The following is a 57,671-nucleotide window of genomic DNA, read 5'->3' as shown; positions in this document are numbered from 1 at the left end:
CCCTGTTCGAGCAGGGCGAGCAGCACCCATCAGCGCTGCCGGTGGATGCACTTTCCAACACCCTGGCCGAACCTCATCCCAGCTGGATGACCGCATTACAGGACGCCTGGCTTGAGCGTTATGTTGTCAACTGATAGGGGTGTCAACTGATGATGGTGTTAACTGATTGATGCTGCGGTATGTGCCGATACTGATGATTGCCCTGCTGGTGATCCCGGTCACCGCAGGGCTGGGTATGGTCATGCTGCCTGCCTTTGGCTATCTGCCGGTTCTGGGTGGCGAGCAGTTGAGCCTGGCGCCCTGGCAGGCCCTGTTCAGCCAGCCGGGGCTATGGCGCTCGGTGGCTGTCAGCTTTACCAGCGGCCTAGCTAGCACGGCGCTGGCCCTTTTGATCGTGGTGCTGTTTCTAGCCGCCAGCCAAGGCACCTGGTTGGATCGCAGCCTGCGCCGGCTGGTCTCACCCCTGCTGGCGATTCCCCATGCTGCCGTGGCCTTTGGTTTTGCCTTTCTGATCGCCCCTTCCGGGCTGATGGCCCGGCTGATCTCCCCCTGGCCGTCCGGTTGGCAAAGCCCGCCGGATGCGCTGATTGTCAACGACCCCTGGGGGCTGGCATTAACCTTTGGCCTGGTGCTCAAGGAAGCGCCCTTTCTGCTGCTGATGAGCCTGGCGGCACTGCCTCAGCTGCAGGCTGACAAGCGCCTGCAGCTGGCGCGTTCACTGGGTTATGCCCCGGCCATTGCCTGGCTGAAAGTGATCCTGCCTTCGCTCTACCCGCTGATTCGCCTGCCGGTGTATGCCGTGATTGCCTATGCCACCTCGGTAGTGGATATGGCGCTGATACTCGGCCCACGGCTGCCCTCGACCCTGAGTGTCTCGATTCTGGGCTGGTTCAACGACCCAGATATCACTCGGCGCTTTATGGCTTCAGCGGCCGCAGTACTCCAGCTTGGCGTCACCCTGGCCGCCCTTATCGGCTGGTGGCTACTGGAACAGCTGATCTGCCGATGCAGCCGCCACTGGCTAACCAACGGCAGCCGCCGCCGTGGCGCGGCAACGCTAACAGTGGCAGGCCGTGGCAGCCTGGCCTTGACCAGCCTGAGCGCCCTTGCGGCTTTGGTGGGTCTGGCGCTGTTTTCAGTAGCCGGTTTCTGGCGCTTCCCGGAGTTTTTACCGCAATCCCTGGTCCTCGATCACTGGCAGCGCAGCGCCCCCATGCTGGCAGCGCCCCTGGTCACCACTGGGGTGATTGCACTGGTCGCCACCGGCTTGGCCACCCTGCTGGTGGTTGCCGCGCTGGAAAACGAACAGCGCCAGCACCTTCATCCCCGCCGGGCACTATGGCTGTTATATTTACCCCTGCTGGTACCGCAGATCGCCTTTCTGTTCGGCCTGGTGGTGGCCGCGGAACAGATCGGCGTGCGTCCGCAGCTGTCGTTGGTCATCGCTGGCCATGCGCTCTTTGTGCTGCCCTATGTCTATCTCTCGCTGGGCGAGTCTTATCGGCGCTTGGACCCACGCTGGTTGCAGATAGCTCAGTCGCTAGGCGTCTCCCGCAACCGGGCATTCTGGAAGGTTCGCCTGCCGCTGCTGCTGGCGCCACTGCTGACGGCAGTGGCGGTCGGCCTGGCGGTGAGCATCGGCCAGTATCTGCCGACTCAACTTCTTGGCGCAGGAAGGGTCACAACGGTAACCACCGAAGCCGTCGCTTTGGCCTCTGGCGGCAACCGTCGGCTGATCGGCGTCTGGGCGCTGGTACAGGCAGGCCTGCCGCTGATCGGCTTTATCATCGCCCTGACGCTACCCCGCTGGCTAGGTGCTCCCCAGCGAGGATCAGCCCGTTAACCGTATGCTTATCAAGGATTTCTGTGAACAACGCTGCGACTGAATCACTGACTCTGGAAGAGGTCTGCATCCGCCTGGCGGGGCAAGCATTGCTGCAGGTCAACACCCGGATTGCACCCGGCGAGGTGCTGACGGTGATGGGGCCTTCCGGCTCGGGCAAGTCCACCCTGCTAGCCTTTGTGGCAGGCTTTCTGGATAGCGCCTTTGACGCCCAGGGCCAGGTGCGGCTGGGTGAGCAGAATCTGTTGACCTTGCCCGCCGAGCAGCGCGGCATTGGCCTGCTGTTTCAGGACCCGCTGCTGTTTCCGCATTTAAGCGTGACGGGTAATTTGCGCTTTGGCCTCCCCAAGCGCACTCACAATAAGCAACAACAGATCGCACAAGCGCTGGAGCAGGTCGGGCTGGCAGGCTTTGAAAACCGCGACCCGGCGACCCTTTCCGGTGGCCAACAGGCCCGAGTAGCGCTGATGCGCTTGTTGCTATCACAACCCCGCGCCGTGCTGCTGGATGAGCCGTTTTCAAAACTGGACACCGCGCTGCGCCAGGAAATGCGCGCCCTGGTATTTGGCCAGCTGCGCGAAGCGGGCTTGCCTACCCTGCTGGTCACCCATGACGAAGCCGATGCCGCCGCTGCCGGAGGGCCGATCATTGCCCTTGGCTAACCCAGACGCTGACACGCCGACACTCAGCATTATCATCCCCATGCTCAATGAAGCAGCTGACATTCAGACCGCCCTGGCGCCGCTGCAAGTGCTACGCGAAGCTGGCACCGAGATCATTGTGGTCGATGGTGGCAGCAGTGATAACAGTGTGGCACTGGCCGCCCCGCTGGCTGATACGCTGTTGGTCAGCGACCCCGACCGAGCCCGACAGATGAACCTGGGGGCCGAACACGCCCGCGCAGCGGCGCTGGTGTTTTTACATGCCGATACCCGCCTTCCCCCAGAGGCTGTTGAACTGATCACCCAGGCGCTTAACACCCACTGCTGGGGGCGCTTTGATATTCATCTTGAAGGCCAGAGCCGCTGGTTACCCCTGGTCAGCCGGATGATGAACCTGCGCTCGCGGCTGAGCGGGATTGCCACCGGCGACCAATGCCTGTTTATCCGCCACACAACATTCAACGCCGTGGGCGGCTTTCCTGACCAGCCGCTGATGGAAGATATCGAACTTAGCAAACGGCTGAAACGCCAACAGGCCCCCGCCTGCCTGCACGCGAAAGTGATAAGCTCAGGCCGGCGTTGGGATAAGTTCGGCGCCTGGAAAACTATTTGCCTGATGTGGCGGCTACGTTACCGCTACTGGCGTGGCGTCAGCGCCAGCCAACTGGCCAAGGAGTATCGTAATGCCCGTTAAGCCATCCGTGCAGCCCCATTTACATCTGCTGGCCAAAGCGCCACTGCCTGGGCAGGCGAAAACGCGCTTAATTCCTTGCCTGGGGCCAGAAGGTGCGGCGCAAGCCCATGCCACCATGGTTCGCCACTGCGTTGCCACCGCCTGCCAAGCACTGGGATCGCAGCACGTCACACTATGGACTTCCTTAGAGCATCAGCATCCGCTATTCATGGAACTGCAGACACACTACGGGATAGCACTTGCCGCTCAACAGCAAGGCGATGTGGGAATGCGCGTTCGTCACGCACTTAATAGTACACAAGGTGCGTCAATGGTGATGGGCACTGATTGCCCAAGCATCACCGTTGCCATGCTTAGGCGGTGCAGTTCAGCACTTGAAAACGTACCGGTTGTGATTCTACCCGCCGAAGACGGCGGTTACGGACTGATCGGCACTCATAACGACTGCCCTAGCTTGTTTGAGGATATTCCATGGGGAACCGAGCAAGTGCTCAAGGTCACTCGTCAGCGGCTTGCCGCGCTGGGCCTGGACGCCGCTTTTCCCGATACCATGTGGGATATTGACCGACCGGAAGATTGGCAACGCTGGCAACAAGCGCTGAAGCACGCAAACAGCATGTAAGGATTCCGCTCTTTACGTCACTGTTACTGAACGAATGTTCTGTTTCTAACACCACCTTGCCCCAACGGAGCCTGCCATGAACCGTCAGCGCCTGATGATTATCGCCCTGCTGCTACTGGCCGTGTTCGGCTTTTACGTGAGCGGTGCTCACACGTTTTTTACCTTGGAAACTCTGCAAGCCTATCGCAGCGATTTCCAGACAGCATTTCAGCAATCACCTTGGCAGGTTGCGGGCATATTCTTTGCAGTGTATGTCGTCATGACAACACTATCGCTACCTGGTGCAACCCTGCTCACACTGTTGGGTGGCGCGCTATTTGGCCTCGGATGGGGGCTGTTAATTATCTCCTTTGCCAGCACCATCGGCGCCACACTGGCCTTTTTACTCTCGCGCTTTCTGTTTCGACAACCAATTGAAAAGCGTTTTCCCCGCCAGTTCGAAACGGTGAATCGTGGCGTCGATAAAGATGGTGCTTTCTATCTCTTCACCCTTCGCCTAGTGCCAATATTCCCCTTCTTTATGATTAATTTAGTGATGGGGCTAACGCGGCTTAAAACCGTCACCTTCTACTGGGTGAGCCAGCTTGGCATGCTGCCCGGCACCGTGGTTTACGTGAACGCTGGCGGCCAATTAGGTGAACTTGAAAGCCTGGGAGGTATTATTTCTCCTGGGCTTTTGGCTTCATTTGCGCTGCTGGCAGTATTTCCTTGGATAGCTCGCCGTATTGCGCTACTGGTGCAAAAGCGCAATGCCTACCGTGGTTTTAAGCGCCCGTCCCGCTTTGATTATGACATTGTGGTCATCGGCGGCGGCTCGGCGGGCCTCGTCACTAGCTACATCGGCAGCGCGGTAAAAGCCAAAGTGGCACTGGTAGAAAAGCACAAAATGGGCGGCGACTGCCTGAACACTGGCTGTGTGCCCTCCAAAGCGCTGATCCGTGCCGCCCATGCCGCTCATGAAGTACGCACGGCCTCCCGCTTTGGGGTCAACGCTGGCGAGCCAGAGATCGACTTCACCAAGGTGATGGGACATATACACCAAGCCATTACTGATATTGAACCCCACGATAGCGTCGAGCGTTACACCAAACTGGGCGTTGAGGTGTATCAGGACCACGCTACCCTAACGTCTCCTTGGGAAATTAAGGTCGGTGATAAAACCCTTACCGCCCGACATATTGTGCTGGCTACCGGCGCACGCCCCCGCGTGCCATCGCTGCCTGGTATCGAGCATGCGCCAGTGCTCACTTCGGAAAATCTTTGGTTACTCACTGAGCTGCCTAAACGCTTGGTCGTACTGGGCGGTGGGGCCATTGGCTGCGAGCTTAGCCAGAGCTTTGCTCGCCTAGGCAGTCATGTCACCTTAGTGGAAGGTATGACACAGCTGCTAGGTCGAGAGGATCAAGATGTAGGCGAACACGTTGAACGCACGCTAACCCAAGAAGGCGTCAATGTAATGACCGCCGCCAATGCCTTGGAAATAAGCCAAGATGGCCCGGGGCATCAGCTGGTGGTAGAGCATAACGGCGAGCGCACCACCATTGAATTCGATTATTTGCTAGTTAGCGTTGGCCGCCAAGCCAATGTTGAAGGTTTAGGCCTGGAAGCGCTAGGTATCACCACCACTAACACAGGAACATTAGAACTCAACGAACGTCTGCAAACTCGTTTACCCAACATTTGGGCTTGCGGCGACCTAGCAGGCCCCTATCAGCTTACTCATGCGGCCGCCCACCAGGCGTGGCATGCTGCCGTGAACGCTCTGTTTGGCGAACTGAAGAGCTTTGCTGTGGATTATCGCTTTATGCCTGCGGTCACTTATCTCCAACCGGAAGTAGCACGGGTCGGGCTGAACGAAAAAGACGCCCAAGCTCAGGGCATCGCCTTTGAGGTGACCCGCTACGCCATGGCCGAAAGCGACCGCGCCATTGCCGAAGGGGCCACCCAGGGCTTTATTAAGGTGCTGACCGTTCCTGGCCGCGACAAGATTCTCGGCGCTACCATCGTTGCCGAACACGCCGGTGAGTGGCTGGGTGAATTTACGATTGCCATGAAACACGGTCTGGGTATGAACAAGCTGCTTGGCACCATTCACCCCTACCCGACTCTCGGGGAAGCGGCCAAGGCCAGCGCCGGGGTTTGGAAAAACGCCCACAAGCCTGAACGTGTTCTCACACTACTGGAACGCTACTTCCGCTGGCGGCGGGGTCATCAGAATACCCAGAAAGAGCGAGAGCAAGGAGATCAAGCATGACCCAGCTATTACTGATCGGCGCAGGCCATGCCCATGCCTTTGTGCTGGAAGCCTTTGCAGAGACACCTGACCCTGAGGTGACGATCACCGTGGTCAGCGATAGCTCCCTGGCCGCCTACTCCGGCAGCGTGCCTGCTTGGCTGGCGGGAGATTGCTCACTACGCGATACCCAGCTTGATGTCGCAGCGCTCTGCCAGCGAGCAGGCGCAACGCTGATTGAATCCCCGGTGGTCGCCCTGGATCACAAGGCACGTCAGGTCAGCCTGGCCAACGGCCAGATACTCACCTTTGACGTTGCCTCGATAAACGTCGGCTCGACGCTGGAACTCCCCGCGACCCACGGCGACAGCTTGCCCTACCTGCTGGCCATGCGCCCGTTAAGCTCACTGCATCACCGCTGGCAAGCACTGCAGGAACGTATCCAGACGTTGCGTGGTGGTTCGACCCAGCAGATCGTCAGCGTTGGCGGCGGCGCAGCCAGCTGCGAAACCCTGATGAGCGTGCTGGCCCAGCTTCGCCACCATCGCGCAGATATTGATTGGCAGGGGCATCTTCTTAGTGCATCACCCAACCTGCTCGGCGACGCTGGCTGGCTGCCCCGTCAGTTAACCTTCCGCGCTCTTAAGCGAGCCGGTATTCAGGTGCATCGTGGGCGTGGTACCGAACTGGTTGATGGAGGCGTGCAGGATGACCAGGGCCAGACTTTACCAGCAGATATCGTGCTCTGGGCCACCGGTGCGGTCGGGCATCCGTGGCTATCCAAAACCACGCTCCCTTTAAACGAAAAACGCTTTATTCCTACCGGACGAACATTAGCGGTTACCGGCATACCTCAGCTTTTTGCCGCAGGCGACTGCGCTCAGTTTAACCCGCCGCTACCCAAAGCCGGGGTATACGCCGTACGCCAGGGGCCAGTATTAGCAGGGAATCTGCGCGCCGCCTGCCACGGACAACCCTTGGCTAACTGGCAGCCACCCAAACGGGTGCTGGCGCTGATTGGCACGGGCGACAGCCGCGCAATTGCCAGCCGCGGCCAGATCGGCTTCGCGGGAAAATGGGTATGGGAGTGGAAAAAGCGAATTGATGCGCGCTTTATAACCCGCTTCAATCCGCCCGGCGCTATCAAGCTCGATAAACACTCTTGAAGCCCATTTTTTCACGATGCTCAGGCTCAAGCGTTTAGCGAGATGACACAGCCAGCAATGTTCCAGCAGATACGAATATTCCGCCAAAAACACGGTTCTGTAAGCGCAACATCCGAGTATCTTGAAACCAGTTACGAAACCGACCAGCCAGCAAGGCATAGGCCGTCATTATGAAAACATCCACCCCTACCATGGTTGCGCCAATGATCAGATACTGTGGTAGTTGAGGGGCATTGGCGTTGATGAACTGTGGCACTAAAGCAGCAATAAAGATGACGGCCTTGGGATTAGTTAGGTTGACGAGCAAGCCTTGGCGAAACAGCTGTCTGTTGGCGGCAATGTGGAACTGGCTTGTATCAATCGGCTCAACGCTAGCTCGCCATTTTTGAATGCCCAGCCAGACTAGGTAAACTGCGCCGATGATCTTCATCACAAGAAAGGCGGTACTCGAAGCCGTCAGTAAAGCGCCCAGCCCGAGTGCGACAATACCAAGGTGAACCAACAAGGCAAGTTCTAAGCCCAAAAGTGCTCTAAAAACAAAAGAGTAACGATAGCGTAGGCCAGTTGATAACACAAGAATAGACCCAGGGCCTGGGGTAATTGCAATAACCCCAGCAGCAACCACAAAAGCAAGCCAAAGGCTTAAACTCATAGCAAAACAAGCTCCTACAACAGGCTGTCCCGATTAGCTAGATAGCGCTCAATAGCAGCAACCGTCTTATCATCAAGAATACCCAAACGCGGTCCGTCAAAATAGTCTAATTGCTCTAAACAAGACTGTAACGTACGCAATTCCATACGCATGCCTACGCGCCCCAGGTTAACCCCCACTTTACCATTACTGTACTCAAGCCGACTTAAAGCACTGTCTATTTTCCCAACTAGCTCAGCAACACTTAAATGTAATAGTTCGGAGGTTATAGGGGTTGGACGCATATTGTCGCAGCCCATCATCAAGGGTAAGAAAGCAAATAAAAACAATAACAAGTGACGCATAATGCTATTTTTCCTAAATAACAAAAGGCGCCTCCTTGCGCCTTTTATCTTTATTTTACTTTTTCGATTTCACCACTTTCTATTTTAGCCCAATACTTATTCACCTCACGCTTAACAACAGGCATTAATAGATAAATACCAATGATATTTGGAATAGCCATCGCGAACAGCATAGAATCCGAGAAGTCGATCACAGGCCCCAAACTCATGCTGGCACCAATAATGATAAATAAGCAGAAAACGAAATTGTAGGCATTCTCTTTAGCCTTACCTTCGCCAACCAAATAAGTCCAGCTTTTTAGACCATAGTAAGACCATGCAAACATGGTTGAAAGTGCAAACAAAACGACCGCAATCGCTAGAACTATCGGGAACCATGGCAGGACAGTCGCATAAGCTGCTGAGGTCAATTCAACTCCCGTTAAGTCAGTTAACAACGCACCAGAAATAATAATCACAAGCGCGGTCATTGTGCAGATCACAACGGTATCGATAAATGGCTCAAGTAGGGCAACAAAGCCTTCAGACACTGGCTCACTAGTACGAGCTGCGGAGTGAGCAATAGCTGCTGAACCTATACCTGCTTCGTTTGAAAAAGCAGCCCTTCTGAAACCTTGTATTAAAGCGCCCAGAACACCACCAACGACACCTTCACCCGTGAAAGCTCCACGGAAAATTTCACCAAAAGCCCATCCAACCATATCAATATTGACAGCGATAATAACAAGACCAGCAATAAAATAGAGGCCAGCCATAGTAGGAATCAGCTTTTCGGTAACACGGCCAATAGATTTGATACCGCCAATAATGACACTTCCAACAACGACTGCCATAATTAAACCAAACAACCAGCCTTTACCAACCCAGAAGCTCTCAGCACCACCGGTAACATTAACAATTTGAGAATAAGCTTGGTTGGCCTGAAACATATTGCCGCCACCTAGCGCACCACCAATACAACAAATAGCGAAAACAGTCGCAAAGAACTTTCCCAAACCCCCTAGATTACGTTCTTCTCGCAGGCCACGCTCTAAATAATACATTGGACCGCCAGAAACTCTGCCATCAGGTAGTTCGTTTCGGTATTTCTGGCCAAGTATGCATTCGGTAAATTTAGATGCCATTCCCAGCAGGCCCGCGAGAATCATCCAGAAAGTTGCACCCGCTCCACCAATAGAAACAGCAACAGCAACACCCGCAATATTTCCTAGCCCAACCGTACCAGACAACGCCGTAGTCAGCGCCTGAAAGTGGGATACCTCTCCTGCATCTCCTGGTTTAGAGTAACAGCCGCGTACCAAGTCAATGGCGTGTTTAAACCCCCTAAACTGAACGAATTTAAAAAATAAAGTTGCAACAAGACCACAAATAACTAGCCACCCTACGATAAGCGGAAATTGCACACCGCCGATAGGTACCGAATAAAAAATAACATTTACAATAGGGGTAGCAATAGGTTCGAAAACACGACTAATTGCTTCATCCAAACCACCACTTTGAGCAAAAGCTTGAGAGGAAAAACCAAAAAGTACTGCAATCGCAATTATGCGGGTTAGTAGACTATGCATCTAAGAATCTCCAGCAGCTTGCACGGATCAGGGAATTAACAATTGAAATACATTCGACATAGAGAGCATTACTTTTTTAAGTAAAAAGCAACTTAGGGTACAATAGTAACTGGTACCGGTGAACTCTGAATCAACGACATACCAACACTTCCCACCAATAACTTAGTTAGCTTAGAAGCTCCCTTACGACCAACAAAAATCTGCGAATCTGGTTTATTCTTTGAAATTCTACATATAATTTCGGTAGGATTACCATGCTGAACTTCACTGGTAATCTTAACACCATCTTTACGCATCTTTTCGACAATTGGCTTGATAAACTTTTCTGCACTAGCCACTTCTTGTTGCTTACGTTCGTGGCGTTCGCGCATTTCTTCGCTAGACATAAATTTATAAGGAGACCACTCCAAAACATGCACAAGATGCACTTCAGCAGATTGATGTTTAGCACAGGCTACTGCAAAGTCCACAGCACGCTGACATGCATCTGTGCCATCGAAGCCGACAATAAAAGTCTTTACCATTTTCTTTCCTAATATTCTTTTTTTAATAAAGGAATACCTGACATAAAACCAGCAGCCAATAAAGACAGTCTGGCATCCTCCCGTAAAAGACCATAGTTGATTTTTATCGCTGGCCTTTAAACCACAATAATTCTGCCTAGAATTACTGTAAAGCAGTTTTTTCAAGTCAATAATACTTTAGCATTACGAATTGACTCGAAATTTACTAATGTTATTGTTTCAACCCAAATGGTTGAACGGTAATGACAAAAGAAACTGCAACTTCCTTAATTCTTAAGGTTTAGTTAGCAACGAAGAGCGATATTTTTTACGTTCCAGAGTGCACTATCGCAGTTCGGAAACAGGGCGGATGCAGACTCTGAGTGCAACACACTCATTGGATGGTTGATGGGCTTTCATGGTACTTGACCATCAGCTCGCTCATCACTTCTATCGGACATTTAAATCCAAAGCGTTTTCGAGGTCGCATATTCAGCTCAAAGGCAATGGCGTCCAGCTCTTCCTGGCTATGTGCTGAAAGGTCCGTTCCTTTCGGTAAATATTGACGGATAAGACCATTGATATTCTCATTGGCCCCACGTTGCCAGGGGCTGTGGGGGTCGCAAAAATAAATCGCAACGCCCGTTTCTTGAGTGATTTTTGCATGCTGTGCCATTTCACGCCCCTGATCATAGGTCATGCTTTTTCGAGCGGTGGTCGGCATTCGGTTCAGGGCGGCACTAAAACCTGCTACGGCGGATGTGGCGGTGGCGTCGTCCATTTTTGCGAGGATCAGATAGCCACTGCTAAGCTCTACCAAGGTGCCTACCGCGGACGCGTTATTCTTACCTTTGATCAGATCGCCTTCCCAGTGGCCAGGCATTTCACGCTTACTGACCTCGGGCGGACGTAAGTGAATGCTGATCATGTCAGGGATCTGTCCACGTCGATCCACTTCGCCACGACGAGGCTTGCGTGTGGTTTTACCTTGTCGCAAGCAGTGAATCAGTTCCTTGCGAAGGTGGCCAACAGGCAAGGCATAAATGGCCGTGTAGATGGTCTCTCGGCAGACGTAGGCATCGCGCAAATCAGGTAGTTTCATCGTCTTGAGCTTGCCGCTAATTTGTTCGGAGACAAGCGTCGCCGCAACATATGCACGATGAGATCAAACCGTTCGGTGCCTGGCAAAAGCTTACGCGCAGGACGACAGACCTCTCGACGCTTTTCTCGCTGACGCTGGGCGTACCGGGCGCAGTAACCGTTCTGGGCCATTTGGTTACGGCGTATTTCACGAGAGATGGTTGAAGGAGCTCGCCCCAGGAGCTGGGCAATATGCCGAAGGCTCATCCCTTGGGCTTGACCCACTTGGATGCTGGCACGTTCTTCAATACTGAGTTCGAGGTAAGACATGGGACAACACCTTAGCGAAATGCTCAGGTGTTGCACTCAGTTTCTGCGGCCAAGCAGTCATATAATTTCCAGAAGATGCGCCTTCGACTTTTCCAGCCGCTGGGCATGAGAATGGAAAAGGCGGATTGATGCGCGCTTTATCGCCCGCTTCAATCCGCCTTTTGAACGCTAGCTAATTGAGATCAAATACTGATCTCAAGCTTAGTTGGCTTCGCGCCAGCCGCCTAATACACGGCTATCTGGTCCAAAAAATACCAGCCTGTCGTGGTCAATCAGGTAGCGGTAGGCCGTATCGAGCATGTCGGTTACCCGCTTGGCATCTTCCATATTGGGGCAAGCCATGCGTGTCGAGGCGAGCTGGCTAAACTCGATACGTTGGTTTTCACCCAACTCCACACTGCCGGTAAATCGGTTACAACCATCCGAACCGCTCACGCTGCCGTCGCGTTCAATTTTAAAGAATGGCGTATCGGGTAACGATACCCGCTCATCGGTACCTATTAGCAGTAAATTCCAACGCTGATCGACTATCGCGCCTGATAGCGACATGCTTTCCGGCGCTGTTGTACTCTCTTGCTCTGGTGAACTGCTACACGCACTGATCAGTAGCGCGGTAGCGACACCGGCTAGCATTGCTCCAAATTTGACCGTCACTGTCTTATGCTCCTTATTGAAAATTACCAGCTTCCGCTATTTTCCATTGACACCCATGGTTCCTGAGGCGGCAACGCATCGCCTTTTTGCAGCAGCTCAACAGAAATACCGTCGGGCGACTTCACAAATGCCATATGACCATCCCGCGGCGGACGGTTAATAGTGACCCCATTATCTTGAAGCTTTTTGCATAACGCATAGAGATCGTCAACTCGGTAAGCTAGGTGGCCGAAATTGCGCCCACCGCTATACTCTTCCGGATCCCAATTATAGGTCAGTTCAAGCTCTGGTGCGGTTAAGCGTTCAGAGCGCGCTTCATCTTCTGGGGCAGCGAGAAAGACCAAGGTGAAACGGCCTTTTTCGTTTTCTTTACGGCGTACTTCTTTTAAGCCTAAGAGATCGCAGTAAAAATTTAGCGACACGTCTAGGTCGCTCACCCGCACCATAGTATGCAAAAACTGCATGTCACTCTCCCTTCATTATTTCTGGGTGTAGTCGCTAAAAATTTCGGGCGTGCTGTTACTTCGGCTCCAACTGAGCACAGCATAATCATCCACTCGGCCTGTCTCCATGCCTGGAGAACCATGCGGCATGCCTGGCACCGTTAGCCCAACCACCTCTGGTTGCTCTTCCAGCAGTCGCTTGATATCGGACGCGGGCACATGGCCTTCAATGACATAGCCATCAATCAAGGCTGTGTGGCAAGAAGCTAGTTCTGGTGGAACGCCATTAGCCATTTTAATAGATCTTAGATCGCCATCTCGCTGATGATTCACTTCAAACCCAGCCTCTTCGAGATGACTCACCCAGTCGCTGCAACAACCACAGTTAGGGTCGCTGTGCACATCAACAGTGGGCGCTGCTAATGCGTTGAGTGAATACGCAGCAAAAAAACTGGCTACCAGACGCTTAGTTAGACGATTTTTTGACATTTAAACATCCTCCTCACAGATCTGTATAATAATACATTTATTGTTTAGTCGTCGGGGAACACCCCAAGGAGACATTCGTGGATTCAATTACACAAGCTACTCTTGGGGCTGCCATTGGGGGTGCGGTGCTAGGTAAACGACTGGGCCGCAAAGCCGTGTTTATTGGCGCGCTGCTTGGCACACTGCCGGACCTAGACGTTGTGCTCGACTATGGCGATGCTGTGGCCAATGTGACAGAGCATCGCGGTTTTAGCCACTCGCTGTTTGTGCTAACCGGCTTAGCTACCGTCTTGGCACTGCTGTGTCATCGTTTTGCGCCTGCTCGGGATATATCCTTGGGAAGATGGTGGTGCTTTTTTGCGCTCATTTTGATCACCCACCCGCTACTGGATTCACTGACCACCTACGGCACACAGTTGTTCTGGCCACTCGATATGCCACCTGCAGCGTGGCCTATCGTGTTTATTATCGATCCTTTTTATACCCTGCCACTATTGTTAGCACTGATTATCGCCATTGCCACAAAAAAAGTACGTAAGGCTTGTACGATCGGATTAGCAATATCCAGCCTATATTTGCTACTGGCAGCAGGCACAAAATGGAGCATTGAGCAGCGCTTAGCACCAGCATTAGCGGACGCTGGTTTGCAAGCAGCCCCTATATTGATTCAACCAACACCGTTTAATATTGCATTGTGGCGCGCCACTGTTATTGACGGAGATCGCTATTTTGAGAGTTTGATCAGCGTGTTTGATGGCCAGCGAGAGCCAATATTTGAGCCTATCAAACGCAACGTTGCACTGGAGGAAAGTGCCCTGGCAGAGCCGCTAGGACAACGGCTAGTATGGTTTACAGGTCCATTTCTGCGTTATGACACACAGTGGATTGATGGCCAGGAAATGTTGATCGCCACGGATATTCGACTTGGCTTTCCCGGGTTTCATCCATTCAGTTTTACCCTGGCAACCCGGGATGGTGACCTTTGGCAACCAGTAGAGATTAGCGAAGAAGTAGACACATCACGCGGCCTTCGTTTTGCGACACTCTCCAGACTTGCTGTGAGAGCTACGGGCAATGTCACCGCACTATGCGCTAGCGACTTTATCGAACCCCACTGGCGTGTCGAGCCTTTCCTTTACCGCTGCTAACACACCAGTGAATTTAAAAGTTCGCACCAATTAAGGGGCTATACCCTGACCGCAGCCTTTGTACTGCTCCCCGCCGATGGTCAATGTGACTCGGGCGGGATATGGTTGGCCTTTCATATCATCAAAACAGGCGCCTGATTCAATACGTACACGGAAAAACTGATCAGCGTTGGCATTCTCAATCACCACCCTACCCGCTTCGTTATCCATGACACTCACCATATAGGGCATCGTTTGCGTCTCGCTACCGTAGGCTGTTGTCCAGGTCATGATCGGCGCATCATGGGCAAGCTCAATCGACCAACCTGGCTCATTACCACGCCCCAAGAACATCACGCCGGGGTGATCCGCCCGTGTGGCTGCTGCTCGGCGCTGCCCCTGTCGACATTGAAGCTGACCACGCGGTGTTTCCACCTGCGCCTGATCGCCACGGTTCCAGAAGCTGACCTCTCCATCCTGATAGCGCGCACCGCTTGCCACGACCGCTTCTGGTAAACGCCAGGCACCATGCAGTGACCAAAGCCGCAAATTATCGTCGTTCACCGCGGTGACCAAGTTTTGGTTGGCGGGCTGACACTCCCAGGCGTCAAAGTACGACGCGCTACCAGGAAACAGGACAGCAGGCAGTAATGGTGCACTGCTGTGTACCGTTGTTTTAGACACTTCAGCAGTAGAATCAGCAGGTGTTGCCCCAGTATTTGCACAGCCTGCCAGCACAACCGAGGCAGTCAGCGCAATTAAACCAGTTAACCGATTAGGTAAGTAAGTCATGCATCCTGCTCCCTGTTGTTATCACTGTTGTTACCACTATTACTATTCATGCCGCTATCTTTGTGATGTTTTTCATTATCATAAACATCGTCAATGGACGCCTACTTAGCGTTCAGCGCATTTCTTCTGAATAAACAAATTCAATTCGTTTAGCGGCGCTTAAATGCTTTTAAGTCCTGTGGATCAAAACTGTCAACCTGGGCTGGCAGCCCTAACTCTTCGCGTTTTAGCCTTATCTGCATTTTTTCAGCGAGACGTTCTGAATCATCATCGGTAGTACGACCGTTGAGTTCAGCGAGCTGCGTCATCCCCTGATGGTAAAACGTCACGATATCCAGCGCTACGCGATTATCTTCTTCCACTCCCCGGCGCAGTGGCTGTAGGTAACCACTAATATGGGAAAGGTGATGCTTGAGCTGCCAAACATAGCGCATTTCAGTCATCCAAGGCCGATCCTTGAGAACTGCAAACATCGCGCTAGTGGCTAATAGACCTAGAAACACACCCAGCGCATTAAGCCATAGACTACTGCCAAAAGCAGATGTTAAAAGCATTGAGAACAATAGCCCAAAGACGATCAACTGCCCTGCCATGGCAATGCTGATCATTCGCGCCTTGCGCTGATAACTGCTAGGGTCATGCTGCTCAAGAGTGAAAACCATGGCCAACCTCATCATCAAAAGTAGTCCCTTATGATACGGGGCTGACCAGGGCAAACAAGTGATTATCAAGCTCGCCGTAGATAACCGGTATTAACTCATTCGCTCGGCAGCAGTTTTAAGCAACCGTTCGGTCGTTTCCCAACTCACACAGGCATCGGTCACCGACACGCCGTAACGCATCGCGTTGGGTGACAGCGCTTGCTTACCTTCATACAAATGGCTTTCGAGCATTAATGCGACCAAATTAGCATCGCCCGCTTTACGCTGCGCCAGCACGTCGAGCATAACCTCACTTTGGCGTCGGTGATCTTTTCGCGCATTGGCATGACTGCAGTCCACCATTAAGCGAGGATTCTGTCCGGCGTCTCGTAAGGTATTCACCGCTGCTCGCACATGATGCGCTTGGTAGTTTGGTTCGCCATGACCACCTCGTAACACCACATGCGTATTGGGGTTACCAGCGGTTTCCTGCATGACCGGCCGCCCTTCACTATTCATTGCGAAACGCTGGTGGGAATGCGCCGCTGCCTGCATAGCATCAATAGCAACCTGGACGTCGCCACTAGTGGCATTTTTAAACCCCACTGCTGCCGTGAGATCGCTGGCCAGCTCGCGATGCAGCTGTGATTCCGTGGTACGTGCGCCAATAGCGACCCAGCTCAACAGATCATCTAAGTAAGGTGCCAACATGGGCTGTAAAAGCTCAGTAGCCACCGGCAAGCCCCGTGAGGCTACGGCATGCATCAACTCACGAGAGAGCGATATACCCTTTGGCATATCGCCACTGCCGTCTAAATCAGGGTCATAGGCCAAACCTTTCCAACCCACTGTAGTTCGTGGTTTTTCAACGTAAACACGCATTACCGGTAGCAGTTGCTCGCTCACTTCTTCACTAAGCGCAGCCAGCCGATCGGCGTACTCTAGCGCGGCATGCGGGTCATGGATAGAACAAGGGCCAACTACCACTAATAAGCGGTTATCTTGACCATTCAAAATGCGCTGAACCGCTTGGCGCTGATGGGCAATTTGCGCATTCAATTGGCTATCGATACCTACGCTGCGGCGTAGCTCTGCTGGCAAAGGCAACGGCTGCGATGAGTTCGTGGGGCCATTCGTTAATGACGCTAGATTTGACAAGGTTGTACAAGCAGGGCTGACATGGGCATTCATAACTTAACTCTCCGGAAGCGTATGACATCGTGATAACAACAACATGCCACCCTGGCTTGCACGGTCGGAGGTGGCAGCTTGCACCGACCGCGCGTCGCTAAATCGCCAGCCATAGCCATAACCGATATAGTTAGCAACGTTGGCGAGCAGATTAGCGAGAGAGTTTGCGCGGTACATCATGATGCAGCTCCTTGATGAAAGTCCTGTGAAATCTGAGCAATTAACCTAAATAAACAGTTAAAACAAAAGAAGCCTCGGTTGGGCTACCAACCGAGGCTTCTTTGCATGCGGCAGGCAACCTAGTCGGTGTGCCTGATGACGCGACGCTAATGGTCGGCCAGGGGCACACCGTAGCTAAACCAATAGACAGCATAAAAGAACGCAGCAACACACGCCCACACACCAGCCGCCGATGCTGGCTTTGCTTGTGTGTGTTGAATGCATTGTGCTGTGTGCATGGCTACGTCCTGATTCACATTAATTGTCGAGAACAGTGCTTCTAATGGGTTAATCCTGCCTGCATAGAGGCAAAATGGCAACCATCAACCGCCAAACGCTTGTATCCAACCAATAGTAGCGGGCAGTGCGCTCATACTCACCAGCACAACAACACCGAGCACAATAGCAAGCAAACCTGATTCGTCTTTAAAGTTGTCGTCATGGTGGGCCATGAAAGCCTCCTTTTTATCAGTATCGGTTACCGGCATATGCCGAACACCAGTTATTGGCCAGCTATTTTAGTGAGGACGAGGCGCGTAAGCAAACACATCTGAGAACATTCGCTCACTGTCAATACCTTTCCGTTCTAAGATATTAACACAGGCGTACACCATACCCGGCGAACCCGACAAGTAGATATCACAGCCGCTGGGCGACCCAGCCATTCCACTCTCAAGCATGTTCTCAAGATCACTCTCTAACACCAAGTCAATGCGCCCTTGATGATGCGTGATACGCTCGCCTTCTGCTAGCGGCTCAGTCAGTGGAAACTCTGTCACCGCTTGGAAAGAAATATTGGCATACTGCTGTGCCCATTCGCAGGCCAGATCTTCCGCATAAAGATCACGATGTTCGCGATTGGCCCACCATAGTGAAATGGGCCGTTCAGGCTGCTGTCTTAGTACCGCCTCAACAATCGCCTTCATTTGTGCAAAGCCTGTACCTGCAGCAATTAGCAACAGAGGACGCTCGCTTTGCGTGTCTAATACACATTCACCGCTGGGTAGGCGAACAGTCAACTGATTAGCTACCTGCAATAACTCTCGCAGGCGAGCAGAGTTATCTCGCTCAGGCCAGTGCTGAATATGTAATTCGATAATACCGTCACCGCGTTCCGCGCTGGCAATAGAAAACGGTACCCAAGTGTTATCGTCTAGTTTGAGCTCTAAATACTGCCCAGGCGCATGCTGCATGGCCTCGGGCCGCCCTTCCAGGGTCACCCCAAAGACATCGGGATTTAAATCCTCAACGGCGGTTACCTGGCAGATTAACGTTCTGCAAGTTAACGTGCTTGCGCTCATGAAAGCCTCTATATAGAAAGTCGCCTGACCTGCGCCACTGGGTTAGCCGTGGCGAGGAGTGGGTAATGGGATATCAATGCCCAGCTCGTCCCAGCGCTCGTCAACGCGGGTTTTTATCGAATCATCCATCACAATGGGCGTTCCCCACTCACGATCCGTTTCGCCTGGCCATTTATTGGTAGCATCGAGCCCCATCTTGGAACCTAACCCAGACACCGGCGACGCAAAATCGAGGTAGTCAATAGGCGTGTTTTCCACCATCACCGTATCCCGCGCCGGGTCCATGCGCGTGGTAATGGCCCACATCACATCTTCCCAGTTACGCGCATCGATATCGTCATCTAATACAATGACAAATTTGGTGTACATGAACTGACGCAGAAAACTCCACACCCCCATCATGACGCGCTTGGCGTGACCCGGGTACTGCTTCTTCATGGTCACAACAGCCATTCGATAGGAGCACCCTTCCGGTGGTAGGTAGAAATCGACAATTTCGGGGAACTGCTTACACAGAATGGGAACAAACACCTCGTTAAGCGCAACCCCTAAAATGGCTGGCTCATCGGGTGGGCGGCCGGTGTAGGTGGAGTGATAAATCGCGTCCCGCCGCATGGTCATCCGCGTCACGGTGAACACAGGGAAGTGATCAACTTCATTGTAATAACCGGTGTGATCGCCAAACGGTCCTTCTGGTGCCATATCGTCGGGGTAGAGAAACCCTTCAAGAATGATTTCAGCCGACGCAGGCACATCCAACTCTGCATGACCGCACTTGACCAGCTCGGTGCGCGAGCCTCTAAGCAACCCAGCAAAAGCGTATTCAGACAGCGAATCAGGAACCGGCGTCACGGCACCTAAAATTGTTGCAGGATCAGCCCCCAACGCCACTGCCACAGGGAATGGCTCACCGGGATGCGCTTTTTGAAACTCAAGAAAATCCAGCGCACCACCGCGATGGGAAAGCCAACGCATGATCAGACGGTTTTTACCGATTTTCTGCTGACGATAAATGCCAAGATTTTGGCGCTTTTTATGCGGGCCTTTGGTAATTACCAGCGGCCAAGTTACCAGCGGCGCGGCATCACCTGGCCAGCAGTGCTGGATCGGCAAACGGCCTAAGTCAACCTCATCACCTTCATACACCACTTCTTGCACGGGGGCTCGCTTGACATTTTTGGGCCCCATGCTGAGCACCTGCTTAAAAATCGGCAGCTTGTCCCAGGCGTCTTTAAGCCCTTTCGGCGGATCAGGTTCCTTTAGGAACGCAAGTAGTTTACCTACCTCGCGCAGTGCTTCTACTGAATCTTGACCCATACCGAGCGCTACCCGCCTAGGCGTACCAAACAGGTTGCCCAATAGCGGCATATCATGGCCCTTCACATTCTCAAACAATAGTGCAGGGCCACCAGCGCGCAGTGTACGGTCACAAATTTCAGTAATTTCGAGATAGGGGTCGACTTCTGCTTTAATCCGCTTCAGTTCACCCTGCGCTTCAAGCGCTGCAATAAAATCGCGCAAGTCGTGGTACTTCAAGGCACTCTCCTCAAGGCACTTACCCGGCTGTCAGCCATTACTGTTGCCAGTGCTTGGCTGCAAATGAAGCACTTAGCGTCGCTTCATCGCTTCAAAGAACTCCAGATTCGTCTTGGTATCTTTCAGACGATCAATCAAGAACTCTGTCGCAGCGGTGTCTTCCATCGGGTTAAGCAGCTTGCGAAGGATCCACATGCGCTGCATTTCGTCTTCAGACGCCAGCAGATCTTCGCGGCGAGTACCACTACGGCGAATGTTGATTGCAGGGAACACGCGTTTCTCAGCTAGCTTGCGGTCAAGGTGCGCTTCCATATTACCGGTGCCCTTGAACTCTTCGAAGATGACTTCGTCCATTTTCGAGCCAGTATCAACTAGCGCGGTGGCAATAATCGTCAGGCTACCGCCCTCTTCGATATTACGCGCGGCACCGAAGAAACGTTTAGGCTTCTCAAGGGCATGAGCGTCCACACCACCGGTGAGCACTTTGCCGGAGCTGGGCACCACGGTGTTGTAGGCACGCGCTAAACGGGTGATAGAGTCGAGCAGAATCACCACATCTTTCTTGTGCTCTACCAAGCGCTTGGCTTTTTCGATGACCATTTCGGCAACCTGCACATGGCGAGCGGGCGGTTCATCGAAAGTAGAAGCAACCACTTCGCCACGCACGGTGCGTGACATTTCGGTAACTTCCTCAGGGCGCTCATCGATCAGCAATACAATCAGATGGCACTCAGGATTATTGCGCGTAATCGACGTCGCGATGTTCTGCAGCATCAGTGTCTTACCCGCTTTAGGCGGTGACACCAACAGACCACGTTGACCTTTACCAATTGGCGCCGTCAGATCAATGATGCGCGCGGTAAGATCTTCGGTAGAGCCGTTACCGATCTCCATGCGCATCCGATCATCTGGGAATAGCGGCGTTAAGTTCTCAAAGAGAATCTTATGCTTGGCATTTTCCGGACGATCAAAGTTGATCTGGCTAACTTTGAGTAGGGCAAAGTAGCGCTCACCTTCTTTTGGCGGGCGGATTTTGCCGGAAATGGAATCACCTTTACGCAGATTGAAACGGCGAATCTGCGACGGCGATACGTAAATATCGTCCGGTCCGGCGAGGTACGAGCTGTCGGCGCTACGCAGGAAGCCAAAGCCATCCTGAAGTATTTCCAGCACACCATCGCCGTAGATATCCTCACCGCTTTTTGCATGCTTTTTGAGGATAGCGAAGATGATGTCCTGCTTGCGCGAACGGGCTAGGTTGTCGATACCCATTTCACGGGCGATATCGAGCAGCTCGGGAACGGTTTTTTGCTTGAGTTCAGTGAGATTCATCGGTGTGTTAGAAAGTTGCTCATGAAAGCTAGGCGACAAGCGCCGGGAATAAGACAGGAGGCGTGGCCTAAATAGTAGGGCTAAGCGCCGAGTGATGCGTTCAGAACCCCACTAAGCACACGCTCAGATACTGATCGCTAGAGAGTTATCATAGCTATGCCTAAGAAGGAGTAGCGGCATAATTGACTGCTCAGCGTGAGGGTGCTAGCAAAATAGTTAATCTGATTAGCACAGAAAGGTGCTGTTTCAGGGGTTATCTGACGACTTGGACATCTGGCTGATGTCAATTGGATACGTACCACTCAAAATATCTGAGCAATACACTCGCTTAAATACACTTGTTTAATAGACAAACAAGCTAACTCGGATCAAGCCAGTAGCTCGATGGTAGTCAAGGCCCGAGATAAACGCAAGCCTTTGACAATTGACAATACTAATGAGGCACCGCAACCTTGGCATAGCCACTAGGAAGGAACGCCCATGCCCAAGGAAATTTCATTCCCTCTCGCCGCGTCGCCGGCTGAATTGGATAACACCGAACCGCAGCGCTTAGCCGCCATTGATCTGGGTTCTAATAGCTTTCATTTGTTGGTCGCCAACTATCAACATGAGCGCCTGCAAGTCGTCGCTAGGATGGGTGAAAAGGTTCAATTAGCCGCTGGGCTAGATGAAAACGGTTATTTAAGCGAAGCCGCGATGCAGCGAGCGTTAGATTGCCTAGGCCGCTTTGCGCCGTTTCTCACCGACATTGAGAGTGCCAACCTTCGCATTGTTGGAACCAATGCGTTGCGTGATGCCTATAACAGCCAAACATTTATTGAGCGTGCCGAAGCGCAGCTTGGACACGCCATCGAAATTATTGCTGGTCGTGAAGAGGCTCGCCTGATCTATTTGGGGGCCGCCCACGCATTGGCTGAGAATGGACGCCGTTTAATTGTCGATATCGGCGGTGGTTCTACCGAGTTCATTATTGGTGAAGCGTTTGAGCCTAAAGCACTTGAAAGCCTACGCATGGGCTGCGTCACTTTCAGCAGCCGTTTCTTTCGTGACGGCGAGCTCAGTGAAAAACGTATGCGTCGCGCTGAGCTCGCCGCCCTGTCAGAACTGGCCAATATTCAGCGACCCTACCAACGCCTTGGCTGGCAGGATCCAGTAGGTTCTAGTGGCACGATTAAAGCCGCTGCTAGCGTGCTATATGCCTATGGCGATACGCCTCAGGAAGGTGTTATCACTCGCAGCGGATTAAAAAAGCTGCGCGAACGCTTACTCAAATGCAAACAGCTAGACAAAGTTGAGCTAGATGGCCTAAAACCTGATCGAGCAAAAGTTTTTCCGGCAGGTATTGCCATTTTAAACGCTATTTTTGAAGCCTTTAATCTTTCCCAAATGCGCTTCGCGGATGGAGCCCTGCGCGAAGGGGTGCTTTATGATATGGCGGGCCGAAATAGCGCAGAAGATACCCGTTCTAAAAGCTTAGATGCATTGAAGCGGATTTATGATGTTGACTCTCGGCAAGCCGAAAATGTTGCCGACACTGCCCTTCGGCTATTTAACGACGTAAAAAAAGCCTGGGGGCTATCCCAAGAGCAAGGCCACTACCTTGTCTGGGCAAGTCATGTGCATGAAATTGGCCTAGCTATTTCTCATAGCCAGTTTCATCGCCATGGCGCCTACTTGCTAGAACATTCCGACTTAGCTGGCTTTTCGCGCCCTGAACAGCGCTTACTGGCGTTTTTAGTGCGTGCCCATCGCCGCAAGTTTCCCACCAAAGAGTGGCAGGCGTTACCCGCCTCCCATCAGGAAGGCTGCGCCAAACTTGCCCGCCTGATGCGTCTTGCTGTGCTTATTAATCACTCGCGATCTGAAGTTGCTCCACCGTTACCGGCTATTAAAGCAGAAGGCGAAACGCTGACGATAACGCTACCTGCCAGCGACGAGCCGACACTGCTAAGTACCGATATGGAGCAAGAACAAGCCTATATGACAGCGGCTGGCTTTACGTTTTTGGTAGTAGAGGCAAATCAATAACAACCCCTTCTGCCTGCCAGAGCACATTAGCAGGCGGCAGGATAACGGCCAAACATACCTTTCCATCCATCACGACAATCAAACGCTCACGCTCCCAGGGCGGTATTCCCCGCTCTTGGAGTAAGCGCTTAATATCTCGCCTTCCGCGCTCTTTTAACGCAATAACCTCTCCACCCCGTCGCCAACGCAGCGTTACGCGGCGTGGTGGTGTCAACGCTACTTGCAGCGGTCCTAAGGGCGTTGTCTGCTCCAGTACACCGTCCCATTCAACTTCCCAACTAGGCAACGGCGTCAGCGGAGGCATGAGGTAGAGACGGCGCTGCCACATGCGTGCTTCTGCACCCGGCCATACCACTTTGACCTGGGCATCGCTTGCCGCACCTAGTTGCGAAAGCAAGCTTTCCAGACGTTTCTGCGGCGGCGTTGGGAGCGCTAGCTGCTCACAAAGTGTACGCACGAGCAGTCGTTGGCGCGGTAAAGAGCATTGGCTAAGCAGCGTAGCATCCATGCAGCGCTCTCCTCGCATTAGCGTTGCTAGCTCTTCCGCGGCATAGGACGCCAACAGTTGGTCTGCCTCGCCGGCATGTTGGGCGCTGTTGGCAAGGGCCCGTGCAGCGTCAGGCCAACGTAGCTGTAAGGCTGGCATCACCTGATGGCGTAAGCGGTTGCGATCAAACGCGATATCGCGGTTGGTTGGGTCCTCGCACCAACTGATTGATAACCCATGCGCTGCATCAGCCAACGTCTGTCTACTGATACTCAGCCAGGGCCGTAGCAGGGTCAGCCCCTGCCAATCACGGCGAAAAGGCATACCCGCCAACCCACGCACGCCACTGCCGCGTAGCGCCGCCAACAGCAACGTCTCCGCTTGATCATCTTGGTGCTGGGCTAGCCATAGCGTATCGCCAGCGGGAATATGCGTCATGAACGCCTGATAGCGTGCTCGCCGTGCCGCCCCCTCAACGCCCTCGCCGAGTGTGTCTACCGCGACGCTTGCCGTCACCAGCGTTACGTTAAGCGCATCACACAGCGCCAGACAATGCGCTTCAAAGGCACTAGCTGCGGCCTGCAAGCCATGGTTAATATGAATCGCCTGCAGTGGGCGTCCTGCATCTCGACAAACTTCAGCGGCCAACGTCAGCAGCAGCGAAGAATCCAGCCCCCCAGAAAGCGCCACCCAAATAGTACGCCCCGGCGGGGTTTCCGCCAGGGCGTCATTTAGCAAGCGTAACAGCGGCTTAGGCGGCTGGAGCGCCATAGCTCATCAACCGTTTGTAGCGACGCTCTAGCAGTGCATCGCTATCAAAGCTTTGCAGACGTTCCAGACTGTTAGCCAACGCCTCTTTAACGCGCTCGGCGGTAGTCATTGGATGTCGATGAGCGCCACCCAACGGCTCTTTAATTAGCTCATCAACAAAGCCAAGCTCTTTAAGGCGCTCGGCGGTGATACCCATGGCTTGGGCGGCGTCAGATGCTTTTTCAGCGCTCTTCCAAAGAATCGACGCACAGCCTTCCGGTGAAATCACCGAATAAGTGGAGTACTGCAGCATATGTAGCTCGTCGCATACGCCAATGGCTAGCGCGCCACCGGAGCCACCTTCACCCACCACGGTGGAGATAATCGGCGTTTTTAGGCGCGACATCACTGCCAGATTGTAGGCAATGGCTTCCGACTGCCCCCGCTCTTCCGCATCGATCCCAGGGTAGGCACCAGGCGTATCGATAAAGGTTAGAATGGGCATTTTAAAACGCTCTGCCATCTCCATTAAGCGACAGGCTTTGCGATAACCTTCTGGCCGCGGCATGCCAAAGTTACGGCGCACCTTTTCTTTTACATCACGACCTTTTTGATGGCCAATGACCATCACCGGTTGATCGTCCAGACGCGCAATGCCACCAACTAATGCGGCGTCATCAGCAAAGTTACGGTCACCATGAAGCTCATCAAAGTCAGTAAAAATATGCTCAAGATAATCCAGCGTATAAGGACGCTGGGGGTGACGAGATATTTGAGAAACCTGCCAGGGCGTTAAATCCTTGAAGATCGATTCGGTTAACTTACGGCTCTTCTCCTCTAAACGAGAAATCTCGTCAGAAAGATTAACCTGGCTATCGGAGCTAACCAAACGCAGCTCCTCAATTTTTGCCTGAAGCTCGGCAATGGGCTGTTCAAAATCGAGATAATTAGGATTCATCGGCTCTGCCTGTAAGCTGCCTATAAAAAAAGAAGCCTTGTTGAAACGGGCATGTATAGTGGCATTATCGCACCCTGAACTTGCCACGCAAGGCAGTACCCTTTCAATTAGCGTGCCGCACGGTCATTTAGTCTTCCATCTGACACCGGCTCGTATACGTTTAGTGCGTTTTCTAACGGTAGCGTAGCTGAACACCTACCTGCCCTTGCACATCACGAAGGGCTAACAGCAGATCATCGCTGGGAGCTACTTTCCAGTCATCCGCCAATGCTAACCAACCGACCGCTTCTGAGTGACGATACTGCAGCCGAACTGGCAATCCGCCGGTATCGCGGTATGGCGTAAGGCTCTCGCGTAGGCTATCGACTAGACGTCCGTTGATCTGTTCAGCATCCAATGCTAATTCCACCGCTTCGCCATAGCGAATACGTGCGGTCACCATCGGCGTCACGTCTTTGCCCCGCAAGCGCAAACCGCCGGAAAAGTCATCGTTGGATACTTCACCTTCAACGATGATCACTTGATCAGACTCAATTTGGCCCCGCAGTTGATCAAATAGTTCGCCAAATAGCGAAGCTTCGATGCGCCCAGTACGATCATCTAGTGTGATAAACGCCATGGTATCGCCACGCTTGGACTTCATGGTGCGCATAGCTACCACTAATCCCGCCACCCGCTGCGGCTCACGCGAAGCCTTCAAATCACTAATGCGAGTAGAAACAAAGCGTTTTAGCTCACGCTCATATTCATCAATGGGATGACCGGTTAGATAGAGGCCCAGCGTATCTTTTTCCCCAGAAAGGCGCTCACGATCCGTCCACTCACGGGCGCTTTGATACTCAGCGTAAGGGTCTGTCGCTTCCTCTTCTGCGCTAAACGCATCGCCAAACATATCCAGCATACCCAGGTTTTGATTGGCGTGGTTTTGCGCAGCGGCTTTCAAGGCATCTTCCATCGCAGCGGATAACACCGCCCGATTCGGACCCAAGTTATCTAACGCACCCGACCGAATCAGCGCTTCCAGCGTACGCTTGTTCATGCGCTTGGGATCCATGCGCCGACAAAAATCGAACAGGTCTTTAAACGGACCATCCGTATTACGAGCTTCAACAATCGCCCCAATCGGGCCTTCACCGACACCGCGAATGGCACCTAAGCCGTACACCACGCGCCCTTCGGTATCTACGGTAAACTTGTAGCCACCGACATTAACATCCGGCGGTGTAACCGTCAGTTTGAGGTGGCGACACTCTTCTATCAGCGGCACCACCTTGTCCAGGTTATCCATTTCCGTTGACATAACGGCGGCCATAAACGGCCCAGGATAGTGCGCCTTCAGCCAGGCAGTTTGATACGACACCAAAGCGTAAGCGGCTGAGTGCGACTTGTTAAAGCCGTAACCAGCGAACTTCTCAACAAGATCAAAAATATTGCCTGCAAGGTCTTTATCGATACCGTTAGCCGCACAGCCTTCCATAAAGCCTGAACGCTGCTTGGCCATCTCTTCGGGCTTTTTCTTACCCATGGCGCGGCGCAGCATGTCGGCCTGACCCAATGAATAGCCAGCCATTACCTGAGCAATCTGCATGACCTGCTCTTGGTACAAAATAATGCCGTATGTCGGGCTGAGCACCGGTTTTAGAAGGTCATGCTGATAATCTGGGTGTGGATAAGAGACTTCGGCACGGCCATGCTTACGGTTGATAAAGTCATCCACCATGCCCGACTGTAGCGGGCCTGGGCGAAATAGCGCTACCAAGGCGATCATATCGTCGAGAGAGTCTGGCAGCAGGCGCTTAATCAGCTCCTTCATACCACGAGATTCCAGCTGGAAAACAGCGGTGGTTTCCGCTCGTTTCAGCATCTCAAACGTTTTACTATCGTCTAGCGGGATAGCGTCGATATTGAGCGGCGCTTGACCGTTTACCCCACGCACTTTATCGACCATTTCCAGCGCCCAGTCGATAATCGTCAGCGTCCGCAGGCCCAAGAAGTCGAACTTCACTAGCCCGGCGTCTTCGATGTCGTTTTTATCGAACTGAACCACGAGGCCTGAACCATCTTCATCGCATAACAGCGGCGAGAAGTCGGTTAGCTTGGTGGGGGCAATGACGACGCCCCCCGCGTGCTTACCAGTCCCCCGCGTGGTGCCCTCAAGCTTAAGGGCCATTTCCCAGATCTCTTCGGCTTCTTCGTCGTTGCCAATAAACTCTTTCAGGGCTGGTTCTTGCTCAATCGCTTTGGCAAGCGTCATTCCCACTTCAAAGGGAATCAGCTTGGAGAGCTTGTCGCCCAACGAGTAGGGCCGCCCCTGGGCACGCGCCACATCGCGCACCACCGCTTTCGCGGCCATGGTGCCAAAGGTAACAATCTGAGATACCGCATTGCGGCCGTAGCGATTCGCCACGTATTCAATCACCTTGTCACGCTTTTCCATGCAAAAATCGACGTCAAAGTCAGGCATGGAGACACGTTCAGGGTTAAGAAAGCGCTCAAATAGCAGGTCGTAGCCAATCGGATCAAGATCGGTAATTTTTTGCGCGTAAGCCACTAAGGAGCCCGCACCAGAACCCCGCCCTGGGCCAACTGGCACGTTGTTATCCTTGGCCCACTGAATGAAGTCCATCACGATCAGAAAATAGCCAGGGAAGCCCATCTGGATAATAACGTTCAGCTCAAATTCAAGCCGGTCACGGTAGCGCTGATTAATCTCGCGATAAGCATCGCTATCGCGAGGGTACTGTTCAGCTGGGAACAAAAAATCTAACCGTTCAGTGAGACCGTCATGGGAGACTTTGCGGAAAAACTCATCCTGGGTCATCCCGTCGGGTATTTCGAACTCCGGCAGAAAAATTTCCCCCAGGCGCACGTCAACGCTACACCGCTCAGCAATCATGACGCTGTTTTCAAGCGCTTCAGGAATATCGGCAAACAGTGCTGCCATTTCCTCAGGGCTTTTCAGGTACTGCTCTTCGGTATAGCGTCGTTCACGGCGAGGATCATCCAAAGCCTTGCCTTCACCAATGGCAACGCGGGTTTCGTGGGCCCAGAAGTCTTCCCGCTCTAAAAAGCGCACGTCATTGGTTGCGACCACCGGGGTATTTGATGCGATCGCCAGCTTCACACTCGCGTGAACACACTCTTCTTCAAGCGGCCGCCCGGTACGGATTAACTCCAGATAAAAACGATCTGGAAAGGCGCGCTGCCACTCTTCTAACAGCTCCCGGGCTTCGCGCTCATGCTCAGACAGCAAGTGACGACCTATTTCGCCTTCACGCCCGCCTGATAGTGCAATCAATCCTTCGCTTTGCGCTAGCACCCACTGCTTGTCCAGAATGGCTCGCCCGTGGCGCTGGCCATCCGTCCACCCTTTAGAAATCAATTCAGTGAGATTGCGATAACCAACATCGTTCATCGCCAGCAGCGTAATGCGATATGGATGGGCCTCATCATGAGGGTTGTGCAGCCATAAGTCGCTACCGATGATCGGCTTAAGGCCAGCACCCTGGGCCGCTTTATAGAACTTAACCAGACCAAACAGGTTAGCTTCATCGGTTAAGGCCAGTGCTGGCATCCCACGCTCCGCGGTGGTGCTGACCAGTGACTTGAGTTTTACCAAGCCATCAACCAGGGAGTATTCACTGTGCAAACGTAGATGAACAAACGGAACCGTCATGGGACTCTCAGCAACAAGGCTAGATAAATAGAAAAAGCTTACAGCAGCGCTAACTGACGCTGAACTGGCGCAAAGCTCCGGCGATGCTCGGCAAGCGGCCCGTGGGCAGATAGTGCCGCCAAATGTTCTTTCGTTGGGTACCCTTTGTGACGGGCAAAGCCATAGTCAGGATAGCGCAGATCCAGCTCGGCCATCTGTGCGTCGCGGGCGACTTTAGCCAAAATCGATGCAGCAGCGATCGCAGGATGACGAGCATCGCCTTTCACTACCGCTTGCCCAGGCAGCTCATGCCCAGGCAGCCGATTACCATCTACCAATAAATAGTCTGCCGCGGGTGTTAAGGCATCAATGGCACGCCGCATAGCAAGATGAGTGGCATGATAAATATTTAGCTGGTCGACTTCAGCAGCGCTGGCTTCTGCCACAGCAAACGCTAATGCGCACTCACGAATCTGTACATCCAGCGCTTCACGCTTTTTAGCGGTAAGTTTTTTGGAATCCGTTAGCCCCTCAATCGGGCGACTAGGATCAAGAATTACCGCCGATGCAACAACACTGCCGATCAGAGGCCCACGCCCGACTTCGTCAACGCCTGCTAGAAAGTCACCATGGTAGTCGATCACTAAAGGAGGATAGGCAGTCGGCTTAACGGCCATGATGGCTTCCTTCTTGGGCAACTTCGCCACTGCAAACCAATGGCTGGCCCGCCACCAGAGAGGCTATAGCCTGCGCAGCACGTTGGCTGGCATTGCGCTGTAAACCACGGTGCATATCGGCAAAGCGTGCTTCTAGGGCGTGGCGTTCTGCTGCATTATTAATCATTTCGTCGAGCTGCTCAGCAATCCCTTCTGGCGTTGCCGCATCCTGAATCAGTTCTGGCACCACACTCTCTTGAGCAATTAAGTTAGGTAATGAAATCCATTTAGTTTTCACTAAGCGTTTTGCCAGCCAGTGGGTCATCGGTGCCATTTTGTAAGCTACCAGCATTGACCGATGGCATAACATGGCCTCTAGTGCCGCGGTGCCCGAGGCAAGCAATACAGCATCGCTGGCTACCATTGCCTCTCGTGCCTGACCTTCCAAGAGCATGACCCGCTTGCTTAACATAGGGTAGCTTGCCAGAAGCTGGATGATTTCTTGATACCGCTGATGGGTCGCTGCGGGAATGACCACATGCAGCGCTTCATTACGCTGACAGAGCAATTCGGCAGCGCGTAAAAATGTATCGCCCAAAAAGCGTATTTCATTGCCCCGCGAACCAGGCAATATTGCCAAAACAGGAACTTGAGCAGGCAATGCGAGTGTTTGGCGAGCCGTTTGGCGATCATTCTCAAGCGGTAATTCATCCGCTAATGGATGGCCAACGAAAGCAACCGGCACCTGATGCTGATGGTAAAAATCAGCTTCAAACGGCAGCAGTGTTAACATGCCATTAACCGCCTTAGCGATCTTTTTCACACGCCCTTGCCGCCATGCCCATACCGAAGGGCTCACATAGTGGGCTGTCTTCAGTCCGGCAGCGCGTAGCTGTTTTTCAAGGCCAATATTGAAGTCGGGCGCGTCGATGCCAATCATAATATCCGGCTGCCAGGCGAGTGCTTCTTCGCGCAGTATGCGGCGCACGCGAATGAGTTCAGGCAGGTGCTTGACGACCTCCACCAGGCCCATCACCGATAATGTTTCAAGGGGAAAGCGGCTCGTCAGCCCATGCGCTTCCATACGTGGGCCGCCTAGACCTCGAAACTCAACGTTGGGATGCATCAGCGTAAGCTCATGCATCAACCCTGCACCGAGAATATCGCCAGAGAGTTCGCCTGCGACAATGTATACGCGCTGAAGTGTCATGATGAGAAAGGAAGAGATATGAGCATTTGAGTCCATCGTTGATGCTAACTAGCCATCAACGTTGTTAGCGGATGATACCGCGCGTAGACCGCTCAATTGAGTCGGCAAACGTGGTGACTTCTGGCAAATCGAACCGGCTGCGCATTTCGCTAACTGCCTGCTCAACGGTTAAACCTTGGCGATACACTAACTTATAAGCACTGCTTAAGGCATTGATTGCATCACGGCTAAAACCACGCCGCTTCAAGCCAACCAGATTAAGGCCTCGTGCTTCAGCAGGATTGCCATTGATCATCACGTAAGCGGGGGTATCTTTGGTAATAATAGACCCACCCCCGGCCATCGCATGTTCACCAAAGTGGCAAAACTGATGAACAGCCGCCAAACCACCTAAAATAGCATGGTCGCCGAGTACAACATGACCTGCCAAAGTGACTTGGTTCGCTAGAATACAGTCGTTGCCAATCACGCAGTCATGGCCGACATGAACATACGCCATAAACAGGTTACGCGATCCAATGGTGGTTTCACCGCGATCTTGTACGGTACCACGATGGAGGGTAACGCCTTCACGAACAACGTTATCATCCCCCATAATTAAGCGTGTTGGTTCGCCAGCGTATTTTTTATCCTGGCAATCCTCGCCTACCGAAGCAAATTGAAAAATTCGTGTACGCTCGCCTAGAACGGTAGGTCCTTTAATAACGACGTGAGAGCCAATCACAGAGCCAGCGCCAATAGTGACATTTGGCCCAATCACACTAAATGGCCCCACCTCGACATCATCAGCAAGCTGCGCTTTAGGATCAACCAGTGCAGTAGGATGTATCAAGCTACCTTCCTCTCAGCACAGATAATTTCTGCCTCGCAGGCTAGCTCACCGTTAACCGTCGCACGGCAGGCGAACTTCCAAATACCACGCTTACCACGAATCACATTTGCCTCCAGCACTAATTGGTCACCGGGCATCACGGGGCGCTTGAAGCGTACATTATCACTTCCTACCAAATAATAAACATAGCCATCAGCTGGCAGTTTATTGACTGTTTTAAAACCTAAAATTCCGCACACCTGAGCCAGCGCTTCTAGTACTAAAACACCTGGCATAATAGGGTGATGAGGGAAATGGCCATTAAAAAACGGCTCGTTGATGCTAACATTCTTATACGCAACGATGGTTTCGCCCACGGTTAATTGCGTTACTCGATCCACCAGCAAGAATGGGTAGCGGTGGGGCAAGTATTCGCGAATTTCGTTAATATCCATAACCATCGTAACGACCTCTAAATGACAAAAGGCCTGAGTAATATCAGGCACGCACCAGCAAGTTTGCTGGTAAAAAAGCAGTGAATTATAACCTGCTGCTATACAGCCTCAAGTTACCTGCCTATAAATTGCTGGCATAACGATTCATAACGACTCACTGCGCTGGCTTTTCTCTAGTCGAGACAAGCGCTTGGCTATTTCATCGAGCTGTTTAAATCGCACCGCATTTTTACGCCATTGGGTATTGTTCATAGCACCAGTACCCGACGAATAAACACCTGGCTCATGAATCGAATTGGTCACTAAGCTCATACCCGTTACCTGCACACCATCGCAAATGGTGAGGTGACCAGAAAGCCCAACGCCACCGCCGAGCATGCAGTGCTTGCCCACCTTAGTAGAACCAGCAATACCAACGCAGCCTGCTAAAGCGCTGTGATCCCCAATCGTCACGTTATGGGCAATTTGTACTTGGCTATCAATTTTGACATCGTTACCAATCACCGTATCGCCTAAGGCACCGCGATCAATACTTGAACAACTGCCAACCTCAACGTCATCACCCAGTACGACGCCGCCTAGCTGAGCAATTTTATGCCAACCAGCACCGTCGTGAGCAAAACCAAAACCATCGCCGCCAATCACACAGCCGCTATGCAAGATGGCTCGTTTTCCCACTACAACGCCGTGGCAAACAGTAACGTTAGCGTGTATTCGCGTATCATCCCCAATTACACTATCGGCACCAATCACACTGCCAGCGCCAACCACCACATGCTTACCTAGCACTACACCTGCTTCAATCACAGCATGTGCTTGAACAGAAATTCCCTCACCTAAAATAGCGCTGTCCGCTACCACAGCTGACGGGTGAATACCGGGAATATCCCGAGCAGGCAATGGATCAAATAGCTGTGAGAGTTTGGCGTAACCCAAATAAGGATTATTCATCTCTAAGCGTGCCACAGGACAATGTTTAGCATGCTCAGGATGTAACAATACAGCGGCTGCTTTTGTAGTCGCCAAATCTTTTAGGTATGCACGGTTGGCTAGAAAAGCAACGTGATCCGACGTCGCATCTTTAAGTGTGGCCAAACCTTTAATTGGCTGGTCGGCGTTACCCTCGAAGTCAATGCCCAAGTGACGTGCGACATCGTTAAGGGTTAGATAGTGAAAAGCGTGCGTCATGGGAGCCCAGTGAAACATGGGTGCGGGCTAGCCGCACCATCAATCATAATTTTAGTTTAGCGAATCAAAAATCTGCGTAACCTCATTGGTCACGTTAGGCAGATCTGTTGATGAGTGCAATACCCCTTGAGGCTCTACCAAGACATCAATACTGTGGCGCTCAAGCACTTGCTCAACAGCCCTTTCAAGCTTTGACTCAGCGCCCTCTAAGAAACGCTGCTCAGAAGCCTGTTGTGCTTGAAGCACTTCACGGCGCAATTCCTCAAAACGACTACCTTTTTGCTGCAGTTCAGCAATGAGTGGGTCTCGCTGAGATTGGGACATTGTCTCGCCTTCACGCTGCAGTCGCTCTTGCAAGCGTTGAAGCTCTTCGCCTAATGCTTGGGCCTCACGCTGCTGGTTACCAATTTGCCCTTCCAACTGGCTTAGTGACGACTGGGCTGACTGTGTATTCATTAAGGCGGCACGCCAATCGAGCACAGCCACTTCTGCAGCAACGGCATAGGTAGGTAGTGTCATCGCGCCCAGTAAGCACACGGCGGCTGTCAGTTTACGCATCAATATTACTCCTTATATTAGAATGTTTGGCCCAGCGAGAACTGGAAGAACTGCGTATCGTCACCGCTCTCTTCGTTTAGCGGTTCTGCCACACTGAAGGTCAGCGGACCCACCGGTGTTAGCCACGACAGTCCAATGCCTACACTGTAGCGCAAGTCGCCCAGGTCGACCCCAGAGCTGCATTGCTGACGCCCAACATCTGCCTCCTGCACATCATAGCAAGAACTTAAGAAGGTATTACCTGCATCCAAAAAGAGGGAGGGTTGAATTGACCGCTTATCTTCCACAAACGGCATGGGGAAGAGCACTTCGGCAGAGCCTTCCACTAATACGTTGCCGCCCAATGTACGATCACGCCCCCCATCACGGGTAGGAGTTGTGCGTTGACCCAACGTGTTGGAGGTAAAGCCGCGCACTGAACCTAAGCCACCGGCATAAAAGTTCTCATAAAACGGGTAAGGATCATTGCCACCAAGTGTATCGGCATAGCCCAAATTTCCACTAAACTTCAGCGCCCAGGTCTGATCATCGTTAATTGGAAACAGCTGCTGTGCACGGGCGCGAACCTTGTAGTACTCGGCATCGCTGCCCGGCACACCTGTTTCTAGTGATAGACGTTGATAATTGCCTGCTGTCGGCATAATGCCGCGATTTAAATTATTACGCGTCCAGCTCGCCGTTAATTTAAGGCTTTGCGCATTATCGCCTTGATCGTCGACATAACGAATAATTTCTGAAGCAGAATCGTTGTAGGTTTTAACCGTCAGCTCTTCAAGGCTAGCACCAAAATTCAGGCGAGAAAGTTCACTAATCGGATAACCAAAGTTAATGCCGGCACCATAAGCGTCCGTAGAGAACGTAGAGATATCGGAATCGCCGTAATCGGTTTCGCGGTAAAAAAGATTATATCCGCGCGAAATACCATCTAATGTCCAGTAGGGGTCGGTAAAGGCAAAATTAACGCTGGTAAACGTATCACTACGTTGCGCGCCCACATTAACGCGGTTACCGGTGCCCAGAAAGTTATTTTGGGCCAGCCCAACGCCATAAATGACACCTGCGCTTTGTGAGAAGCCGACACTGGCAGAGACAGAACCGGATGGCTGCTCCTCAACGTTATACGTTACGTCTAGCAAATCAGGCTGACCAGGGACTGGCTGGGTGCTGACCTCAACTTGACTAAAGAAGCCGAGACGCTCCAGGCGCTGGCGTGACTGGGTAATCGATTCAGTTGATGCAGGAGCGCCTTCTAACTGAATCATTTCACGACGCAGCACTTCATCTTGCGTTGTGGTGTTACCGTAGAATTCAATACGGCGCACGTAGGTGCGCTGACCAGGATCCACGGCAATGACGATATCAACGGTTTCACCATCGTCGGATAGCTCAGGAATGCCTTGTACGTCAGCAAATGCAAATCCCTCTGCGCCAAGGCGTTGGCGAAGCGCTTCAGTCGACGCATTTACTTCGCCGCGCGAAAAGGTGTCACCCCTTTCAATTTCGAGTAATTCGCGCGCTTCGTTTTCGTTAATTTGCAGGTCACCGGCAAAACGAATATCGCCGATTTGGAACTGGTTGCCTTCATCAATGTTTAAAGTGATGAAAATTTCAGATTTTTCAGGACCAATCGATACTTGCGTTGAAGTAACATCAAAATTAACGTAACCACGATCAAGGTAGAAAGAGCGTAAGCGCTCAATATCACCCGCCAGAGCTTCGCGGGAGTACTCGTCGCTGGAGAACCAGCCAAAAATACGTCCTGGGCGGTCATTTAATTCAAATACGTCACGCAGCGTATCGTCGTCAAATGCTTCATTACCAACAATATTAATTTGCCGGATTTTAGCAACTTCGCCTTCATTGACATTGATATTAACCTGAACACGGCCTTCATCAATTTCATCAACTTCTACGTCAATACTTGCGCTATAGCGCCCTTGAGCTTGATAAACACCTTCAAGCTCACGCTGAATCTCTTCTAGCGTGGAAAGCTGCAGCACCTGTCCTTCAGAAAGGCCTGATTCGCGCAGACCATTGCGCAAATCCTCATCAGAAATTTGCTGATTCCCTTCGATATTCAAGCGCGCAATGGTCGGTCGCTCAACGACTTGGATAACCAGCACGTCGCCCTCGCGCGCAAGAGAAACGTCTTCAAACAAACCTGTAGCAAACAGATCCCTGGCCGCGGCAGCCAGCTGCTGTTCGCTAACGCGGTCATTGGCATTGACGGGAAACGCATTAAAGACCGAGGCGGCAGATACCCGCTGCAGTCCCTCCACACGAATGTCGGAAACATCAAAGGATTGTGCTTGGGCACTGCTGGTACCTATCAGCAACAGTGCCGCCATTCCAAGGGTCTTGATTTTCATGCAGTCAGTTCGCTCGCGTTGGTCTGCCTATCATTCCAGATAGGCACCATATACATTTGTGCAGGCAGATGACAAGGCATCCAGCGCCCTACACGCGTCATTACCACAGGCGCATCAGATCAAAATAGAGAGCCGTCAACATTAGGGTGCCTACCATGGCAAGCCCTATACGCAACCCTACCGCTTGCGTTTGCTCAGAGACCGGCCGCCCACGCACAACCTCTATAAAGTAATAAAGTAGATGCCCGCCATCGAGCACAGGTATCGGTAGTAAGTTCAGCACTCCTAGACTGATGGAAAGATAGGCTAAGAAGCCTATAAACACTTCCATACCTGCCCGGGCAGAATCACCGGAAATCTGTGCAATAGTAATCGGGCCCGAAAGGTTCGACGGTGAAATAAGCCCTACCAACATTTTGCGAATAGCATCTACCGTTAGCAGCGTCATCTCACCTGTACGTGATAGTGCTTGGCCAACAGCCTCGATAGGACCATAGCGAATTTCACGCTGTTGCTCCTCGGGCCAAGATACCTGTTGCGCCCCGGCTCCAATGTAACCAACCTCGCTGCCACTCTCCAGCGTATTACGGGCTGGCGTTAAAGAGAGACTAGACTGTTCGTTGCCACGCTGATAACCAACGTCTAAGGTTTGACCCGCATTCTCTCGAATAACTGAAACAAACTGCATCCAGTCGTCAATTGGCTCGCCATTTAGCGACACAATACGGTCGCCAACACGAAGACCCGCTTGAGAAGCCGGCTGCCCCTCTACTACTTGGCCTAGCACTGCGGGAACGTTCGGACGCCATGGCGTAATTCCCAAGCTTTGTAGCGGTTGAGGCGGATCCTGACGGACCATATAGTCGCTCACGGGAAGCTGATAAACCCGAGCAGCATTAGACCCTTCTGGCTGCGCCTCAAGTATTAAGTCGCCATCGAATCCGATCATAGAGACAAGCTTTAAATTAATCTCTTCCCAGGAGCGCATGGCATCTCCCTGGACCGAGGTAATTTCAGCGCCATGAGTAAGGCCTGCCTCTGCCGCCGGGGAGTTAGGCGTAACGTCGCCAACGACAGGAATCACCGTTGTAGTACCAGCAACAAACAGCGCCCAATAGGCAACTATCGCAAGTAAAAAGTTAGCAATCGGTCCCGCGGCAACAATTGCAATACGCTGCCACACAGTTTTGCGGTTAAATGCTTGGTCTAATTGCTCATCAGGTACAGGTGCTTCGCGCTCGTCCAGCATCTTTACATAGCCACCCAAGGGGATAGCCGCTACTGCAAACTCGGTACCATGGCGATCAACCGTCGACCAGAGGGGTTTACCAAAACCAACAGAAAAACGCAGCACCTTGACACCACAGCGTCGCGCCACCCAGAAATGACCAAACTCGTGGAAGGTTACCAACAACCCAAGCACCACGATCACCGCTAATATGTTCTGTATCAGGCCCACTCTTTGCTCCTTTACGTGACTCGCTGATCAACGGTGATGATGCTAAACAGCTTGCTGATGAACGAGGCGTTCTGCCTGCTCTCGCGCCCACTGATCTGCGGCTAGTATCTGTTCAAGCGTGTCAGCCTGCTCTTCAAACGGCAACGCCATTACGCTAGCCACTACATCAGCAATCGCGCTGAAGCCAAGCTGTTTTTCAAGAAAGGCCTCTACAGCGATTTCATTAGCAGCATTTAAAATCGCTGGCGCTGCCCCCCCCTTGTGCATTGCCTCACGAGCAAGCCTCAAGCAGGGAAAAAGTAATTCATCAGGTGCCTCAAAATCCAGACGCGCTACTTGAAAAAGATCCAGCGTTTCAACTCCGGCGTCAATGCGTTCCGGCCACGCTAAACCATATGCGATCGGCGTACGCATATCCGGGTTACCTAATTGCGCAATGACCGATCCATCATCATAGGCAACCATCGAATGAATAACGCTTTGCGGATGAACCACGACCTGTATCTGATCAGGCGTTGCATCAAATAGCCAGCACGCTTCGATAAGCTCTAGCCCTTTATTCATCAACGTTGCGCTATCAACCGAAATTTTACGCCCCATCGACCAGTTAGGATGATGACAAGCCTGCTCGGGCGTTACCTTAGCAATATCGTCTGCCTGCCAGCCGCGAAACGGCCCACCAGAGGCGGTAAGCAGCAACTGGCGAACACCGTGCTGACGCAGCCCACCTCGATGCTCGATAGGTAGACACTGGTATATAGCATTATGTTCGGAATCAATCGGCAATAAGGTAGCGCCGGAGCGTGAGACGGCGTCCATAAATAGCGCGCCACTCATTACCAGGGCTTCTTTATTGGCTAGTAATACACGCTTTCCTGACTCAGCTGCCGCTAATGCAGGCAGTAGTCCGGCTGCACCAACAATAGCGGCCATCACCGTATCTACGTTTGGATCTTGGGCAACGTGACACAATGCTTCAGGGCCAACGAGCACCTCAATATCCAACCCTACTGATGCAAGCGCATGCTGCAACCACACAGCATCAGCAGGGTCATTGAGTACGGCAATTGAAGGACGGTGAGCATTACATTGTGTGAAGAGCACTTCTTTGGAGGTATGAGCCGTTAAGGCATAAACGTGATAACGATCTGGATACCGCGCAATCACATCAAGCGTACTTTTACCAATTGAGCCTGTTGAACCAAGCACAGTAATGCGCTGAACAGCTGACTGACTCATAGAGCGCTTACCTGTAAGTGGATCACCTGCAGATAGAACAGTGCAAAAATAGGCACTGCCGCTGTCAGGCTATCAATACGATCCAGTACGCCACCATGGCCTGGCAGGAGCTGGCTTGAATCCTTAATGTTTCGATAGCGCTTGAGCATACTTTCTAGCAAATCACCCAGTACTGACACCAGCGTAACTAGTCCGGTGATCACTACGAGGGCAATGCCGCCCATAAGGCTAATGGGCTGCCACGCAGCAAACACAATCGCTAACAACAGTGTGGCCGCCAGGCCACCATAAACACCCTCCCAGGACTTACCTGGGCTTACTTTCGGTGCTAGCTTATTTTTCCCCCACCGCCTGCCAGCAAAGTAAGCACCGATGTCCGCTGTCCAAACCAGCAACAACACAAACAGCAGCCATACTGCGCCACTGTCGCGGAGCACATTGAATCCTACCCAGCATGGCAGCAATACCCAGCCTCCCATCAGCAATCGCCGTGAGGTGGCTTGCCACTGACCAACGGTGCCAGGGTAGTGGGTCACCCAGTAAAGGTTTACCAGCCACCCAACAGCTGCCAGCCACAGCGGCCAAGCGGCAAAAGCGGCCCCCCCTAACCACATCGCCAGCATCAACACTGCCATCACTGCGACCAGGGCAAAACGTGCTCCATGACGAGTTACACCAGCTAAGTTGGTCCACTCCCAAGCACTTAGCAGCACAATTAACGCTGTAAATAGTGCAAAGGCCCCACCTTGTAGTCCGAACAAGCCGATCAGCGTTAAGGGTGCTAACCAGGCTGCAGTAATTATCCGCTGTTTAAGCACCTTGCGCCTCTATTTGTGCATCGGTCATACCAAAGCGACGGCGACGCAGGCAAAAATCATTAAGCGCCTCATCTAGTGCCGCCCCATTGAAATCTGGCCATAGCAGTGGTGAAAAATGCAGTTCCGCGTAGGCCAGCTGCCATAACATAAAATTAGATAGGCGCTGCTCGCCGCTGGTGCGGATACATAAATCTACTGGCGGTACATTGTGCGTATTCATCGCCGCATCGAAGCACGCCTCATCAATGTCATCAGCTGCCAGCTCACCTGCCGCTACTTGTTTCGCCAACTGCTTAGCCGCTCGTGCAAGATCCCATTGGCCACCGTAGTTTGCAGCGATAACTAGATGCATGCCAGTGTTCTCTGCGGTCAATGCCTCAGCACGCTGAATATGCTTTTGAATAGCATGAGAAAAACCGCTTTGTTCGCCAATAATGGACAAACGGATATTACGCTCGTTGAGCTTTTTGACCTCACGCTTAAGCGCCATCAAAAAAAGCTCCATCAACGCATTCACTTCAGCAGTCGGACGCTTCCAGTTTTCACTAGAAAAAGCGAAAAGGCTCAATGTCTGAACGCCTCGTTGTGCAGCGCGTTCAATAACCGCTCTCACGGCCTCGACACCCGCTCGGTGGCCACGCACACCAGAAAGCCCTCTTGCACGCGCCCAGCGGTTATTACCATCCATAATAATAGCAACATGGGATGGCGGCACCTCCTCGGATCGAGAAGGCGGCGCGCTCTCCTGCTGCGCTTGAGGAAGCTGCGGAGACGTCATGGGTTCTCGTACCAAAGATCAGTCATAATAAAGCCAAGCGATGGCCCACGGGCAGCGAGGCTCCCCGTGGTTGATTGAAAGCAGGTAGCTATTTTTAAAAACTATACCTGCATGAGATCCTGTTCTTTTGCGGCAAGCGCTTTATCGATCTCAGCAATATACTTATCCGTCAGCTTCTGGATTTCATCTTCACCCTGGCGCTGATCGTCTTCGGTAATCTCTTTATCTTTTAATAAAGATTTAAAATCACCGTTGGCATCACGACGTACGTTACGAACCGCCACGCGCGCATGTTCAGCTTCGCTACGTGCCTGCTTGATGTAACCTTTGCGTGTCTCTTCGGTCAGCATTGGCATTGGCACACGAATGACATTACCAGCACTAGAAGGGTTCAGACCTAAATCAGAGGTCATAATCGCCTTCTCAATCTTAGGCACCATGCCTTGTTCCCAGGGCGTTACCGTTAGCGTACGGGCATCTTCAACGTTAACAGAAGCTACTTGATTCAGTGGCACCTGACCACCGTAATAATCAACGGTAACAGCATCTAGAATACTGGGATGAGCCCGCCCTGTGCGGATCTTGTTGAAGTTGCTGTTAAGCGCTTCAACACTTTTTTTCATGCGAGAATCTGCATCTTTTTTGATGTCATTGATCACGTGGTTACCCTCTATATATCAGCGTGCCTTCCTTGCCCCCTACTACTAAATTTAGTAGAGCACCAGGCTTGTTCATATCAAATACCCGCACCGGCATATTATGGTCACGTACCAGGCAGATTGCGGTCAAATCCATAACGCCTAACTTTTGGTCTAGCGCGTCATCATAGGAGAGCTGGTCATATTTCACAGCATCGGCGTGCTTAACCGGGTCTTTATTGTACACACCGTCTACTTTGGTCGCTTTGATCACGACATCAACATCTACTTCAATGCCGCGTAAGCAGGCGGCAGAGTCGGTCGTGAAGAAAGGGTTTCCCGTGCCCGCGGAAAACAGCACCACATCGCCTGACGTTAAGTAGCGGATGGCAGTGCGGCGATCGTAATGCTCCACCACACCACTCATGGGAATCGCTGACATTACACGCGAGCGAATATTAGAGCGCTCAAGTGCATCTCGCATTGCTAGCGCATTCATTACTGTTGCCAGCATTCCCATGTGGTCACCCGTCACCCGATCCATACCCGCTTCATTAAGCGCCGCACCACGGAACAGGTTGCCACCACCGATTACAATACCCACCTGAACGCCAATACCAACCAATTGGCCGATCTCTAGCGCCATACGATCCAGCACTTTCGGATCAATACCAAAATCGTGCTCACCCATTAGCGCTTCGCCAGACAACTTCAGCAAAATACGCTTGTATTTTGATTTCGACTTTTCAGTCTTACTGACAGCAACCGCGGGGGTGGACTCTTGAACTTCACGTGACATGGCATCTCTCCTGAGGCAGACCTGAACACAGGCGGGCGAGACGACCCCCATTTTTCACAGGGGCCGGATACACAAAGGCGTGCGCTCGCGCGCACGCCATTTTCTTTCTAAAACATCTGACCTTAGCGACGGCCAGCCTGTTCCATAACTTCTTTAGCAAAATCGACTTCTTCTTTCTCGATGCCTTCGCCCACTTCGAAACGAGTGAAGCTAACCACTTCACCACCCGCTGCCTTAACAAACTCAGCAACCGACTGGTTCGGGTCTTTAACAAACGGCTGTTCGGTCAGGCTGTTCTCAGCCAAGTACTTTTTCAGACGGCCTTGAACCATTTTCTCAGCGATCTGCTCAGGCTTACCGGCCATGTCCGGCTGGGCCAGAATAATCGCTTTTTCTTTATCTAGCTCTTCTTGCGGCATATCTTCTGGATGGGCAACCGACGGATTAATCGCTGCAACGTGCATAGCAACGTCTTTAGCAGCTTCCGAGTTACCACCTTTCAGAACGGTCAAGACGCCGATACGGCCGCCGTGAACGTATTCGCCTACAAGGCCACCTTCAACAGCGTTTACAACAACAGCACGACGCACGCCGATGTTCTCGCCGATTTTCTGTACTAGCTGCTCACGAGTGGACTCGAGTTCGCCAGCCATTACTGCTGCAACGTCTTCGTTTTTCGCCGCAAAGAACGCGTCAACGATCTTATTGGAGAAATCAATGAAGTTATCATCACGAGCAACGAAGTCAGTTTCGGAGTTGATCTCTACCATCACACCGTAACTGCCGTCTTCTGCTACACGCGTAACAACGGCACCTTCTGCAGCGGTACGACCCGCTTTCTTCGCGGCTTTAAGGCCAGAGCTTTTACGCAAGTTCTCGATTGCAACTTCGATATCACCGTCGGCTTCAGTAAGTGCTTTTTTACACTCCATCATGCCAAGACCGGTACGTTCGCGCAGTTCCTTAACCTGAGAGGCGCTGATAGCTGCCATGAGTTTTCACCTCGGAAATGGTTCTAGCTGAAAGTTAAACGCGCTACAGAGTATAAGCTCGGTAGATGACCGTTGCGTATCACTTTGCAGAGCATTCGCCGGCATTAAGCGTCCGGCATAATCGGCCCGCCTGAGCGAACTCAAAGCGGGAAAAAGGGGGCGTAAGGCCCCCTCTTAAACATGATGCGGCTTTAACTGACCGCCGCACCACTGCAACCGTTACTCGGCAGCAGCGTCAGTGTCAGCAGAAGCGGCTTCTTCAGTCACTTCGACAAACTCATCCGGACGACCTTCTTTCGCACGACCACACGCGTCAGCAATAGCTTTCACGTAGATCTGAATAGCACGAATGGAGTCATCGTTACCCGGGATCACGTAATCAACGCCATCTGGGTTGGAGTTGGTATCAACTACACCAATAACCGGGATACCCAGCTTGTTGGCTTCGTTGATCGCGATGCGCTCGTGGTCAACATCGATAACGAACAGTGCGTCCGGAAGGCCACCCATGTTCTTGATACCGCCGATAGAACGCTCAAGCTTTTCCTGCTCACGCGTTGCCATCAAGACTTCTTTCTTGGTCAGCTTCTCGAACGTGCCGTCTTCGCGCATTGTTTCTAAGTCACGCAGGCGCTTGATGGACTGACGAATGGTCTTGAAGTTGGTCAACATACCGCCCAACCAGCGATGATTGACGAACGGCTGGTTAACGCGGTTTGCTTCTTCTTTGATAATCTTGCTAGCGCTGCGCTTGGTGCCAACAAACAAAATTTTGTTGTTGGATGCCGCCATTTTCTCAACCACGTCGATCGCTTCGTTCAGCGCCGGCAGGGTGTGCTCAAGGTTGATGATATGAATCTTGTTGCGCGCGCCGAAGATGAATTTACCCATCTTCGGATTCCAGTACTTGGTTTGGTGACCGAAGTGAGCGCCTGCTTTTAGCAGGTCACGCATATTAACGTGAGACATGATAAAACTCCTGAAACTCGGGTTAGGCCTCCACGCACCCCATGGATCCGACCAGTGGCGTCGTTACACGTCGCCAGCGGCACCCGGGACCATGTGCCGGTGCATGTGTGTTTTCAAGGCTTGCTGTTTAACAATGCAGACTTCCTGCATTGCGTTTAAATAGCCCTTCTGCAGATAACCAACCAACAAAGAAGCGTGGGATGGCGATTGCAGGAAAGCGCGCGGCTTTATACCATAGATCATTACCAAGATGAAGTCACAGCGCATGTAACGGTTTTAATTTACCGCTCACCATTGCCGTTCACCACTTACTTAGAATCCATATCGAGAATTCATGAACGTTCCTATCAAGACGCCTTCTGAAATCGAGAAAATGCGCGAAGCCGGGCGCCAAGCCGCCAGCGTCATTGAAATGATCACTCCCCAAATCAAGGCAGGGATCTCCACCGGAGAAATTGATCGCCTATGCCACGATTACATTGTTAATACTTTAGGCTCTGCACCTGCACCGCTGAACTATCACGGTTTTCCGAAAGCAACCTGTACATCGATTAATCACGTGGTCTGCCATGGCATTCCCGATGACGCCAAAAAGCTAAAGAATGGCGACATCATGAATCTGGATATCACCGTCAGAACGACGGATGGCTACCACGGTGACTCCAGTGTGATGTTCGTGATTGGCGACACCATTCAGGGCGAGCGTCTATGCCGTATCACTCAAGAGTGCCTGTACAAAAGCATTGCCCTGATAAAGCCAGGCGTACGTCTGTCGGAACTCGCCCGAGTAATTCAGCAACATGCTGAAGCCCACGGCTATTCTGTGGTACGCGATTTTTGCGGCCACGGCATCGGCGCAGACTTCCACGAGGACCCACAGTTTCTTCACTATGATGGCTATGCGCCAGATGCTGATATTCCACTGGAAGCAGGCATGTGCTTTACCATCGAGCCCATGATTAACGTGGGCGGCTACAAAACCAAGGTTCTACGCGATGGCTGGACAGCGGTCACCAAAGACCGCAGCCTGTCTGCTCAGTGGGAGCATACGCTGCTGGTCACGGATACCGGTGTTGACGTGCTGACCGCACGCAGCGATGAAGACTTCAGTTTTTTGAATCGCTGATGCTTCTTCATCACTACCGGTTTGAACCGGACACCACGCTGTACGATCTCGCTATGTTTCGTACCGAGCTAGCCGGATCACGCTCTCCGATAGCGCCATTTAAGGCGGCGCTGCGCGAACTCCAAGCTAGATTGGATGAACAGTTTCGGTCAGGGGCAGATATACGCGACTTAGTCCGCGGACGGGCGTGGTATCTGGATCAGTTGCTAGCAATCGCCTGGGAACAGCACGATTGGCCTGACGAAGGTGTTGCTCTGGTGGCTGTGGGTGGCTATGGGCGTGGCGAGCTACATCCGCACTCAGATATCGATCTGTTGCTGCTGCTAGAGCACGACGATGACACTCCCTTCCAAGAATCGCTAAGCGCTTTTATTACCTTCTTATGGGATATCGGTCTTGAGATCGGTCATAGCGTACGCTCACTAAATGACTGTGAACGTGAAGCTAAGGCTGATGTTACCGTGATGACCAACCTGCTTGAATCACGCCTCATCGCTGGCCCTGAACATCTTCGCCAAAAGATGCGTGAACGCCTTAGTGCCGAGCACATTTGGCCTGCTGATCGCTTTTTTGAAGCAAAATGGCAAGAACAAATTGCCCGCCACTACCGTTACAACAATTCTGAGTACCACCTAGAACCAAACCTTAAGAGTTCGCCCGGCGGGCTGCGCGATATTCAAATGATTGGCTGGGTCGCCAAGCGCCATTTTGGCACTGAGCATTATGCCGACATTGTCGCGAATGGCTTTATGAACGATGCCGAGCTGCGCATCCTCAGCCAGGGGCAGGCCTTTTTGTGGCAAGTGCGTTACGCCCTGCATATGCTCACAGACCGTGCCGAAGACCGCTTGCTATTTGATCATCAGCGTACTATTGCCGAGATGTTTGGCTTTCGAGACACCCCTGAGCGCCTAGCCGTTGAGCAGTTTATGAAGCGCTACTACCGGCATGTAACCGCCTTAGCAGGGCTTAACGACATGCTACTACAGCACTTCGATGAGGTTATTCTACGCGGTAAAGAAGCGCTGGAAACCGTTAAGCTGAATGAGCGTTTCGAAACGAAAGGCGGCTACATCCAGGTACGCTCACGCAATCTGTTTCGTGAGCGCCCTGCGGCCATGCTGGAACTGTTTCTGCTAATGGCTAAACACCCAGAAATAGAAGGCGTACGTGCAGACACGATTCGTCTAATTCGCGATCACCGTCATCAAATTGATGATCACTACCGCGAAGACCCACGCCATCAGCGGCTTTTCATGTCAATCTTGCGTTCACCGGGCAATGTACCCCGCCAGCTAAGACGCATGAATCGCTACGGTATTCTAGGTAAGTACTTGCCCGAATTTGGTCGTGCGGTTGGGTTGATGCAACACGACTTATTTCATATTTACACCGTAGATGCTCATACCCTCCTTTTACTAAAATTTTTACACGGCTTTCGCAAGCCCGATGCTAAAGACGACTTCCCGGTTGCCGCAACACTGATTCATCAATTGCCTAAAATGGATTTGCTGTGGATTGCCGGGCTGTTCCATGACGTCGGCAAAGGCCGCGGTGGCGACCATTCTGATATCGGCGCGCGCGACGTAGAGCAGTTTTGTCATCGCCACCATGTCTCTCAGCACGACACCAACCTAGTGCGCTGGCTGGTGGAGCACCACCTACTGATGTCAATGACGGCTCAAAAACGCGATATCAGCGACCCCGATGTGATTCGCGATTTCGCCCTCACTGTGCGCGATGAGACTCGCCTAGACTACCTCTATGTACTCACCGTGGCTGACATTAATGCCACCAACCCCACCCTGTGGAACGGCTGGCGGGCGTCGCTGTTGCGTCAACTACATGCTGAAACCAAGCGGGCGCTGCGAAGGGGGCTTAAAAATCCGCCTGACCGAGATGACTGGGTGCGCGAAACTCGCACAGAAGCCCGCTCGTTACTGCAAACCGTCGGTGTAGATAGCGCTCAGATTGATCAACTATGGGAATCCCTCGGCGAAGAATATTTCCTTCAATACGCACCTAGCGAAATTGTCTGGCAGACCCAAGGTATTCTTGCCCACCAGCCGTCTGAATTGCCGCTGGTCTTAATTAGCGCCCCCACCGCCGATATGGCCGAAGGTGGCACCAAGGTGTTTATCCATACCCGCTCGGTAGATGATCTGTTTGCGGCGACTGCCGCTGCCATGGAGCAGTTAGGCCTGTCTATCCATGATGCCCGCATCGCCACCTCGCACAACGACTGGACGCTAAATACGTTTATTGTGCTAGATCATTATGGCCAGCCTATCCGCGATCCTGAGCATATTGAGGAGATGCGTCGACACCTTGTTGAAGAGCTGGACGACCCAGATGACTACCCAGAGATCGTCACGCGCCATACACCGCGCCAACTGAAACACTTCAAAGTGCCCACAGAAGTCGTCATTGAACAAGATCCAGCCAACGAACGTACGCTGCTAGAATTGACAGCCCCAGATCGCCCAGGCCTTCTGGCACGGGTAGGACGTATTTTCATGGAACAGGATATTGCCCTCTCTGCGGCAAAAATTGCTACTTTGGGCGAGAGAGTTGAAGACGTTTTCTTTATTACCACGAAATCCGGTGAACCACTGACCGACGTAACACGGCAGCAGCAGCTTCGCGAACGGCTGATCGAAGTGCTTGGCGTGTAAGCTTTCAAGAAGCGTTTAAATAAACCAAGTCCTGGTGGTTAAGTTTGAGGTGGCCCCAGGGCTTGCCTATAATCGGCAGTTTAATGGGCCGCTTTACGGACCTCCAGCACCGCCTTTAGGCTATCAACGGACTCGCCATGAACCCCGATCTGAACGCCCTTCACCCCTATCCGTTTGAAAAGCTAGCAGCCCTGAAAGCGGCGCTGGTGCCCCCGACGGACCTTGAGCATATTCCGCTCACCATTGGCGAGCCGCAGCACGCGCCTTATTCTGGGGCATTACAAGCACTGGTGGCTCATCAATTAGAGATGGCCCGCTACCCAGCAACCAACGGCCTAGCTGCTTTACGCGAAACGATTGCCCGATGGGCGACGCGACGTTTCTCACTTGCCGGATTAGATGCCGAACGCCAGGTACTCCCGGTTAACGGCACCCGGGAAGCCATCTTTGCGTTTGTGCAAGCAGCCCTGGATCGCCATCGCCCAGCCAAGGTGGCTGTCCCTAACCCCTTCTATCAAATTTACGAAGGAGCCACCCTACTAGCAGGGGGCGAGCCGCTCTATTTAGATTGCACAGCAGACAACGGCTTTCGCCCTAACTTTTCGGCGGTGAGCGCTGAAACTTGGCGCGATGTACAAATTGTATTCATTTGCTCACCTGGCAATCCCACAGGGGCGGTCACGCCACTTTCTGAATTCAAACAACTCATCGCACTGGCCGATGAGCACGACTTTATCATCGCCTCCGATGAGTGCTACTCAGAGCTATACCTGAATGAAAACACGCCCCCTCCTGGGCTGCTACAAGCCTGTGCAGAGCTTGGCCGCGACGATTATCAACGTTGCGTAGTATTTCATTCACTTTCTAAACGCTCCAACTTACCAGGGCTACGCTCTGGGTTTGTGGCAGGCGATGCTGATCTTCTGGCACCGTTTAAGCGCTATCGTACCTACCACGGCTGTGCAATGTCGCTACCGCTTCAGCACGCCTCTATTGCCGCCTGGCAGGATGAGACCCACGTCCGCGCCAACCGCGATGCGTACCGCGAAAAATTTAGCGCCGTGACCAACGTTCTCGCACCAGTAATGGACTTCCCCACACCGGAAGCTAGCTTTTACCTATGGCCAGCGGTGCCCGACGGTGATGATATCGCCTTTACCCAACGGCTGTTTAGCGAGCAACACGTCAGCGTGTTACCTGGCAGTTTGATGGGCCGCATGGGGCAAAACGGCCTTAACCCAGGTGCTGGTCGGCTGCGCCTGGCATTAGTGGCGGAACTCGCGCCAACGCTAGAGGCTGCTAAGCGTCTGCGCCAATTAGTGGAGCGCGGCTAGAACGCCGCCGATTTATAAGGAGGTTGTATGCTGACACTCTATATCATCAACACCTGCGACACCTGCCGCAAGGCACGCAAAGCGCTTGAAGAGAAAGGCATTCCTTTCAAGACCCATGACCTGCGCAAAGATGGCCTGTCCGCCAGTTTGCTCGAGCACATTCTTGCGCGTGTACCACTATTAGAAGCCATCAATAAACGCAGCAAAACCTGGCGCGACTTACCCCAGGAAGAAAAAGACGGCTTAGATGCTACGTCTGCCCGTAGGCTATTGCTTGAACAGCCCACGCTGCTCAAAAGACCACTACTAGAAGTTGATGACGACACTATTTTAGTGGGATACCGCGACGGCGATTACGACTCTCTCAGCGGCTAATATGCCACTGAATCTTAACAACTGATTGTTATTCAAAACTTAAAGGAAGACGCGTTATGCTGAGCTTCGCGCTTGGAATCGGCACCCAAAATACTCAGGGCGACTGGCTGGAAATCTACTACCCAGCTCCGCTGCTTAATCCTGCAGACAGCTTAGTAACCGCAGCCAAAGAGGTGTTAGACGCCCCCACCGGCAATGCATCGATCAGCTTTCTGCCCGAAGATTGCACGCGCTTAGCAAAAGCATTGGAAGCTGCTGGCCACTCTGAGCAGGCCGCACTCGCTGAATCATTCGCCGCCAGCCATCGCCCCTTGGTCGCAATGTTTTTAGAAAGCGATCAAGCTCCGCAAACCGCTCCTGAAGTCTACTTGAAGCTGCACTTACTCTCTCACCGCTTAGTGAAGCCTCATGGCTTGGATTTGACGGGGATGTTTGGCCTGCTGCGCAATATCGCATGGACCAACGAAGGCGCGATTGATATCGAAGAGCTGCCCGCCCGCCGCTTGAAAGCACGCTTAGCGGGTCGCGCGCTATCCGTCGACTGCGTCGATAAATTCCCTAAAATGACCGATTACGTAGTACCTACCGGCATTCGCATTGGTGACACCGCTCGCGTGCGACTAGGCGCTTACCTGGGTGAAGGCACCACGGTAATGCACGAAGGTTTCGTCAACTTCAACGCAGGTACTGAAGGCCCCGGCATGATTGAAGGGCGCATTTCTGCAGGCGTTATGGTCGGCAAAGGCTCTGATCTGGGCGGCGGTTGTTCCACCATGGGCACGCTATCGGGTGGCGGTAACATCATTATCAAGGTGGGCGAAGGCTGCCTGATTGGTGCCAATGCTGGCATCGGTATTCCATTAGGTGATCGCTGCACCGTAGAAGCGGGGCTGTATATTACCGCAGGCTCGAAAGTCACCCTGCTCGACGACCAGAATCAGGAAGTTAACACCGTGGCGGCACGCGAGTTAGCAGGTCAAGATGACTTATTACTGCGCCGCAATTCACAAAACGGCCGTATTGAGTGCCTGACCAATAAAAGCGCCATTGCGCTGAACGAGGCACTGCATGCCCACAACTGAGCCTGAAACGCTGTCGCCCACGTTGCAGCTTGCGTTTGAGCTACTTAGCCGGGCGTCGGTAACGCCGGATGATGAAGGCTGCCAGGACCTTATGATCGAGCGCTTAACGGCGCTCGGTTTTCATATCGAGCAACTGCCGTTTGGCGATGTCAAAAATTTCTGGGCAATAAGAGGCCATCATGGCCCCGTATTAGCCTTTGCTGGCCACACTGACGTCGTGCCCAGTGGGCCCCACACAAACTGGGAATTCCCACCGTTTGAGCCGTGTATTGATGAGCACGGCATGCTCTGTGGGCGAGGCGCAGCAGACATGAAGGGCAGTCTAGCGGCTATGCTCACTGCTGTTGAGCGCTTTGTGACGACCTATCCAGAGCACGATGGTCGAATAGCATTTTTAATCACCTCCGATGAAGAAGGCCCTGCCGTTGATGGCACCCGTGCTGTGGTTGAGCATTTACGCGAACGCAACGAACGCCTGGACTACTGTATTGTCGGTGAACCTTCATCAACTTCACGACTGGGCGATATGATAAAAAACGGTCGCCGCGGGTCATTGGGCGGTGTTCTACATATCAAAGGGGTTCAGGGTCATGTGGCCTACCCACACCTTGCGCGCAACCCTATTCACCAAGCGATGCCCGCACTGGATGCATTGGTTAACGAGCACTGGGACGCGGGCAATGACTTCTTCCCTGCCACCAGCTTACAGATATCTAATTTTCGCGCGGGCACCGGGGCCACTAACGTCATTCCAGGTGAAGTAGAAGTTGTGTTTAACTTCCGTTATTCCACGGAAGTTACCCATGAGATGCTAAGAAGCCGCACCGAATCGATTTTGGATAAGCATGGCCTTGAGTACCACATCGACTGGACCCTCAACGGCGAGCCATTTCTGACCGCAGAAGGCGAATTAGTCGATGCTGCCATTCGCGGTGTAGAAGCCGTTACCGGCGAGCGCCCTGCGCTTTCGACCAGCGGCGGCACCTCAGATGGCCGATTTATTGCAACACTTGGCGCTCAAGTAGTAGAGCTTGGCCCACTCAACGACACTATTCACAAAGTGAATGAGCGCGTACGCGCCAGCGACCTGGATGAGCTCAGCCGCATCTATGAAGCTACGCTTCAAGCCCTGTTAACGGATAACGAGGTAAGCGTATGATGGAGCGGTTTCCGGATATCGAAGTGTACTTGGCGAGCGTAACGATAGACGACATCAATACATGGCTACGCGACGCCCTCAACGCACCACCGCTTAGCCCCGCGGGCAAAGGCAAATGGAAAACCCGCGGGCACTACCAGGGCGACGCGGTACCAGTATTACTCGTGGATAAAGCTGCCGATGGCTTTGCCAGCCTATGGTTCGATAGCCAACACACCCCGTGGCGTACCGACCAAGAGTGCGCTCAGCACGCTGCAGAAGCTTTGCAAACGGAAGTACGCTGCTCGCTAGGTGGCTGGCACCCAGGCGATGATCCCGACCGCTTCTGGCAGGTATTGCCTGGCGGCCAGGAAAAAGCTATTGAATGGCCCGATTCAGGTCGTTAAACGCACAAGACCCCGCATTGCGGGGTCTTGTGTTTTAGTCGCTGGCGACGCCAGCGTTATTCAATAAAAGCGACGTCTAAATACAAACGATTTAATAAAAGCTACTCAATGATACTGACATCATCCGCCTGCAGACCACGGTCGTTTTTAATCACGTGATAACGGACAATTTGACCTTCGGCAAGCATACGTGGACCACGACCCCGGATCGCACGAAAGTGCACAAACACATCCTCGCCATTATCCCGGGTAATAAAGCCGTAACCTTTATTGGTATTAAACCACTTCACCTCACCCTCTTCACGCCCATCATTGGGGTCGATGATATCTTCCTCTTCTTCATCATCGTCTTCCATCTCAGGAGCCGCTTGAGGCTGACGTGGAGCAGGCTTAGTACGCGCAACATCCGCTTTTACTACCATTGGCGGAGCCAAAGCAGCAGCGGCTAACGTGCCAATAAACAGCGCGATAAAACACCCTAGAGCAGCAGCAATATAAACGCCACTAGCGCCGCTAATAGCAAGCTCAGCTAGCCACTGCTCAGCAAGTGGGGCATTTGTTAAATGAACAATCCCCGCCAAAAGAAGTGGCGTGGGGGCGGCAAGTAAAACACTGATGAAGAAACAGCGAAAAACAACTTTTGGATTCATAGATGATAAAAGCTCTCTTGTTGTATGGGTAACAGACGAAGGACAATACTCGGCCAGCTAGGCCCATTCCTAACCGTACCGAGCATACTACATACTATCTACTACATAAGGTGACGATGTTATCATGACAAACGAATTATCGCCTGCTGAGCTAACTCAACTTCTTGAATCTTTAGAGAGTCGACTGGCTTACCAGGAACACTGGTTAGACACCCTTGACCAGGCGGTTGCCCAGCAAGAACGTCGTCTAGAAAAGCTGGAGCAGCTAAGTACACTGATGCGTGACCGCTTACGCGAGCAATATCAGGCGCTTCAGGCGGGTGATTCGCAGGGGGATACTCGCCCAGAAGACGACATACCCCCTCACTATTAGTACTAACTCTATTAGCACTAACTCTCGGTTACTCGCAGTAACAACTACTACTAATTGACGTCCTGATTATCATGCCACCGCGCTTGCTGGGTCGATGCTCTTGAGTCCAAAAGCATCGGCAACGGCCTGATAAGTCACTTGGCCATTGTGAACGTTAAGCCCTGGTAGGAAGTGTGGGTCGTCTTTAAGCGCCTGTTGCCAGCCTTTATCAGCCAGCGCCAGCACAAACGGCAAGGTGGCATTGGTAAGCCCCAACGTAGATGTACGCGCTACTGCTCCAGGCATATTAGCTACGCAGTAATGCACGATGCCGTCCACGATATAGGTCGGCTCGGCATGCGTTGTGGGTTTGCTGGTTTCAAAGCAGCCGCCCTGGTCGATAGCGACGTCTACCAGCACACTACCCGGCTTCATATCCGCTAGCATGGCCCGGGTAATCAGCTTAGGCGCAGCGGCACCGGGGATAAGCACGGCGCCAATAATCATATCGGACTCTTTTACCGCCTGATCAAGGGCGTCCGCCGTTGAGTACACGGTTTTGATGCGTCCCTGATAACGGTCGTCCAGCACTTCCAAGCGAGCAATCGACTTATCTAGAATAGTCACTTCAGCTCCCAATCCTAGCGCCATACGGGCGGCATTTTCACCGACCACACCACCGCCAATCACGGTTACTTTACCCGGTGCAACGCCTGGCACACCTGGCAATAGCACGCCAGAGCCCCCCTGAGCTTTTTCCAGGCTATGCGCGCCCGCCTGAACTGCCATGCGTCCGGCTACCGTGCTCATCGGCGCTAGCAGCGGTAAGCCTCCTTTTGCATCGGTAATGGTTTCATAAGCAATGCAGGTAGCACCACTGGCCATCAGTCCTTGTGTTAATTTTTCCTCCGCAGCCAAGTGCAGGTAGGTGAATAGCGTCTGATTGGCTGTTAGACGCGCCACTTCTTCGGCTTGTGGTTCTTTAACTTTGAGAATCAGCTCGGCGCTTTGCCACAGCGCGTCTACATTTGCCTCTACTTTAGCGCCAGCGGCTTCATAGTCTCTGTCGTTAAACCCTGCGCCTTCTCCTGCAGCAGCCTGCACGCTCACCGAGTGGCCGCGCCCCACAAGTTCCCGCGCACCTGTCGGGGTGAGCGCCACTCGATATTCGTGATTTTTAATTTCTTTTGGAACGGCGATTTTCATTGGCGTTCTCCTTCTCGATTGTTTGTTAGCGCTGTTAAGCAAATTACAGCACAGCAGGCGCTAGCCACCACCCCAAGCAAGAAAAACAAAAAAAACGCCGGCTAAGGCGTTTGTTAAGAGAAGAATCTAGCGTTTAACGGAAATCAGCGAAAAAATCGACGGCATTTACCATGGCTTTGTTAGGGGGCGTATCAAAGACTGCTCGTCGCGCCATTAGCCTTGGAAGCGAATCGGTTGAGTGACGCCGTGTACGGCGCGCTGTTTTGTGGACGTGCTGCCCAGTCGCCGGGCTTACCGAGCCAGCAGGGTTGCCCGTTGAGCGCTGTCGATCACCCGTACCAACAGGCCTGCTTCCCAGTGATACGGGGAGGTATAGCCATTGCGGTAGCGCTCTTCAATCAGTTGCCAGGTGTTGACGATTGTCTCATCATTACCGCGTAAACATGACATCCAGGTGTTCAGCAAACAGAACGTAACGCATCCACTGTTGCCGTGGCTCGCGCTCAGCTTGCATCAGCTGGGCTACTACCCAGCCGGGCACATCGACAAATGTTAAGCCAAGCTGAATCTCGTGCTTCAGTTAAACGTCCTTCCTGCCGCCTTTTTGGCCCTCTAATTGCTCACTTGCCAAACGTTCTTTCTTGACCAGAAATAGACCTTTAGCTAAGCGCTTCCAGAGACTGCTCGATAATACTTAAGCCCTCTTCCAGCACTGCAGAAGAAACCGTTAGCGGCACCAGAATGCGGATGCTGTTGCCGTAGAAGCCACAAGAAAGCAGAATCAGGCCTTTTTCACGGGCTTTGGCACACAGCGCTCCGGTCATCTGAGTATCCGGCTTGCCTTCGCTGTTGAGCAGTTCGAACGCGGCCATGGCGCCGAGCTGGCGGCCGTGGGCGACGGCGGGGAAGCGTTCTTCCCACACGGCAAAGCGCTCGGCCAGTATGTTGCCCATCTGTTCGCTGCGCGCCAGAATGTTTTCCTCTTCGATCACCTCAATCACCGCTAACGCCGCTGCGCAAGAGAGCGGGTTGCCGCTGTAAGTGCCGCCCAGAGAATTGGGGCCAGAGGCGTCCATCACTTCGGCACTACCCACAACCGCCGATAGCGGCATGCCGTTCGCCAGGCTCTTGGCGGTGGTGAGGATGTCCGCTTCAATACCGCTATGTTCCAGCGCAAACAGCTTACCAGTACGGGCAAAGCCAGACTGCACTTCATCGGCGATCAGCAGAATACCGTGCTCGTCGCACAGCGCACGTAGCGCTTTCAGGTAATCCGGTGAGGCGATGTAGAAACCGCCCTCGCCCTGTACGGGTTCAATCACGATGGCCGCTGTGCGATGCGGGGCAATATCGGTTTTGAACAGCGTGCGAATGGCGTCTAACGACGCTTCTTCGCTGATACCGTGCAGCGGGTTGGGGAACGGCGCGCGGAAAACATCACCCGGCATAGGGCCGAAGTCGTTCTTATAGGGCAGTACCTTGCCGGTCATGGCCAGCGTCATCATAGTACGGCCGTGGAAAGCACCGTCGAAAGTGATAATGCCTGTACGGCCAGTCGCCGCGCGGGCAATCTTCACGGCGTTTTCCAGCGCTTCCGCACCGGTATTCACCAGCATTGCTTTACGCTCGGGGCCACGCACCGGCGTCAGTTCACAAAGTTTTTGGCACAGCTGCACGTAAGGGGCGTAGGAGATCACTGCCGCGCTGGTGTGCATGACTTTTTTAAGCTGCGCTTCTACTGCCGCGACAATTTTTGGATGGCGGTGGCCCAGGTTGAGCACACCAATGCCGCCCGCGAAGTCGATCCAACGGTTGCCGTCGGCATCCCACAACTCGGCGTTTTCAGCGTGCTCGGCAAACTGGGTTGTCGGCGTGGCGGCACCGTTGGCCACGTAGCGGTTTTTCAGTTCGTTCAATTCTTGGTTATTCATCATCGTTTTCCTTATAGACCGCCAACACAGACGTACTTCAATTCAGTAAATTCATCCAACCCATGATGGGAACCTTCACGCCCCAACCCGGACTCTTTCACGCCACCAAACGGCGCCAGCTCGGTAGAAATCAGCCCTTCATTAACGCCAACCATGCCGTATTCCAACTGCTCCATGGCGTGCCAGATACGGCGGTAATCGGTGGCGTAGAAGTAAGCTGCCAAGCCAAACGGCGTATCGTTGGCCATGGCAATCGCTTCTTCATCACGCTGGAAACGGAATATGGGAGCCACTGGGCCGAAGGTTTCTTCATCGGCCACTGCCATCTGAGTGGTGACGTCAGCAAGCACCGTGGGCGTGAAGAAACGCTCGCCTGCCGCGTGGGGCTTGCCACCGCAGAGCAGTCGCGCGCCTTGATTCACCGCGTCGTCTACGTGACGCTGCACTTTTTCCACCGCCGCCTGGTTAATCAGCGGGCCGATGGTGCTGCCTTGTGTTAAACCATCGCCGACCTTCAGCGCGCTAACACGCTCGGTCAGCTTGCTGACGAACGCATCGTAAACGCCATCCTGTACCAGGAAGCGGTTAGTACACACGCAGGTTTGCCCGGCGTTACGGAATTTTGAGGCAATCGCCCCTTCTACAGCGGCGTCCACATCAGCGTCATCAAAGACGATAAACGGCGCGTTGCCGCCCAGCTCCATGGCGGTTTTCTTCACTGTGCTAGCGCACTGAGCGAGCAGGTGTTTACCCACCGGGGTCGAGCCCGTAAACGAAACTTTGCGCACTCGCGCATCGGTGGTGAGCACGTCGCCAACCGCTGCCGGTTGTGAGGCGGTAATCACGTTAATGGTGCCGGCTGGCAAGCCCGCTTCTAGTGCTAGGTAAGCGGCAGCAAGCGCGGTTAACGGCGTAGCTTCCGCAGGCTTAATCACCACGGTGCAGCCTGCGGCCAAGGCCGGGGCACACTTGCGGGTAATCATCGCTAGCGGGAAGTTCCACGGGGTAATCGCGGCTACCACGCCGACCGGCTCGCGCAGCACCAGCAGGCGCTTGTCCGCGCCGTGGCTGGGCAGGGTTTCCCCGGCCATACGCTTGGCTTCTTCAGCGAAAAACTCAATAAATGAAGCGCCGTAAGCCACTTCACCTTTGGCTT

At 52.8% G+C, this 57,671-nt stretch carries 55 protein-coding genes and 1 pseudogene (2 of these 56 running past the window's edge); 17 read left to right on the top strand and 39 right to left on the bottom strand.

The window, feature by feature from the left end; translation table 11 throughout:
* From M0220_RS10800 to M0220_RS10770, 7 genes are all read left to right on the top strand, one after another.
* Positions 1–134: the final stretch of an ABC transporter substrate-binding protein gene (locus M0220_RS10800; RefSeq protein WP_264019222.1), read on the top strand. The gene continues 1,096 nt to the left of window position 1, outside the view; 134 of the gene's 1,230 nt are visible here — the last part of the coding sequence; its start codon lies beyond the left edge, outside the window; it ends in the stop codon at positions 132–134.
* A gap of 35 nt (positions 135–169) precedes the next feature.
* Entirely contained in the window at positions 170–1,843 is a 1,674-nt protein-coding gene (locus M0220_RS10795) for an ABC transporter permease (RefSeq protein WP_264019221.1), read from the top strand.
* Between the two features lie 23 nt (positions 1,844–1,866).
* Positions 1,867–2,505: an ATP-binding cassette domain-containing protein gene (locus tag M0220_RS10790; protein WP_264017626.1), complete on the top strand. Its 639-nt coding sequence runs from the start codon at positions 1,867–1,869 to the stop codon at positions 2,503–2,505.
* A gap of 40 nt (positions 2,506–2,545) precedes the next feature.
* The gene (locus M0220_RS10785) at positions 2,546–3,199 is read left to right on the top strand and encodes a TIGR04283 family arsenosugar biosynthesis glycosyltransferase (protein WP_264019220.1); all 654 of its coding nucleotides are present in this window, start codon (positions 2,546–2,548) and stop codon (positions 3,197–3,199) included.
* Positions 3,189–3,821 (top strand): TIGR04282 family arsenosugar biosynthesis glycosyltransferase, encoded by a 633-nt coding sequence (locus M0220_RS10780; RefSeq protein WP_264017625.1) that lies wholly within the window; start codon positions 3,189–3,191, stop codon positions 3,819–3,821. Before M0220_RS10785 ends, M0220_RS10780 begins: the two co-directional genes overlap by 11 nt.
* Before the next feature lie 76 nt (positions 3,822–3,897).
* Positions 3,898–6,075, top strand: coding sequence for an FAD-dependent oxidoreductase (locus M0220_RS10775; protein WP_264017624.1), 2,178 nt, complete (start codon positions 3,898–3,900; stop codon positions 6,073–6,075).
* Positions 6,072–7,220, top strand: coding sequence for an FAD-dependent oxidoreductase (locus tag M0220_RS10770; RefSeq protein ID WP_264017623.1), 1,149 nt, complete (start codon positions 6,072–6,074; stop codon positions 7,218–7,220). Before M0220_RS10775 ends, M0220_RS10770 begins: the two co-directional genes overlap by 4 nt.
* Before the next feature lie 34 nt (positions 7,221–7,254).
* On the opposite strand, the gene M0220_RS10765 is transcribed toward M0220_RS10770, so the two are convergent.
* From M0220_RS10765 to M0220_RS10730, 8 genes and pseudogenes are all read right to left on the bottom strand, one after another.
* Positions 7,255–7,872, bottom strand: a complete 618-nt coding sequence (locus tag M0220_RS10765; RefSeq protein ID WP_264017622.1) for a LysE family transporter — start codon at positions 7,870–7,872, stop codon at positions 7,255–7,257.
* A gap of 14 nt (positions 7,873–7,886) precedes the next feature.
* Entirely contained in the window at positions 7,887–8,216 is a 330-nt protein-coding gene (locus M0220_RS10760) for a peptidoglycan-binding domain-containing protein (protein WP_264017621.1), read from the bottom strand.
* A gap of 50 nt (positions 8,217–8,266) precedes the next feature.
* Complete coding sequence (locus M0220_RS10755; RefSeq protein WP_264017620.1) at positions 8,267–9,784, bottom strand: alanine/glycine:cation symporter family protein; 1,518 nt, start codon at positions 9,782–9,784, stop codon at positions 8,267–8,269.
* Between the two features lie 92 nt (positions 9,785–9,876).
* Positions 9,877–10,473 (bottom strand): universal stress protein, encoded by a 597-nt coding sequence (locus tag M0220_RS10750; protein ID WP_198023694.1) that lies wholly within the window; start codon positions 10,471–10,473, stop codon positions 9,877–9,879.
* A gap of 208 nt (positions 10,474–10,681) precedes the next feature.
* A pseudogene (locus M0220_RS10745) lies at positions 10,682–11,697 on the bottom strand (IS30 family transposase).
* A gap of 201 nt (positions 11,698–11,898) precedes the next feature.
* The gene (locus tag M0220_RS10740) at positions 11,899–12,330 is read right to left on the bottom strand and encodes an META domain-containing protein (protein ID WP_051690113.1); all 432 of its coding nucleotides are present in this window, start codon (positions 12,328–12,330) and stop codon (positions 11,899–11,901) included.
* Between the two features lie 44 nt (positions 12,331–12,374).
* Positions 12,375–12,815 carry a lactoylglutathione lyase gene (gloA, locus tag M0220_RS10735; RefSeq protein WP_030070379.1) on the bottom strand — a complete coding sequence of 147 codons (441 nt, stop codon included), beginning with the start codon at positions 12,813–12,815 and terminating at the stop codon, positions 12,375–12,377.
* 15 nt (positions 12,816–12,830) lie between these two features.
* On the bottom strand, positions 12,831–13,283 hold the full coding sequence (locus M0220_RS10730) for a DUF411 domain-containing protein (protein WP_030070380.1): 453 nt from the start codon (positions 13,281–13,283) through the stop codon (positions 12,831–12,833).
* Positions 13,284–13,360: 77 nt separating this feature from the next.
* Here M0220_RS10730 and M0220_RS10725 point away from each other — a divergent pair, with 77 nt between their 5' ends.
* On the top strand, positions 13,361–14,431 hold the full coding sequence (locus M0220_RS10725; RefSeq protein ID WP_264017619.1) for a metal-dependent hydrolase: 1,071 nt from the start codon (positions 13,361–13,363) through the stop codon (positions 14,429–14,431).
* A 30-nt stretch (positions 14,432–14,461) separates the two neighbouring features.
* Here M0220_RS10725 and M0220_RS10720 read toward each other — a convergent pair whose 3' ends face one another.
* The 8 genes from M0220_RS10720 to rho form a co-directional block, all read right to left on the bottom strand.
* Positions 14,462–15,202: an MliC family protein gene (locus M0220_RS10720; protein ID WP_030070382.1), complete on the bottom strand. Its 741-nt coding sequence runs from the start codon at positions 15,200–15,202 to the stop codon at positions 14,462–14,464.
* Between the two features lie 149 nt (positions 15,203–15,351).
* Positions 15,352–15,864: a DUF3087 family protein gene (locus tag M0220_RS10715; RefSeq protein WP_030070383.1), complete on the bottom strand. Its 513-nt coding sequence runs from the start codon at positions 15,862–15,864 to the stop codon at positions 15,352–15,354.
* Between the two features lie 90 nt (positions 15,865–15,954).
* On the bottom strand, positions 15,955–17,034 hold the full coding sequence (locus M0220_RS10710; RefSeq protein WP_264017618.1) for a 3-deoxy-7-phosphoheptulonate synthase: 1,080 nt from the start codon (positions 17,032–17,034) through the stop codon (positions 15,955–15,957).
* Positions 17,035–17,037: 3 nt separating this feature from the next.
* Positions 17,038–17,214, bottom strand: a complete 177-nt coding sequence (locus M0220_RS10705) for a hypothetical protein (RefSeq protein WP_198023695.1) — start codon at positions 17,212–17,214, stop codon at positions 17,038–17,040.
* 362 nt (positions 17,215–17,576) lie between these two features.
* Positions 17,577–17,705, bottom strand: coding sequence for a hypothetical protein (locus tag M0220_RS10700; protein ID WP_264017617.1), 129 nt, complete (start codon positions 17,703–17,705; stop codon positions 17,577–17,579).
* A gap of 66 nt (positions 17,706–17,771) precedes the next feature.
* A complete protein-coding gene (locus M0220_RS10695; protein ID WP_030070385.1) occupies positions 17,772–18,554 on the bottom strand; it encodes an NAD(P)H-flavin reductase in 783 nt (260 codons plus the stop codon).
* A 42-nt stretch (positions 18,555–18,596) separates the two neighbouring features.
* Positions 18,597–20,090, bottom strand: a complete 1,494-nt coding sequence (gene ubiD / locus M0220_RS10690; protein WP_030070386.1) for a 4-hydroxy-3-polyprenylbenzoate decarboxylase — start codon at positions 20,088–20,090, stop codon at positions 18,597–18,599.
* A gap of 72 nt (positions 20,091–20,162) precedes the next feature.
* Entirely contained in the window at positions 20,163–21,422 is a 1,260-nt protein-coding gene (gene rho, locus M0220_RS10685; RefSeq protein ID WP_009724159.1) for a transcription termination factor Rho, read from the bottom strand.
* Between the two features lie 480 nt (positions 21,423–21,902).
* Between rho and ppx the strand changes: the two genes are divergently transcribed.
* Positions 21,903–23,450: an exopolyphosphatase gene (gene ppx, locus M0220_RS10680; protein ID WP_264017616.1), complete on the top strand. Its 1,548-nt coding sequence runs from the start codon at positions 21,903–21,905 to the stop codon at positions 23,448–23,450.
* Here ppx and tilS read toward each other — a convergent pair.
* From tilS to rpsB, 18 genes are all read right to left on the bottom strand, one after another.
* On the bottom strand, positions 23,419–24,708 hold the full coding sequence (gene tilS, locus M0220_RS10675; RefSeq protein ID WP_264017615.1) for a tRNA lysidine(34) synthetase TilS: 1,290 nt from the start codon (positions 24,706–24,708) through the stop codon (positions 23,419–23,421). The genes ppx and tilS overlap by 32 nt on opposite strands.
* Positions 24,689–25,645: an acetyl-CoA carboxylase carboxyl transferase subunit alpha gene (gene accA / locus M0220_RS10670; RefSeq protein WP_030070389.1), complete on the bottom strand. Its 957-nt coding sequence runs from the start codon at positions 25,643–25,645 to the stop codon at positions 24,689–24,691. Before accA ends, tilS begins: the two co-directional genes overlap by 20 nt.
* 172 nt (positions 25,646–25,817) lie before the next feature.
* On the bottom strand, positions 25,818–29,321 hold the full coding sequence (gene dnaE / locus M0220_RS10665; RefSeq protein WP_264017614.1) for a DNA polymerase III subunit alpha: 3,504 nt from the start codon (positions 29,319–29,321) through the stop codon (positions 25,818–25,820).
* Between the two features lie 38 nt (positions 29,322–29,359).
* Positions 29,360–29,977 (bottom strand): ribonuclease HII, encoded by a 618-nt coding sequence (gene rnhB / locus M0220_RS10660; protein ID WP_264017613.1) that lies wholly within the window; start codon positions 29,975–29,977, stop codon positions 29,360–29,362.
* Entirely contained in the window at positions 29,967–31,166 is a 1,200-nt protein-coding gene (gene lpxB, locus M0220_RS10655) for a lipid-A-disaccharide synthase (RefSeq protein WP_264019219.1), read from the bottom strand. The genes rnhB and lpxB overlap by 11 nt, the downstream gene beginning before the upstream one ends.
* 64 nt (positions 31,167–31,230) lie before the next feature.
* Positions 31,231–31,998, bottom strand: coding sequence for an acyl-ACP--UDP-N-acetylglucosamine O-acyltransferase (gene lpxA / locus M0220_RS10650; protein WP_264017612.1), 768 nt, complete (start codon positions 31,996–31,998; stop codon positions 31,231–31,233).
* Complete coding sequence (fabZ, locus tag M0220_RS10645) at positions 31,995–32,438, bottom strand: 3-hydroxyacyl-ACP dehydratase FabZ (protein ID WP_035536331.1); 444 nt, start codon at positions 32,436–32,438, stop codon at positions 31,995–31,997. The genes lpxA and fabZ overlap by 4 nt, the downstream gene beginning before the upstream one ends.
* A 138-nt stretch (positions 32,439–32,576) precedes the next feature.
* Positions 32,577–33,620: a UDP-3-O-(3-hydroxymyristoyl)glucosamine N-acyltransferase gene (lpxD, locus tag M0220_RS10640; RefSeq protein ID WP_264017611.1), complete on the bottom strand. Its 1,044-nt coding sequence runs from the start codon at positions 33,618–33,620 to the stop codon at positions 32,577–32,579.
* A 51-nt stretch (positions 33,621–33,671) separates the two neighbouring features.
* The gene (locus M0220_RS10635) at positions 33,672–34,178 is read right to left on the bottom strand and encodes an OmpH family outer membrane protein (RefSeq protein ID WP_030070396.1); all 507 of its coding nucleotides are present in this window, start codon (positions 34,176–34,178) and stop codon (positions 33,672–33,674) included.
* Positions 34,179–34,195: 17 nt separating this feature from the next.
* Positions 34,196–36,547, bottom strand: a complete 2,352-nt coding sequence (gene bamA, locus M0220_RS10630; protein ID WP_030070397.1) for an outer membrane protein assembly factor BamA — start codon at positions 36,545–36,547, stop codon at positions 34,196–34,198.
* 100 nt (positions 36,548–36,647) lie between these two features.
* Entirely contained in the window at positions 36,648–38,006 is a 1,359-nt protein-coding gene (gene rseP / locus M0220_RS10625; RefSeq protein ID WP_030070398.1) for a sigma E protease regulator RseP, read from the bottom strand.
* 42 nt (positions 38,007–38,048) lie between these two features.
* Positions 38,049–39,245, bottom strand: coding sequence for a 1-deoxy-D-xylulose-5-phosphate reductoisomerase (gene ispC / locus M0220_RS10620; protein WP_030070399.1), 1,197 nt, complete (start codon positions 39,243–39,245; stop codon positions 38,049–38,051).
* The gene (locus M0220_RS10615) at positions 39,242–40,063 is read right to left on the bottom strand and encodes a phosphatidate cytidylyltransferase (protein WP_264017610.1); all 822 of its coding nucleotides are present in this window, start codon (positions 40,061–40,063) and stop codon (positions 39,242–39,244) included. Before M0220_RS10615 ends, ispC begins: the two co-directional genes overlap by 4 nt.
* A complete protein-coding gene (uppS, locus tag M0220_RS10610) occupies positions 40,056–40,841 on the bottom strand; it encodes a polyprenyl diphosphate synthase (RefSeq protein ID WP_264017609.1) in 786 nt (261 codons plus the stop codon). The genes M0220_RS10615 and uppS overlap by 8 nt, the downstream gene beginning before the upstream one ends.
* A 101-nt stretch (positions 40,842–40,942) precedes the next feature.
* Complete coding sequence (gene frr, locus M0220_RS10605) at positions 40,943–41,500, bottom strand: ribosome recycling factor (RefSeq protein WP_030070402.1); 558 nt, start codon at positions 41,498–41,500, stop codon at positions 40,943–40,945.
* 4 nt (positions 41,501–41,504) lie between these two features.
* Positions 41,505–42,278: a UMP kinase gene (gene pyrH, locus M0220_RS10600; protein ID WP_030070403.1), complete on the bottom strand. Its 774-nt coding sequence runs from the start codon at positions 42,276–42,278 to the stop codon at positions 41,505–41,507.
* Between the two features lie 122 nt (positions 42,279–42,400).
* Complete coding sequence (gene tsf, locus M0220_RS10595) at positions 42,401–43,270, bottom strand: translation elongation factor Ts (RefSeq protein ID WP_030070404.1); 870 nt, start codon at positions 43,268–43,270, stop codon at positions 42,401–42,403.
* Positions 43,271–43,489: 219 nt separating this feature from the next.
* Positions 43,490–44,239 (bottom strand): 30S ribosomal protein S2, encoded by a 750-nt coding sequence (gene rpsB / locus M0220_RS10590; RefSeq protein WP_030070405.1) that lies wholly within the window; start codon positions 44,237–44,239, stop codon positions 43,490–43,492.
* A 334-nt stretch (positions 44,240–44,573) separates the two neighbouring features.
* Between rpsB and map the strand changes: the two genes are divergently transcribed.
* From map to M0220_RS10555, 7 genes are all read left to right on the top strand, one after another.
* A complete protein-coding gene (gene map, locus M0220_RS10585) occupies positions 44,574–45,365 on the top strand; it encodes a type I methionyl aminopeptidase (RefSeq protein ID WP_264017608.1) in 792 nt (263 codons plus the stop codon).
* On the top strand, positions 45,365–48,040 hold the full coding sequence (locus M0220_RS10580) for a [protein-PII] uridylyltransferase (RefSeq protein ID WP_030070408.1): 2,676 nt from the start codon (positions 45,365–45,367) through the stop codon (positions 48,038–48,040). Before map ends, M0220_RS10580 begins: the two co-directional genes overlap by 1 nt.
* Positions 48,041–48,177: 137 nt before the next feature.
* Entirely contained in the window at positions 48,178–49,374 is a 1,197-nt protein-coding gene (gene dapC / locus M0220_RS10575) for a succinyldiaminopimelate transaminase (protein WP_030070409.1), read from the top strand.
* A gap of 27 nt (positions 49,375–49,401) precedes the next feature.
* Positions 49,402–49,749 carry a Spx/MgsR family RNA polymerase-binding regulatory protein gene (locus tag M0220_RS10570; RefSeq protein WP_264017607.1) on the top strand — a complete coding sequence of 116 codons (348 nt, stop codon included), beginning with the start codon at positions 49,402–49,404 and terminating at the stop codon, positions 49,747–49,749.
* A 56-nt stretch (positions 49,750–49,805) separates the two neighbouring features.
* On the top strand, positions 49,806–50,831 hold the full coding sequence (gene dapD, locus M0220_RS10565; RefSeq protein ID WP_030070411.1) for a 2,3,4,5-tetrahydropyridine-2,6-dicarboxylate N-succinyltransferase: 1,026 nt from the start codon (positions 49,806–49,808) through the stop codon (positions 50,829–50,831).
* Positions 50,818–51,990, top strand: coding sequence for a succinyl-diaminopimelate desuccinylase (gene dapE / locus M0220_RS10560; RefSeq protein WP_264017606.1), 1,173 nt, complete (start codon positions 50,818–50,820; stop codon positions 51,988–51,990). Before dapD ends, dapE begins: the two co-directional genes overlap by 14 nt.
* Positions 51,987–52,376, top strand: coding sequence for a hypothetical protein (locus M0220_RS10555; protein WP_035536339.1), 390 nt, complete (start codon positions 51,987–51,989; stop codon positions 52,374–52,376). The genes dapE and M0220_RS10555 overlap by 4 nt, the downstream gene beginning before the upstream one ends.
* Before the next feature lie 101 nt (positions 52,377–52,477).
* On the opposite strand, the gene M0220_RS17365 is transcribed toward M0220_RS10555, so the two are convergent.
* Positions 52,478–53,026, bottom strand: a complete 549-nt coding sequence (locus M0220_RS17365; RefSeq protein WP_030070414.1) for a cold-shock protein — start codon at positions 53,024–53,026, stop codon at positions 52,478–52,480.
* Positions 53,027–53,150: 124 nt separating this feature from the next.
* Between M0220_RS17365 and M0220_RS10545 the strand changes: the two genes are divergently transcribed.
* Positions 53,151–53,399, top strand: coding sequence for a SlyX family protein (locus M0220_RS10545; RefSeq protein WP_030070415.1), 249 nt, complete (start codon positions 53,151–53,153; stop codon positions 53,397–53,399).
* Positions 53,400–53,468: 69 nt separating this feature from the next.
* On the opposite strand, the gene ald is transcribed toward M0220_RS10545, so the two are convergent.
* The 4 genes from ald to M0220_RS10525 form a co-directional block, all read right to left on the bottom strand.
* The gene (ald, locus tag M0220_RS10540) at positions 53,469–54,584 is read right to left on the bottom strand and encodes an alanine dehydrogenase (protein WP_030070416.1); all 1,116 of its coding nucleotides are present in this window, start codon (positions 54,582–54,584) and stop codon (positions 53,469–53,471) included.
* Between the two features lie 291 nt (positions 54,585–54,875).
* Positions 54,876–55,034 (bottom strand): hypothetical protein, encoded by a 159-nt coding sequence (locus M0220_RS10535; RefSeq protein WP_264017605.1) that lies wholly within the window; start codon positions 55,032–55,034, stop codon positions 54,876–54,878.
* Positions 55,035–55,243: 209 nt separating this feature from the next.
* Positions 55,244–56,515, bottom strand: coding sequence for a 4-aminobutyrate--2-oxoglutarate transaminase (gene gabT / locus M0220_RS10530; RefSeq protein ID WP_264019218.1), 1,272 nt, complete (start codon positions 56,513–56,515; stop codon positions 55,244–55,246).
* A gap of 11 nt (positions 56,516–56,526) precedes the next feature.
* Positions 56,527–57,671 carry the 3' portion of an NAD-dependent succinate-semialdehyde dehydrogenase gene (locus tag M0220_RS10525; RefSeq protein ID WP_264019217.1) on the bottom strand. It continues 307 nt past the right edge of the window, so only the last 1,145 of its 1,452 coding nucleotides appear in the window; its start codon lies beyond the right edge, outside the window; its stop codon occupies positions 56,527–56,529.

The organism is Halomonas qinghailakensis (genome assembly GCF_025820815.1).
Taxonomy (GTDB): Bacteria; Pseudomonadota; Gammaproteobacteria; order Pseudomonadales; family Halomonadaceae; genus Vreelandella; species Vreelandella qaidamensis.
This window is presented reverse-complemented; position numbering and strand designations above follow the sequence as displayed.

Excerpts from the sequence above, each read along its gene's own strand:
- M0220_RS10795 (WP_264019221.1), top strand. The coding sequence starts at position 170 with ATGCTGCGGTATGTGCCGATACTGATGATTGCCCTGCTGGTGATCCCG.
- M0220_RS10785 (WP_264019220.1), top strand. The coding sequence starts at position 2,546 with ATGCTCAATGAAGCAGCTGACATTCAGACCGCCCTGGCGCCGCTGCAA.
- M0220_RS10780 (WP_264017625.1), top strand. The coding sequence starts at position 3,189 with ATGCCCGTTAAGCCATCCGTGCAGCCCCATTTACATCTGCTGGCCAAA.
- M0220_RS10775 (WP_264017624.1), top strand. The coding sequence starts at position 3,898 with ATGAACCGTCAGCGCCTGATGATTATCGCCCTGCTGCTACTGGCCGTG.
- M0220_RS10770 (WP_264017623.1), top strand. The coding sequence starts at position 6,072 with ATGACCCAGCTATTACTGATCGGCGCAGGCCATGCCCATGCCTTTGTG.
- M0220_RS10765 (WP_264017622.1), bottom strand. The coding sequence starts at position 7,872 with ATGAGTTTAAGCCTTTGGCTTGCTTTTGTGGTTGCTGCTGGGGTTATT.
- M0220_RS10760 (WP_264017621.1), bottom strand. The coding sequence starts at position 8,216 with ATGCGTCACTTGTTATTGTTTTTATTTGCTTTCTTACCCTTGATGATG.
- M0220_RS10755 (WP_264017620.1), bottom strand. The coding sequence starts at position 9,784 with ATGCATAGTCTACTAACCCGCATAATTGCGATTGCAGTACTTTTTGGT.
- M0220_RS10740 (WP_051690113.1), bottom strand. The coding sequence starts at position 12,330 with ATGCTAGCCGGTGTCGCTACCGCGCTACTGATCAGTGCGTGTAGCAGT.
- gloA (WP_030070379.1), bottom strand. The coding sequence starts at position 12,815 with ATGCAGTTTTTGCATACTATGGTGCGGGTGAGCGACCTAGACGTGTCG.
- M0220_RS10730 (WP_030070380.1), bottom strand. The coding sequence starts at position 13,283 with ATGTCAAAAAATCGTCTAACTAAGCGTCTGGTAGCCAGTTTTTTTGCT.
- M0220_RS10720 (WP_030070382.1), bottom strand. The coding sequence starts at position 15,202 with ATGACTTACTTACCTAATCGGTTAACTGGTTTAATTGCGCTGACTGCC.
- M0220_RS10715 (WP_030070383.1), bottom strand. The coding sequence starts at position 15,864 with ATGGTTTTCACTCTTGAGCAGCATGACCCTAGCAGTTATCAGCGCAAG.
- M0220_RS10710 (WP_264017618.1), bottom strand. The coding sequence starts at position 17,034 with ATGAATGCCCATGTCAGCCCTGCTTGTACAACCTTGTCAAATCTAGCG.
- M0220_RS10705 (WP_198023695.1), bottom strand. The coding sequence starts at position 17,214 with ATGATGTACCGCGCAAACTCTCTCGCTAATCTGCTCGCCAACGTTGCT.
- M0220_RS10700 (WP_264017617.1), bottom strand. The coding sequence starts at position 17,705 with ATGGCCCACCATGACGACAACTTTAAAGACGAATCAGGTTTGCTTGCT.
- M0220_RS10695 (WP_030070385.1), bottom strand. The coding sequence starts at position 18,554 with ATGAGCGCAAGCACGTTAACTTGCAGAACGTTAATCTGCCAGGTAACC.
- rho (WP_009724159.1), bottom strand. The coding sequence starts at position 21,422 with ATGAATCTCACTGAACTCAAGCAAAAAACCGTTCCCGAGCTGCTCGAT.
- ppx (WP_264017616.1), top strand. The coding sequence starts at position 21,903 with ATGCCCAAGGAAATTTCATTCCCTCTCGCCGCGTCGCCGGCTGAATTG.
- tilS (WP_264017615.1), bottom strand. The coding sequence starts at position 24,708 with ATGGCGCTCCAGCCGCCTAAGCCGCTGTTACGCTTGCTAAATGACGCC.
- accA (WP_030070389.1), bottom strand. The coding sequence starts at position 25,645 with ATGAATCCTAATTATCTCGATTTTGAACAGCCCATTGCCGAGCTTCAG.
- dnaE (WP_264017614.1), bottom strand. The coding sequence starts at position 29,321 with ATGACGGTTCCGTTTGTTCATCTACGTTTGCACAGTGAATACTCCCTG.
- rnhB (WP_264017613.1), bottom strand. The coding sequence starts at position 29,977 with ATGGCCGTTAAGCCGACTGCCTATCCTCCTTTAGTGATCGACTACCAT.
- lpxB (WP_264019219.1), bottom strand. The coding sequence starts at position 31,166 with ATGACACTTCAGCGCGTATACATTGTCGCAGGCGAACTCTCTGGCGAT.
- fabZ (WP_035536331.1), bottom strand. The coding sequence starts at position 32,438 with ATGGTTATGGATATTAACGAAATTCGCGAATACTTGCCCCACCGCTAC.
- lpxD (WP_264017611.1), bottom strand. The coding sequence starts at position 33,620 with ATGACGCACGCTTTTCACTATCTAACCCTTAACGATGTCGCACGTCAC.
- M0220_RS10635 (WP_030070396.1), bottom strand. The coding sequence starts at position 34,178 with ATGCGTAAACTGACAGCCGCCGTGTGCTTACTGGGCGCGATGACACTA.
- bamA (WP_030070397.1), bottom strand. The coding sequence starts at position 36,547 with ATGAAAATCAAGACCCTTGGAATGGCGGCACTGTTGCTGATAGGTACC.
- ispC (WP_030070399.1), bottom strand. The coding sequence starts at position 39,245 with ATGAGTCAGTCAGCTGTTCAGCGCATTACTGTGCTTGGTTCAACAGGC.
- uppS (WP_264017609.1), bottom strand. The coding sequence starts at position 40,841 with ATGACGTCTCCGCAGCTTCCTCAAGCGCAGCAGGAGAGCGCGCCGCCT.
- pyrH (WP_030070403.1), bottom strand. The coding sequence starts at position 42,278 with ATGTCACGTGAAGTTCAAGAGTCCACCCCCGCGGTTGCTGTCAGTAAG.
- tsf (WP_030070404.1), bottom strand. The coding sequence starts at position 43,270 with ATGGCAGCTATCAGCGCCTCTCAGGTTAAGGAACTGCGCGAACGTACC.
- rpsB (WP_030070405.1), bottom strand. The coding sequence starts at position 44,239 with ATGTCTCACGTTAATATGCGTGACCTGCTAAAAGCAGGCGCTCACTTC.
- map (WP_264017608.1), top strand. The coding sequence starts at position 44,574 with ATGAACGTTCCTATCAAGACGCCTTCTGAAATCGAGAAAATGCGCGAA.
- M0220_RS10580 (WP_030070408.1), top strand. The coding sequence starts at position 45,365 with ATGCTTCTTCATCACTACCGGTTTGAACCGGACACCACGCTGTACGAT.
- dapC (WP_030070409.1), top strand. The coding sequence starts at position 48,178 with ATGAACCCCGATCTGAACGCCCTTCACCCCTATCCGTTTGAAAAGCTA.
- M0220_RS10570 (WP_264017607.1), top strand. The coding sequence starts at position 49,402 with ATGCTGACACTCTATATCATCAACACCTGCGACACCTGCCGCAAGGCA.
- dapD (WP_030070411.1), top strand. The coding sequence starts at position 49,806 with ATGCTGAGCTTCGCGCTTGGAATCGGCACCCAAAATACTCAGGGCGAC.
- dapE (WP_264017606.1), top strand. The coding sequence starts at position 50,818 with ATGCCCACAACTGAGCCTGAAACGCTGTCGCCCACGTTGCAGCTTGCG.
- M0220_RS10555 (WP_035536339.1), top strand. The coding sequence starts at position 51,987 with ATGATGGAGCGGTTTCCGGATATCGAAGTGTACTTGGCGAGCGTAACG.
- M0220_RS17365 (WP_030070414.1), bottom strand. The coding sequence starts at position 53,026 with ATGAATCCAAAAGTTGTTTTTCGCTGTTTCTTCATCAGTGTTTTACTT.
- M0220_RS10545 (WP_030070415.1), top strand. The coding sequence starts at position 53,151 with ATGACAAACGAATTATCGCCTGCTGAGCTAACTCAACTTCTTGAATCT.
- ald (WP_030070416.1), bottom strand. The coding sequence starts at position 54,584 with ATGAAAATCGCCGTTCCAAAAGAAATTAAAAATCACGAATATCGAGTG.
- M0220_RS10535 (WP_264017605.1), bottom strand. The coding sequence starts at position 55,034 with ATGTCATGTTTACGCGGTAATGATGAGACAATCGTCAACACCTGGCAA.
- gabT (WP_264019218.1), bottom strand. The coding sequence starts at position 56,515 with ATGAATAACCAAGAATTGAACGAACTGAAAAACCGCTACGTGGCCAAC.